The 57,671-nt window shown below is 29.8% G+C and carries 52 protein-coding genes and 2 pseudogenes (2 of these 54 cut by a window edge); 7 read left to right on the plus strand and 47 right to left on the minus strand.

Annotated features, from left to right (window positions below):
• The 3 genes from JMO20_RS10095 to JMO20_RS10105 all read right to left on the minus strand — a co-directional run.
• Positions 1 to 482, minus strand: the 5' end (the start) of a protein-coding gene (locus tag JMO20_RS10095) for an ABC transporter ATP-binding protein (protein ID WP_202709525.1). Its footprint begins 1,327 nt before the window's first position; 482 of the gene's 1,809 nt are visible here — the first part of the coding sequence; its start codon is at positions 480 to 482; its stop codon lies beyond the left edge, outside the window.
• 395 nt (positions 483 to 877) lie between these two features.
• Positions 878 to 1,153 (minus strand): GNAT family N-acetyltransferase, encoded by a 276-nt coding sequence (locus JMO20_RS10100; RefSeq protein ID WP_202709527.1) that lies wholly within the window; start codon positions 1,151 to 1,153, stop codon positions 878 to 880.
• Positions 1,154 to 1,166: 13 nt separating this feature from the next.
• Complete coding sequence (locus tag JMO20_RS10105; protein WP_202709528.1) at positions 1,167 to 1,994, minus strand: GNAT family N-acetyltransferase; 828 nt, start codon at positions 1,992 to 1,994, stop codon at positions 1,167 to 1,169.
• A gap of 222 nt (positions 1,995 to 2,216) precedes the next feature.
• On the opposite strand from JMO20_RS10105, the gene JMO20_RS10110 reads away from it, so the two are divergent.
• Both JMO20_RS10110 and JMO20_RS10115 read left to right on the plus strand, forming a co-directional pair.
• Positions 2,217 to 2,432, plus strand: a complete 216-nt coding sequence (locus JMO20_RS10110) for a DNA-binding protein (RefSeq protein ID WP_202709530.1) — start codon at positions 2,217 to 2,219, stop codon at positions 2,430 to 2,432.
• Positions 2,433 to 2,472: 40 nt separating this feature from the next.
• Complete coding sequence (locus JMO20_RS10115; protein ID WP_202709532.1) at positions 2,473 to 2,631, plus strand: hypothetical protein; 159 nt, start codon at positions 2,473 to 2,475, stop codon at positions 2,629 to 2,631.
• A gap of 168 nt (positions 2,632 to 2,799) precedes the next feature.
• Here JMO20_RS10115 and JMO20_RS10120 read toward each other — a convergent pair whose 3' ends face one another.
• The 24 genes and pseudogenes from JMO20_RS10120 to JMO20_RS10230 all read right to left on the minus strand — a co-directional run.
• Positions 2,800 to 3,321, minus strand: a complete 522-nt coding sequence (locus JMO20_RS10120) for a LiaF domain-containing protein (RefSeq protein ID WP_202709533.1) — start codon at positions 3,319 to 3,321, stop codon at positions 2,800 to 2,802.
• A gap of 109 nt (positions 3,322 to 3,430) precedes the next feature.
• Positions 3,431 to 5,617, minus strand: a complete 2,187-nt coding sequence (locus JMO20_RS10125; RefSeq protein WP_202709534.1) for a methyl-accepting chemotaxis protein — start codon at positions 5,615 to 5,617, stop codon at positions 3,431 to 3,433.
• Positions 5,618 to 5,890: 273 nt separating this feature from the next.
• Positions 5,891 to 7,972: a sensor domain-containing protein gene (locus JMO20_RS10130; RefSeq protein ID WP_202709536.1), complete on the minus strand. Its 2,082-nt coding sequence runs from the start codon at positions 7,970 to 7,972 to the stop codon at positions 5,891 to 5,893.
• Positions 7,973 to 8,427: 455 nt separating this feature from the next.
• The gene (locus JMO20_RS20375) at positions 8,428 to 8,559 is read right to left on the minus strand and encodes a hypothetical protein (protein ID WP_279380099.1); all 132 of its coding nucleotides are present in this window, start codon (positions 8,557 to 8,559) and stop codon (positions 8,428 to 8,430) included.
• 153 nt (positions 8,560 to 8,712) lie between these two features.
• Positions 8,713 to 9,165, minus strand: a complete 453-nt coding sequence (locus tag JMO20_RS10135; RefSeq protein ID WP_202709538.1) for a hypothetical protein — start codon at positions 9,163 to 9,165, stop codon at positions 8,713 to 8,715.
• A complete protein-coding gene (locus JMO20_RS10140) occupies positions 9,149 to 10,573 on the minus strand; it encodes a sulfurtransferase (protein WP_279380100.1) in 1,425 nt (474 codons plus the stop codon). Before JMO20_RS10140 ends, JMO20_RS10135 begins: the two co-directional genes overlap by 17 nt.
• Before the next feature lie 314 nt (positions 10,574 to 10,887).
• Positions 10,888 to 11,976 carry a DUF871 domain-containing protein gene (locus JMO20_RS10145; RefSeq protein WP_202709540.1) on the minus strand — a complete coding sequence of 363 codons (1,089 nt, stop codon included), beginning with the start codon at positions 11,974 to 11,976 and terminating at the stop codon, positions 10,888 to 10,890.
• 43 nt (positions 11,977 to 12,019) lie between these two features.
• On the minus strand, positions 12,020 to 12,328 hold the full coding sequence (locus tag JMO20_RS10150) for a PTS sugar transporter subunit IIA (protein WP_202709542.1): 309 nt from the start codon (positions 12,326 to 12,328) through the stop codon (positions 12,020 to 12,022).
• 45 nt (positions 12,329 to 12,373) lie between these two features.
• Complete coding sequence (gene celB, locus JMO20_RS10155) at positions 12,374 to 13,654, minus strand: PTS cellobiose transporter subunit IIC (RefSeq protein WP_202709543.1); 1,281 nt, start codon at positions 13,652 to 13,654, stop codon at positions 12,374 to 12,376.
• Between the two features lie 71 nt (positions 13,655 to 13,725).
• On the minus strand, positions 13,726 to 14,034 hold the full coding sequence (locus JMO20_RS10160) for a PTS sugar transporter subunit IIB (protein WP_202709545.1): 309 nt from the start codon (positions 14,032 to 14,034) through the stop codon (positions 13,726 to 13,728).
• 43 nt (positions 14,035 to 14,077) lie between these two features.
• Complete coding sequence (locus JMO20_RS10165) at positions 14,078 to 14,344, minus strand: HPr family phosphocarrier protein (RefSeq protein ID WP_202709547.1); 267 nt, start codon at positions 14,342 to 14,344, stop codon at positions 14,078 to 14,080.
• Positions 14,345 to 14,654: 310 nt separating this feature from the next.
• A complete protein-coding gene (locus JMO20_RS10170) occupies positions 14,655 to 17,357 on the minus strand; it encodes a sigma-54-dependent transcriptional regulator (RefSeq protein WP_202709549.1) in 2,703 nt (900 codons plus the stop codon).
• A 330-nt stretch (positions 17,358 to 17,687) separates the two neighbouring features.
• The gene (gene ptsP, locus JMO20_RS10175) at positions 17,688 to 19,400 is read right to left on the minus strand and encodes a phosphoenolpyruvate--protein phosphotransferase (RefSeq protein WP_202709551.1); all 1,713 of its coding nucleotides are present in this window, start codon (positions 19,398 to 19,400) and stop codon (positions 17,688 to 17,690) included.
• Positions 19,401 to 19,412: 12 nt separating this feature from the next.
• Complete coding sequence (locus tag JMO20_RS10180; RefSeq protein WP_202709552.1) at positions 19,413 to 19,676, minus strand: HPr family phosphocarrier protein; 264 nt, start codon at positions 19,674 to 19,676, stop codon at positions 19,413 to 19,415.
• A gap of 139 nt (positions 19,677 to 19,815) precedes the next feature.
• Positions 19,816 to 20,130 (minus strand): PTS fructose-like transporter subunit IIB, encoded by a 315-nt coding sequence (locus JMO20_RS10185; RefSeq protein ID WP_202709554.1) that lies wholly within the window; start codon positions 20,128 to 20,130, stop codon positions 19,816 to 19,818.
• A 55-nt stretch (positions 20,131 to 20,185) separates the two neighbouring features.
• Positions 20,186 to 21,241 carry a PTS fructose transporter subunit EIIC gene (locus JMO20_RS10190; RefSeq protein ID WP_202709556.1) on the minus strand — a complete coding sequence of 352 codons (1,056 nt, stop codon included), beginning with the start codon at positions 21,239 to 21,241 and terminating at the stop codon, positions 20,186 to 20,188.
• A 261-nt stretch (positions 21,242 to 21,502) separates the two neighbouring features.
• Complete coding sequence (fsa, locus tag JMO20_RS10195) at positions 21,503 to 22,174, minus strand: fructose-6-phosphate aldolase (RefSeq protein ID WP_202709558.1); 672 nt, start codon at positions 22,172 to 22,174, stop codon at positions 21,503 to 21,505.
• Positions 22,175 to 22,188: 14 nt separating this feature from the next.
• Entirely contained in the window at positions 22,189 to 22,653 is a 465-nt protein-coding gene (locus JMO20_RS10200) for a PTS sugar transporter subunit IIA (protein ID WP_202709559.1), read from the minus strand.
• Positions 22,646 to 24,673 (minus strand): BglG family transcription antiterminator, encoded by a 2,028-nt coding sequence (locus JMO20_RS10205; RefSeq protein ID WP_202709561.1) that lies wholly within the window; start codon positions 24,671 to 24,673, stop codon positions 22,646 to 22,648. Before JMO20_RS10205 ends, JMO20_RS10200 begins: the two co-directional genes overlap by 8 nt.
• 590 nt (positions 24,674 to 25,263) lie before the next feature.
• Entirely contained in the window at positions 25,264 to 26,400 is a 1,137-nt protein-coding gene (locus JMO20_RS10210) for a Gfo/Idh/MocA family protein (RefSeq protein WP_202709562.1), read from the minus strand.
• A gap of 14 nt (positions 26,401 to 26,414) precedes the next feature.
• Positions 26,415 to 27,338, minus strand: coding sequence for a 1-phosphofructokinase (pfkB, locus tag JMO20_RS10215; RefSeq protein ID WP_202709563.1), 924 nt, complete (start codon positions 27,336 to 27,338; stop codon positions 26,415 to 26,417).
• Between the two features lie 27 nt (positions 27,339 to 27,365).
• Positions 27,366 to 28,343, minus strand: a complete 978-nt coding sequence (locus tag JMO20_RS10220) for a type I phosphomannose isomerase catalytic subunit (RefSeq protein WP_202709564.1) — start codon at positions 28,341 to 28,343, stop codon at positions 27,366 to 27,368.
• 376 nt (positions 28,344 to 28,719) lie between these two features.
• Positions 28,720 to 28,884, minus strand: a complete 165-nt coding sequence (locus JMO20_RS10225; RefSeq protein ID WP_202709622.1) for a hypothetical protein — start codon at positions 28,882 to 28,884, stop codon at positions 28,720 to 28,722.
• A gap of 87 nt (positions 28,885 to 28,971) precedes the next feature.
• Positions 28,972 to 29,823 (minus strand): annotated as a pseudogene (locus JMO20_RS10230) (SDR family oxidoreductase); the annotation flags it as partial.
• On the opposite strand from JMO20_RS10230, the pseudogene JMO20_RS20765 reads away from it, so the two are divergent.
• A pseudogene (locus JMO20_RS20765) lies at positions 29,756 to 29,896 on the plus strand (hypothetical protein); the annotation flags it as partial. The pseudogenes JMO20_RS10230 and JMO20_RS20765 sit on opposite strands and share 68 nt — an antisense overlap.
• 269 nt (positions 29,897 to 30,165) lie before the next feature.
• Here the strand turns inward: JMO20_RS20765 and JMO20_RS10235 are convergent.
• Positions 30,166 to 31,047, minus strand: a complete 882-nt coding sequence (locus JMO20_RS10235) for a damage-control phosphatase ARMT1 family protein (RefSeq protein WP_202709566.1) — start codon at positions 31,045 to 31,047, stop codon at positions 30,166 to 30,168.
• A 120-nt stretch (positions 31,048 to 31,167) separates the two neighbouring features.
• Positions 31,168 to 31,929 carry a DeoR/GlpR family DNA-binding transcription regulator gene (locus JMO20_RS10240; protein WP_202709567.1) on the minus strand — a complete coding sequence of 254 codons (762 nt, stop codon included), beginning with the start codon at positions 31,927 to 31,929 and terminating at the stop codon, positions 31,168 to 31,170.
• A 242-nt stretch (positions 31,930 to 32,171) separates the two neighbouring features.
• Here JMO20_RS10240 and JMO20_RS10245 point away from each other — a divergent pair, with 242 nt between their 5' ends.
• Together JMO20_RS10245 and JMO20_RS10250 are read left to right on the plus strand one after the other, a co-directional pair.
• Positions 32,172 to 34,469 (plus strand): formate C-acetyltransferase, encoded by a 2,298-nt coding sequence (locus JMO20_RS10245; RefSeq protein ID WP_202709568.1) that lies wholly within the window; start codon positions 32,172 to 32,174, stop codon positions 34,467 to 34,469.
• A 12-nt stretch (positions 34,470 to 34,481) separates the two neighbouring features.
• Positions 34,482 to 35,324, plus strand: a complete 843-nt coding sequence (locus tag JMO20_RS10250) for a [formate-C-acetyltransferase]-activating enzyme (protein WP_202709569.1) — start codon at positions 34,482 to 34,484, stop codon at positions 35,322 to 35,324.
• Positions 35,325 to 35,401: 77 nt separating this feature from the next.
• Here the strand turns inward: JMO20_RS10250 and JMO20_RS10255 are convergent, their stop codons facing one another.
• From JMO20_RS10255 to JMO20_RS10295, 9 genes are all read right to left on the minus strand, one after another.
• On the minus strand, positions 35,402 to 36,148 hold the full coding sequence (locus tag JMO20_RS10255) for a tRNA threonylcarbamoyladenosine dehydratase (RefSeq protein ID WP_202709570.1): 747 nt from the start codon (positions 36,146 to 36,148) through the stop codon (positions 35,402 to 35,404).
• Positions 36,149 to 36,180: 32 nt separating this feature from the next.
• Entirely contained in the window at positions 36,181 to 37,098 is a 918-nt protein-coding gene (locus JMO20_RS10260; RefSeq protein ID WP_202709571.1) for a tetratricopeptide repeat protein, read from the minus strand.
• 217 nt (positions 37,099 to 37,315) lie between these two features.
• The gene (locus JMO20_RS10265) at positions 37,316 to 38,989 is read right to left on the minus strand and encodes a glutamine--tRNA ligase/YqeY domain fusion protein (RefSeq protein WP_202709572.1); all 1,674 of its coding nucleotides are present in this window, start codon (positions 38,987 to 38,989) and stop codon (positions 37,316 to 37,318) included.
• A 451-nt stretch (positions 38,990 to 39,440) separates the two neighbouring features.
• Entirely contained in the window at positions 39,441 to 40,127 is a 687-nt protein-coding gene (locus JMO20_RS10270) for an anaerobic ribonucleoside-triphosphate reductase activating protein (RefSeq protein ID WP_202709573.1), read from the minus strand.
• Positions 40,128 to 40,138: 11 nt separating this feature from the next.
• A complete protein-coding gene (locus JMO20_RS10275) occupies positions 40,139 to 42,256 on the minus strand; it encodes a ribonucleoside triphosphate reductase (protein WP_202709574.1) in 2,118 nt (705 codons plus the stop codon).
• Between the two features lie 235 nt (positions 42,257 to 42,491).
• Positions 42,492 to 43,691 (minus strand): MFS transporter, encoded by a 1,200-nt coding sequence (locus tag JMO20_RS10280; protein ID WP_202709575.1) that lies wholly within the window; start codon positions 43,689 to 43,691, stop codon positions 42,492 to 42,494.
• A 601-nt stretch (positions 43,692 to 44,292) separates the two neighbouring features.
• Entirely contained in the window at positions 44,293 to 45,555 is a 1,263-nt protein-coding gene (locus tag JMO20_RS10285) for a methyl-accepting chemotaxis protein (protein WP_202709576.1), read from the minus strand.
• A 61-nt stretch (positions 45,556 to 45,616) separates the two neighbouring features.
• The gene (locus JMO20_RS10290) at positions 45,617 to 46,198 is read right to left on the minus strand and encodes a TetR/AcrR family transcriptional regulator (RefSeq protein WP_202709577.1); all 582 of its coding nucleotides are present in this window, start codon (positions 46,196 to 46,198) and stop codon (positions 45,617 to 45,619) included.
• Between the two features lie 78 nt (positions 46,199 to 46,276).
• A complete protein-coding gene (locus tag JMO20_RS10295; protein ID WP_202709578.1) occupies positions 46,277 to 47,779 on the minus strand; it encodes a M28 family metallopeptidase in 1,503 nt (500 codons plus the stop codon).
• Positions 47,780 to 47,975: 196 nt separating this feature from the next.
• On the opposite strand from JMO20_RS10295, the gene thiD reads away from it, so the two are divergent.
• A complete protein-coding gene (thiD, locus tag JMO20_RS10300) occupies positions 47,976 to 48,776 on the plus strand; it encodes a bifunctional hydroxymethylpyrimidine kinase/phosphomethylpyrimidine kinase (RefSeq protein WP_202709579.1) in 801 nt (266 codons plus the stop codon).
• Positions 48,777 to 48,925: 149 nt separating this feature from the next.
• Positions 48,926 to 49,579, plus strand: coding sequence for a thiamine phosphate synthase (thiE, locus tag JMO20_RS10305; RefSeq protein WP_207753484.1), 654 nt, complete (start codon positions 48,926 to 48,928; stop codon positions 49,577 to 49,579).
• Between the two features lie 119 nt (positions 49,580 to 49,698).
• Here thiE and JMO20_RS10310 read toward each other — a convergent pair whose 3' ends face one another.
• The 9 genes from JMO20_RS10310 to JMO20_RS10350 all read right to left on the minus strand — a co-directional run.
• On the minus strand, positions 49,699 to 50,502 hold the full coding sequence (locus tag JMO20_RS10310) for a nitroreductase family protein (protein WP_202709580.1): 804 nt from the start codon (positions 50,500 to 50,502) through the stop codon (positions 49,699 to 49,701).
• Positions 50,503 to 50,631: 129 nt separating this feature from the next.
• On the minus strand, positions 50,632 to 51,267 hold the full coding sequence (locus JMO20_RS10315) for a TetR/AcrR family transcriptional regulator (RefSeq protein ID WP_202709581.1): 636 nt from the start codon (positions 51,265 to 51,267) through the stop codon (positions 50,632 to 50,634).
• Positions 51,268 to 51,285: 18 nt separating this feature from the next.
• A complete protein-coding gene (locus tag JMO20_RS10320) occupies positions 51,286 to 52,086 on the minus strand; it encodes an ABC transporter permease subunit (protein ID WP_202709582.1) in 801 nt (266 codons plus the stop codon).
• Position 52,087: 1 nt separating this feature from the next.
• Positions 52,088 to 52,972, minus strand: a complete 885-nt coding sequence (locus tag JMO20_RS10325; protein WP_202709583.1) for an ABC transporter ATP-binding protein — start codon at positions 52,970 to 52,972, stop codon at positions 52,088 to 52,090.
• A gap of 103 nt (positions 52,973 to 53,075) precedes the next feature.
• A complete protein-coding gene (locus tag JMO20_RS10330) occupies positions 53,076 to 53,615 on the minus strand; it encodes a phosphatase PAP2 family protein (protein ID WP_341534020.1) in 540 nt (179 codons plus the stop codon).
• A 252-nt stretch (positions 53,616 to 53,867) separates the two neighbouring features.
• Positions 53,868 to 55,028, minus strand: coding sequence for an MFS transporter (locus tag JMO20_RS10335; RefSeq protein ID WP_202709584.1), 1,161 nt, complete (start codon positions 55,026 to 55,028; stop codon positions 53,868 to 53,870).
• 272 nt (positions 55,029 to 55,300) lie between these two features.
• A complete protein-coding gene (locus JMO20_RS10340; RefSeq protein ID WP_202709585.1) occupies positions 55,301 to 55,993 on the minus strand; it encodes a response regulator transcription factor in 693 nt (230 codons plus the stop codon).
• Positions 55,965 to 57,182, minus strand: coding sequence for a sensor histidine kinase (locus JMO20_RS10345; protein ID WP_202709586.1), 1,218 nt, complete (start codon positions 57,180 to 57,182; stop codon positions 55,965 to 55,967). The genes JMO20_RS10340 and JMO20_RS10345 overlap by 29 nt, the downstream gene beginning before the upstream one ends.
• Before the next feature lie 160 nt (positions 57,183 to 57,342).
• Positions 57,343 to 57,671, minus strand: partial view of an ABC transporter permease gene (locus tag JMO20_RS10350; RefSeq protein ID WP_202709587.1) — the 3' end only. The gene runs 844 nt beyond the window's last position; only the last 329 of its 1,173 coding nucleotides appear in the window; the start codon falls outside the window, past its right edge — the gene reads right to left on this strand; its stop codon occupies positions 57,343 to 57,345.

Genomic DNA, 57,671 nt, shown 5'->3' on the forward strand with positions numbered 1-57,671 from the left:
ATTAATAACATTAATCCCATTATTTTAACTCCGTATTCAACAATATTTAAAAGATTTCGAAATCCTTTCATTATCTGTTCCGATGGATTTTTACCTATTCTTGATATTAAATCCCATGTTTCATTATTTTCTATATGTTTATATGCTAGACGACTCCTCTTTTCTACTACTGCTGTACGAAATGTTTTATTCATACTTAGCTCTATTCTTAATTTTATAAAGGATAATAGCATTGATGAAATCCAAGAAAATGCTACTAAAATCATTATAAAAATTAAAGATGTATAAATTCTATACATTCCTCCACTTTCAAAAATATCAATAGCAGTATCAATAAATCTAGATGTTGCAAGTACTTGAAGACTTGGAATAGATGCTACAGCTATTCTCAAAAATATCATTAAAATTCCCATTATAGGGTTAACTTTTATAGGTATTCTTATATAATCAATAGCCTTATATTTTTTATTTTTAATTTTCATATTATTCTCCTGTATACACTATATTTTGAAATCATAATTAGATAGCTATAATTCAATAATCAACTTACAAACCATAAAATTACATATTTATAAATTACATACGATTTTATAGGTTACTTCTCAGGTGGCATATCATATTAAATGATTTTTTCCTAAATATATTTTTTGTTTTATCTGAATTCTAATTGCTATTTGACTTATAATATGGTAATATATGTTATTGAAACTAGGAGGTGATTTCATGGCATTTTCTCTAGTGTTTATCATAGGCATTTTTTTATTTTTAGCAATGATAGTAGTTGGTATAATAGCGATATTTAATGATAGAAAGTAATACCCTTTTAAGTTATATCAATAGTTTTATACCAATAATGAAATTTTATCTTTATAATCATTTAAGACAATGCATAACTATAGCATATATATTCTCTAGATTTATTAAAGCCTATTTTTTCTGTCATCTTTCTCGAAGGTATGTTCTCTTCCATACAATCCCAGTAGGGAATCTTACCTTCTTTTAATATATCATTAACACAATTTATTGCTAAACTATCCACATAAACATCACCTGGATTATTTCCTTCTATTACTGAGATAACCTCTGGATATCTAATTCCCATATCAAGTAATTTTATTACCTTATCATAGTCATGTCTTGGTAGCTCATTCATTATAACCCCTCCATTATTTATGAAACTCAAACTCATATAAAGTATAATCAAATTCTCTTTTATATCCACAGCTTTCAGCCAACGCTTTTGATGAAATATTCTTATCCATACAATCCCAATGGGCTTCTAAACCATTTTCTTTACAATACTTTAGAAATTCAAAGATTAGAACTTTAGCTAATCCCTTTTTTCTATACTCTTCTATAGTTACTGTATGAGACCCTAATGCATAATCTGTTACACAACTAGTTATACAGCAAGAAATTATTTTGTTTTCAACTATAATACAATATCCTACTCCATAATTTAGAAAATCATCTACTGAACTCCACCAGTCTAATATCATATTCTCTAAGAAGCTTAGGTTAGAAATTTCACTATTAAATAGCGCTTTCGTCACTCTATTTAATTTATATTCATCCTGAAGCTTGATATCATCAGCCAATTTACCATCTATTTTTTTATTTTTATATGTAAGTTGCTTTGATTTGTTTAAGTTCCTATTTTTAAATATCTCTTCAATTGTATTATCCCATTTTGAACTGGTTCCACTAAACTCAAAAGAATCTAATCCTAAGACTCTAGCTCTTCGGACAATTTCATTATCAATATATGTATCAATACAATCATTAAACTTCTTATTATTTTCATCTCCAATAAAATAGAATCCTTCGATGGCCTTTGACCACACCATAGCTGTCTTAGGACTATTGATGTCATCAACAAATATCCACCCAGGATTAAAACCTTGAATAACTCCTGCTATTTCTATATTAATTAAATCTCCTGTTAAAAGATTTTCTACTTTAAAGTAGTTGGTTCTATCTAGTTCATAAATCATAATTTATCACCTCATCTAATAGTTATATCTTAAATTATATATGTAATAATTAATTTTAAAAAGTAATTTGCAGTAATTTTTATCTTATTTGAGATTTTTTGACAAAAACCTATTTACTTTTTACGTAGATATGTTATAATGTAATTAAGTAATAAACTATAGTTTCAATCAATTTAGTTGCATTTTGTAATTATAAAATAAAATTTGCAAAGGGTTGATATTTTGAAGAGACAAAAGATAATAGAATTATTGAAAGCAGAAACTATGGAAAGTAGTGAGGTTGTTAAATTTCTCGGTATTAGTAGACAGCGCCTATCAGATATGAATCGAACTGGTAAGCTTAATTCAATAAAAAAAGGAATCTACCTAAAAAAAGATGTTGAAGATAGAAAGAAGATACAAAATGTTCTTAGGAAGAAATTTGGACCTAAAAATTGATTTTTATTTAAGTCATAAGAACTTTTAAAGGAGAAATGTTATGAACTCAAATGTTGACAAGGAATTATATGATCTATGTACTAAATTTATTGATTTTTTTACTGAATTAAAGTCGAATGGAATTATTAATGAAGATGAGTACGAAAAGCATATAAATCTTAAAAGAAGATTTATTAATGACTATAATACGGCCTTATAATATATTATTATGCTATACGATAAAATTTGTAATTAAACTGACTTACATAATATATATTTTAAAATTTAATTATACGCAAAAGAAGATTAAGGTTGACTATAGCAACCTTAATCTTCTTTTATTCTACAGATTCTATCCTTAGTATATATTCTTATTTTATATATTTTATTATTCAGAAACAACTCTAGTTTGACCGAAAATAGTATTTGTCTCAATTATTAGTTTAGGTTGCTCTGAATCATTTCCTTCTTGACTATACTTAGATTCTCCAAAAAAGTTAGAGTCCAAATCTGGTGTTCTAGTCGTTCCAAAAACTGTATTTGATTTCATATTAATAGGAGTATCTGATTTAAGTATTAGTCTCGTCTGTCCAAATATGGTATTTATCTCAATCTTCTTATTACTATTATCTATATCTATATTTGAAAGATCTATTGTTCCATTGCCAAAAATCACATTATACTCATCTACATTTGCTTGATAATTTATATTTCCACTTTGAAAAATCAAATCACTATCTTTTCTTGAGATACTTCCTCCAAACAACACATTTAATCCAAATATAATAATTAGAACTCCTACAATGATTCTTGCAACAGGTATGTTGATATTCACTATGTTTTTTAAAATAAAGAGTATTCCAAATATCACAAAAAGAATACCTAAAGTAAAAGACCCAGAAAATCTCATTTTATCCCCCCATTTATTAATATGTAGAACTGTATAATTCAAGTACTAAAATGTCGATATACAAATTCTTTAATTCCATAATATCAAATTATTGAATAAAATAAAACTGTTAATCATTTTTAAATTTACTTAGTTCTTCTTCTAAGACATGGGCTAGATTACTTAATTCCTCTATTGAATGTAATACCTGATTAAGTGGCTCTAACTGCGTCTCTACAGAACTGGATACTTCTTGTGCCGATGAAGCAGTTTCTTCTGACACAGAAGATATATTTTGTATTGAATCCACAATACTATTCTTAGTACTTATCATTTCTTCTATAAAATTATTTATTTCTTCAATACTACCACTTATATCTTCTACAGAGTAGGAAATGTTTTTAAATGATTTCTCAGTACTTGTAACTGAATTCGTTTGAACATCAGATCTACTTTCTACTTCACCTATTAGGGCTACAGTACTTTCAGTATCATTCTGAACCTTTGTTATAATGTCTCTTATATCCTTTGTTGACTGTTCTGATTGCTCTGCTAAATTTCTTACCTCTTCTGCCACAACTGAAAATCCTCTTCCTGCTTCTCCTGCTCTAGCGGCTTCTATAGATGCATTTAAGGCAAGTAAATTTGTTCTCTTTGAGATATCTGAAATAGTCTTAAGTACAACTTCTATATTACTAATTTTATCTGCAAGGGTAAGTACTGCATTCTGAATTTTACTTACACTCTCATTGTTTAAACGATTATTTTTTTGTAATTCATTTATTGTTTGAAGACCATCACTATTCACTTTATTAACTTCGATGGCTTTTGTATACATCTTTTTAGACTTGTCCATCAATTCTATAAATCTATCATTTAGCTCTTTAGTTAAATCTGCTGTTTTTTCAACATCTTGAGATTGGTGATATGATCCTTGAGCAATTTCATCCACCGCAACTGAAATACCATCAAATGTTCTTATTGTTTCACTGGAAACCGTATGTAGTTGTTTAGACGATGAATTTAACTTGCTACTTACAAACTTAGATTCTTGTATAAAATGTCCTAAATTTTTACTCATAATATTGATGCTATCTGCTAGAGTCTTTATCTCATTTTTAGCCTTAATCTTTACCTTGACAGATAAATCTCCTCTAGCAATCTTTGCTATGTCATTCGCTATATTTTCAATAGGTCGAGCGAATGTTTTTGCTCCTATATAGCTAATAACTATAGATATTAAAAGAATAATAGACACTATTATTAGAGTAGATAGTGCCATATCCATAACTGGTTGAGTAATTTCATCCTCATCACCAGCTGTTACAATAATCCATTTAGTTTCTCCAACTATATCATAAGATGCTATTTTTTCTTTATTCTCACTAGTATATTCAACTATTCCAGAATCTATTTGTTCATCGTTATTAAGTCCTCTTATTATATTTTTTATTGGTTCATTTCCAATTTTAGTTCCTATCTTATTTGAATCTGGATGAGTCACTATGATTCCCTTTTCATTAACAAGATAAGAATGAAAGCTTTCCTTATCACTTACATGAAAATTGTTGATATTTTCAGCGATTGAATCTAGTTCTACTGCATTTCCTATTAATCCTATTATACTATGATACTCATCATAAACTGGAGCAGTTACTATTATTACTTGTTTCCCCGTGGTAGGTGATACAACTACATCACCTATTGATTGTCTCTGCAGTTCTATAGTTGGTTGAAAATACTTCTCGTTTTTTATTGACTCCCCAACTAATTCAGGAATACTGCTTGACGTTATTTCCCCTTCTCTATCAGCCACAAATATGTAGTCTAAATTTGATGACAATGCTACCTCTTTATTTAGTTTAAAATTAAAAGAATCTGTTATAATATCCCATTCATCACTGCCTTTTGAGTAGAATTTCAGCATATCTAATACTTGATCATGACCAACTAGCTTTAGTGCTGCTACTTTCTCTTTTTCTAACATCGTCTCAATGGTTGTTCTTTGTCCTTCTATTACAGCACTTAACATATTTCTACTTTCTTCTGTTAAAGTATCCTTCATTCTAATAAAAGTAAAAACACTTGTAGCAATGATACACACCAAAACAAGTACTATTGTATATATAATTAGCTGTTTTTTTATTGATTTTTTCCCCATACTTATCATGATTTCATTTAATTTAGAATTTTCCTTTTTAGAAGCTGATCTTCTAAAATTTATATTCTTTAGCCTATGTAATCCATTTCTTGAATTCTTTTGTATTTCTTTTATGATTCCAATTATGAAATTTTTGATATTATTGTATATGTTCATAATATCCCCCTTATCCTGCTATATTGTACTCTAGAATTCTTAATTCTCTCCTTCATCAACATATCATATTTTTTAAAAGCGTTTGTTATGAATAGATTAAGTTTTTAATAATTGGGGAAATTTCAAGTTGTAGTTTCGTGTACTTAGGTTATATCAAAAAAAGAGTTGGAAACCTCTCCAACTCTTGCTTACATATAAACTATATAAAATCAATTATTTATATTTCACTTAGCCCCTATTCCTATGCTTCATAACTATATATCTCTTAATTTTTTAACTATTGTCTTCTAGTAAAAGTTCTAAGTCTGCCCCACTAACAGGCTTACTATAATAATATCCCTGTAACATATCACAGCTTTCATTTTTTAGGAATTGAACATGTTCATATTCCTCAACTCCCTCAGCTACAATTTTTAAATTCAAGCTTTTTGCTAAAGCAATTATAGCTGAAACTATTTTGCTATTATTTTCTCCTAAATGTAATCCTTGAATAAAAGATCTATCAATTTTTAGTTTATAAACATCTAGATTAGCTAATTGAGCTAATGAAGAATATCCTGTTCCAAAATCATCAATAGATATCCTTATCCCTGATTGATTTAAATCTTGAAGATTATAGTAAATATTTTGCAGATTCTTCATATAAATTGACTCAGTTATTTCCAAAAACAAGTATTTCTTATCAATTCCAAACTCATCAGTTATCTCATTAATCATTTTCGAAAAATCTTTCTGTTCTAATTGCTTGATCGATATGTTTATAGAAACAAAAATATCCTCATATCCTATTTTATTAAGTCTTTTTAATTCCTGACATGCTGTTTTTATGACCCATCTTCCAATTGGAATTATCATTCCATTGCTCTCTGCAATAGTAATAAATTTATCAGGAGGGATAACTCCAATTTCTTTGTTTTTCCACCTTATTAAAGCTTCTATCCCAATAATTTTGTCATTTTGACTATTTACTATTGGCTGATAATTTATGTATAGTTCATCTCTTTGAAGAGCTTCTCTTAGATATTTCTCTATAAGAAATTTTTCATTTATAGTTTCTTTTAAGCTTTCTTTAAATATTTCTACCCTTCCATCTTTTTTTTCTTTAGCCTTATACATAGCTATATTAGAGTTTTTCATCAATGTATCAAAATCACTTCCATGATCGGGATATATTGATATTCCAATGCTACTATTAACAAAAATTGTGTTCTTATTTATTTCAAATGGATTTTGTAATACTTTTGATAGTTCATTACCTTTTCTTATTAAATCTTCATAAGAATTAATATTAGGTATACATATCAAGAATTCATCTCCTACATATCTTGCAATTAAATATCTACTATCACTCCATGAGCTTATCCTGTCAGCAAAAATTTTTAGAAACTCATCTCCAACTAAGTGACCTAAATTATCATTTATATCTTTAAATTCATTTATATCTATAGATAAAAGTCCTATTTTTCTTTTTTTATATTTGGCTTTATTAATTTTATCTTGAAATTTCAATTTAAAAGCTTCCTTATTATCTAAATTAGTCAAAGTATCAGTATATGCTAAATATCTAATTTCATCTTCCATATGTTTTTTATCAGTAATATCATTTATTATTAAGTGCAGTACATTTCTTCCTCTAATCTCTATGGGACAACCAAAGATTTCCACATCTCTAATCTCTCCATTTGATATTCTATGCTTTGACTTAAGATTTTTTTGCTTGCTCTTATTAAGAAGAAGCATTTGTTCAATTATTTTATCTTCCATTGCAATATCAATATCATTCAACCTTAGAGTCGTTAAATCTTTTTTAGAATACCCATAATATCCACATGCGCTATTATTAGCATCAATAATTCGTTGAGTATTTGGATCCACAATAAGCATTATAGCTTTATTATTGTCAAATACCACCCTGTACTTTTCTTCACTTTCTTTTATACGACTAACTAACCTCTTATTTTCACTAATATCTTTAATGATTGAAATTAAGAATCTCTCACCATTAATAGCCTTTGCTGTAATTGTTACCTCTGAATAAAATATACAACCATTGCTTTTCTTATGAATCCATTCAAATCGATTATAACCATTAATCAAAGCTTGATCAATTCTTTTTTTGCCTAATTCAATTGAATCTTCCTCATTATCTTGATATTTTGGAGATAGTTCATATGGAGACTTATTTAATATATCTTCCTTTGAATCTAGTTTGAATAGTTCAATTGCAGAGCTATTACAGTCTATTATTAGGTCATCCTTAACTATTAAAACTGCATCTGGATGTCGATAGAATAGATTTAAACATAATCCATATTCAGTACAGAACTTATTTTCAAATTCAGAATCATTATCCATTGCATTCCCTCCAATGCTTAACATATCTTTACTACTTAACTCTCTTATTTAATAATTTATATTACTAAAAAACCAACATAACAGCACAAATATACCTTGTTCAAGTACATTCCACAGCTATGTTGGTTTACTTCAAGCATTATCCTTTAATTTCATTAGAACTTTCTCTCCATCCCTCAACGATTATCCTTTGACTCAAGTATATTAATCTATTTTAAAATTAAAAATATCTTCATCCTTTTTTATATTCAAATAAAATACTAATTTTCAAAGGTAAAATATTTGATTATTTTGTTATAAAATAGTATTTTTTCAATTATTCTGTCAAATAATTTATTTACTAATAGTATATATCGGCGTACGGATAATGTCAATAACTCTACAACTCATAATTATTGTACAAGGCTACCAAAAGAAATAAAAAAATAAAGCCATAATTATGATGGCTTTATTTTTTATTTACTACCTAGCTCTTTAATACTCTTCCAAATCCTCAAAATATTATCATTGATAATATTTTGATTTTCTTCTAATTTAGTTATCTTTTCATTTATCTCCTTTAATTGATTAGATACTTTCTTCCCCATATAATCCCCCCAATAATATATATGTCCAAACCTATCATATTATGAAAAGTTAGTATGAAGATATAAATAGAAATCCTCATAATACATGGTTATAACTTAAACCATGTATTATGAGGAGGAGATAGCATTAGTAGATCTTTTTATAATTCATCTTTATGATTTAATGACAATTAAATTATAAGCTACAGTTTTTATATACTGTAAAATCAAAACTATAAAACTTATAATTAATGTGAAATAATAGGTTAAAATCTCTAATTTATTATACATAAATAATATACTAATGATATTTATTACAATCAGAAATATACTTTCCAAAATATATATTTTACTTTTATTCCATTTGTATTTTTTTATTAATATAACTACAGAAATCATCATACTAATTATAAGAAGTCCAAGATATATTTTCGTTAGTTCTGATGAAAAAACAGAATTTTTAAGTACTTGGTTTTTGTAAACTAAGTACCTTGACACTCCCATAGATTTATCAGAAAAATGCTTTAGTACAATTGCACCAACAACAAGCAATATCTGAACTACAGATAATAATATGATTACCCCTTTTATAAATTTTGTATGAGTCTTATTACTTAAGCTTTTCATCACTAGTATTATTAGGCTTTCCAACTTCAATAGGATTTTCAGGGTTAACGCTCCATTCATTCCATCCTCCGTCATATAAGGATATGTTTTCGAATCCCATTACATCGGCATAGAATAATACCTCAGCTGCACGCCAACCTGTACCACAATAGAATGCCATATTCTTATCAGGTGTAATTTCCCATTCTTCCCACATAGTTAGTATCTCTGATTCATTTCTCATAGTATTATCTATATTTCTAAAGTCTTGAAGATGATATGGATCTGTACCTGCATGTCCCCAAACAGCTCCTTCTGGACGACCTTTCCCATCTATATAATCGTATCCTGATGTCTCGCCTATATACTCTTCCCAGCTCCTTATATCAACAAGTCTGCCATTTTCCTTATCTGCTAACAATTCCTTTGCTTCTGCTAAATCAATAATATAATTAGGATTTTGAGGTACATCTGCACCAAAGTTATCTATTGCTTCTTTTTCATTTTCTTCTTTTTCTATTTCAAAGCCTGCATTTTCCCAAGACTTTAATCCACCGTTTACAAGTCTCACATCTTTTACTCCCATATACTTCAAAACCACTGCAACTCTACTAGCTGCTGTAGAATCTGCTCCATAAACAATTACTGTTGTATCAGTGTTTATACCATTATTAAGAGCAAAATCTAGTAATTCTTCATCTGACTTTCTATTCCACATTGGACCTTCTTCCACTTCATCGGTATTAATATGAATAGCTCCTGGAATATGTCCTGCTTTATAAGCCTCGCTAACTTCACCCCAGCTTACTTCAAAGATTTTATAGTCTTTTTCATTATTGTTAGTCTCAATAACTTCATTTACCCATTGTGCTGGAACTAACATTTCATAGTTAGCATAGCTTTCCATTGGTAAATTTTCATCAGAAGCCCACTCTTTTACATCATAAATGTATAAGTTTTTAAAGTCCTTAGATAATAAGTATTCCGAAACTGCTTTTGCATCTTTCCCATTGGCATCATACAGTACAATATTTTTATCAGATACTATTCCTTTATCTTCTAAAACTTCTTCTAATTTAACTTCTTTATTTTCATCTTCAACAGTTAACCAATTAACTGCAAAATCAGTGGCCCCCTCTATATGTCCACCTCTTGCCACTCCATCAAGCTTCCAACCATTAAATGCATCATTAATTCTAGTATCTACTACTATCCAATTTGCATCATCAATGTGATTTTGTAATTCTTCAGTACTAATCGTCTCAGCTTTTATATTTCCATCTTTCTCATTGCTTTTAGAAGAATTATCTTCTGATTTCATATTATTATCAGAGGCACTAGTATCAGTGCTACCTCCACAAGCCGATAAAGCAACTACACTAATCATCATTACTATTAGTAATATTGAAAATAATCTCATCCTTTTCATCTTTTTACCTCCTCTTATTTATAGTTAACCCCTTAATTATAATCATGATTATATCTAATGTAAAATAGAATTTATTAATTCCATTATAGATAACTATAGATAGAATTAATGTTTTTTACTATAAAACTGTTTTATATGTTTAAAAATGAATATTCCATTCCTTTACCTGAAAACCTAATTTGAGTAATAATACTAAAGTTAAATATATACACTATATTTCATTATCACACCAGCAAAAAACTGTTAGGATTTTAATCCTAACAGTTTTTTGATAGAATTACTTATAAACACAGTTAGAGTCATGTCTTTATAACCTATTTCTTCAATTTAAATTGAAATTTCTGCCAAGGTTTAATTTTATCCAATAGAAATATTTCATTGCTAGCTATTTTTCCAACTACATTAGTTTTTCCACTATTTTTCATAGGTCTTAATGCAATCTGTAATTCACCTGCATATCTATCATACAAAGAGCTTTCAATTAATATATCTCCTTTTTCTATATCCTTAGGATTAAATATTTTAAATTCATGCCCCTTATATTTTACTCGACTTTGGGTAGATCGAATCATATATTCTGAGACATCTCCTCTATTGAAATGAAATTCTTCGATAACTATTTTTTTCTCTAAGTCTGAGATTGAAGCCTCAATGTCTACATTTAAGACTAACATATATTTATTTAATTCACTCAATAATTTCAACTCATCCTCCGATGCAAAACAATTACCAATAATAACATCATCTATCAAATTAGTGTTAAATAAATCCTTAGCTTGTACTTCAATAGGCAACCCTCTATGCTCTTCTAATGTACATAGGCCCTCTGATATCGGCCATGGACCAAACTTTCCATGATTGGATGATATAAAAGCAGCAGTTCTAATTCCCTTAGTTTTGAATAGTCTAGAGCATTTTAAAAAATGTTCTCTAGATATTCCTGTATATTTATGGGGATAGAAATTATGACACCCTAAAATATTCTCTGTATTTGGCCAATGCTCTAGGATATTTTCGAGATACTTAGTTCCATTGCTCATATTTATTTCTATTTTTATATTTTCTTTGCTAAAAGACATAATACTTTCTTCATTTCCAGAAAAACCTAAATCCAATCTAATACCATATAACCCTAATTGTTTAAAAAAGCTAAGATCATTATAATTTAAATTGAATTTTTCAAAGATTTTAGGACTTACATCTGCTATTGTTTTCATGCCTAACTTATTACCATGCTTTACTAACTCAGCAAAATTTCCAATTATTTTTTCTTCATTTCCTTCAATTGATAATAGGCAAGTGAAAACTCTAGTAAAGCCATATTTACTAGCTAGGGTTAGATACTCTTTATTTTCCTGCAATAAAGTTTTGTCTGGATAAATTGATACACCTAACTCTCTCATTATTAGTCCTCCCATATTTGAAAATATCTGAATAGACAATTGTCTATTCAGATATTTTATTATATATATTTACAAATTCTTGTGCTAAATCCTTTAAAGTTATTGCATTCATCAAATGATCCTGAGCATGAACTAAGAGTAATGAAACCTCAACTTTCTTACCCTTTGACTCCTCTTGAATTAGCATCGTTTGCTCCTTATGAGCTAATGCAATATTTTCTTCAGCTGCTCTTATACTCTCTTTAGCCTTCTCTGATTCATTGTTCTTAGCATATTGTATTGCTTCCATTGCAGAACTTCTTGCGCTACCACTTTTAGTAATTATGTTTAATACAATTGATTCAAATTCCATTATGTTCATCTCCTGTCTAACTGTAAGTAATTATTCCATATAATATTAATTCTCCGCTAAACTTTCTTTCTTTGCTTCTATTTTATCAATAATAAGTACGAAAGGCACATATAATAGAACACCAATTACAATATTAATTAAAGGTAATATAGCTCCCATTATAGATCCCCCTGTTGCCAAATATCCTCCAATTATAGGTGGTGTCGTCCAAGGAATCAGTGCAACAGTTCTTGGAACAATTCCAATAGCTGTAACTATAAAACTAAAGATGGTTAAAACTACTGGTGTTAATAAAAATGGTATAAATAATACTGGATTTAAGACTATTGGAAATCCATAAATCATAGGCTCATTTATATTAAATAAACCAGGAGCAAATCCCATCTTTGCTAAGTCTCTCATGTGCTTTCTTTTTGTGGCTATAAATATGGCAATCAATAAAGAAATAGTAGTCCCTGCTCCACCCATATAAACAAAAGCATCAAAGAATGGCTTTGTAACTATATAAGGTAATGCTGTACTATTTGCAAGGGCTGTCATATTAGCATCTAAAGCTGGTAAATAAACAGCTTGCATTATTGGTTCTAATATATTAGAGCCGTGTAATCCAAAGAACCATAGAAAATGATTGATAAATGCAATAAAGATTGCTGACCAGATTGTATTTGCCATCTCAGTTAATGGTCCTTGTATCAAATCATATAGTGCAGCATGTATATTTACTATTCCAATTGCTACAGTGATTATTTTTATTACTGAAAATACCGATAATGTTATAATTCCAGGTAATAATGCTGCAAAAGATTTGCTTACTGCAGGCGGTACTCCTTCTGGCATTTTTATTACTAATCGTTTATTCCCCAATAACCTAACAAATATTTCTGTAGATATAATTGCTACCATGATTGAAACAAGTAATCCCAATGCACCAGTCCAGTTATATGGTATAGCCCAAGCTTCTTCAGCGCTTTGAGTAATTACCATAAGACTTGCAAATCCTATTATACCTGCTGCCAATGGATCAGAGTCATATGATTTAGCCAAATTATAACTAATAGAAAAAACAATAAACAGAGATAATACAGCAAAGGTTCCATTCCACAGATTTCCACCAAAACTAGTCCATGAATCAGAGAAGATGGAGCTCATAAAATTCTGATAAGCATCTATAGGCAGATTATTGATTAATACAGCCATAGATCCAACAATAATTAGTGGCATAATCGCTACAAATCCATCACGAATAGCTACTAGATGTCTCTGTGCACCTATTTTTGCTGCAATAGGTACAAAACGCTTTTCAAGAAAATCAAATATACTTCTCATAAAAAATTCCCCCTTATTTTTTATATAATTTCCATAGTTTTATGGAATTACATTTTAGAACTCTATATGTTCTATTCCTCCATTAAACTTATTGCTTTATTCAGTACTGCCTCACCATTCATAGTTCCATACTCTATGCTATCGATAACATCTACTGGCACTTCTCTTAACTCAAATGTTTTTTTCATTTTAGGTAATAAGTATCTTACTTGAGGCCCTAAAAGAACCACATTCACGTCATCTAAATGACTTTTTACTTCCGCCTCAGCTACAGCAAAAATCTTTAAATCCATATTTTCCTTTGTAGCCACAATATTCATTTTAGTTACCAATAAACTAGTTGACATTCCTGCTGAGCAAACTAACATAATAGTTCTCATTTTATCTGCTTCCCCCTTCAGTTACTAATAATAATGATTATTTTTAACAATTAACTAACTCATTCTTAAAAACCTGTTCTATTGCATCTAGTGCTTCTTCTTCATCTTGTCCATCTATAAGAACTTCTAGGTAATCACCCTTATTTGCCCCAATACTTAATATACCAATTAAACTTTTTGCATTAATTAAATTTTCGTTTTTTCTGAGCTTAATATCAGATTTGAAACTTTTTGCCGTTTCTACTATTAAACTAGCAGGCCTCGCATGCAATCCAATTCTACTAGTAACTATAACTTTAATCCTTTTCACACCCCTATCACTCCTCTCTTTTACAATAATATTTGCATAAATGATGCCAACTTTTTATTTGTCCAAATCTTCCAAAATACTTATAAAGATTATTTTTCATAAATCAAATATATCCTTCCAAGATTTTATGATTTTTTAGTATGTAATTTCCTCATTTTATTGTTTTTAACCTAAAACCACATAGCTTTAAATATGCAAATATTAATAATTCTTTTCTTGCAAAATTATTTTCAAATAAAAAAATAGCGTGTAAGATATTCCAAGAAAACTTACACACTACTCCTTGCACTATTTTACACACTAATTCACACTATTCTATTTCTCTATTACTATTAAATAATAATAGTTTAGATATATATGCTATTTCATCGTCTCCTATATTAATTTTATAATTAACCTCTAGGGGCTTAATACTCTTCTTAACAATATTCATTTCATAATTGTATTTATCCCTGTACAAAACTAAATCCTCAAAAGGTTTAGTTTTTTCTCCATTAGCCAGCTTATCCACCAGAAAGCTTATGTGTATAGCCACTCCCATCTTTACATCCATTTCTAAAGATATATCTAGATTTTCTTCTAAATCCTTAATTATATATTTTACATCCTCCACTATTTTTTCGCCATCAACTGTGGACGTATGCTCTCTTAAGGACTTACCCACTTTAAGAAATAATTCTTCCTCATCTATTAGTTTATTTATTTTGTCAATACCGCTATTATTAAAAATATCAATTGCTGAAATAAAAGGAATCCCTCTTAAAGACACATTAATCGTTCCTACAACAGCTATAATATTATAGTGCTCTTTATGTCTTTCAACTATCTCTAAAAACTTTTTCTGCTCTAAGATATCTAGAGCTTTTATGTCTATATTTCTCCTACCGTTTATTTTTTCTTTAATTATATCTTTTAACTTTACTGAAGCTCCTTCACCTGTAAAACATACTGTAATTATTAATCTTTTCTTATCAGATATTTCTTTAGTCCTCCTTAACTCATCTAGCATCCTTATTCCCTTGCAAGAGTTATAAATTTCAGTAATCCCATGTCCCATGACTGCTTTCCTAGCAGCATCTATTACAATTGCAGTGCTAACCATATCAATTGTCTTTATCATAATGCCTGTATCCTCTGATATCATATCTCCAAAATTAGTTAAAGAACCCATATCTACTAAAAGTAGCACACCATTTTCATTATTGATACTTTTTATTTTCTCTTTAGTTATTTCATACATCTCTTCTGGTTTTGTATTTAATGACATATCTAAACCAATAACATCATCAATTGATAAAAGGTTATTTGCCACTTCTGCCATACTTGTAGCTGTACTGTTTCCATGCATAATTACTATTATTCTAACTTTCTTCCCCTCTAACACTTCTGGTTTATAAGATGTAGAAATTAAAAACATAGCTAAATACCCAATTTCATCTACTGGTGTTTCTATCTGTAGCTTTTCATCTATAGTTTTAGCCAACTGCATTGATAAAAGGAATTCCTTTTCATAGTTTATTCGAATAGAGTTTAACTTTGGATTATATATTTTGTTTCCTTTTTTTATTCTTTCTATAGTCCTTGATAAGTGAAGAGATAAAGCTAGAAATATCTTATCATCATATTTTCTAGATAGTCTTTTCTCTGCTACAGCTAATATTTCTTCCACCAAGTCTATAACCTGTGAGCTAACTACACTTAATAATTCTTCTTTACTAACCTTTTTTGAAAGTTTTCCTATATATTTATGGAAATAACTCTCAATATCTATATTTAAAATTTCATTTACTTCTTTCTCATTCATTCCTACTTTTTGCAAAGATTCAAATTTCCTTTCAATAATACTATAAAAATCTTCCTCTTCTTTTAAGTTCTGACTAATAATATTTTTGCGATTTTCTTTATGATAGTACTTTAGCACATCTCCCTTATCCTTCAATAATTCCTCGATTTTTTCCCTGCTATCTTTAATTTGCATTAGTCCTTTCTTCACATGCTGAGGAACATCAGAAACTGTAATTAGTATATAATCTTCTTTTCTAGACTTAAAATTTACAAAAGCTTTAGCACATGCTAATTGGATATCGCTCTTTAATTGACCAATGTTATTAGGACAGTCATATAATAGATACGATATCAATGAGTTTTTATTAATGTAAATGCTTCTCCCTACTCTTTTTGATTCTTCTTTAATAAAATCCTCAATCAAATAATATCGTTCAACTAAACTTCTCTCCTTCAAAGAAGGTAATGTTATTGTCATGGCTATTCTTCTAGTAAATGTCTTTAGAAGGTGGGAATCTGGATCTTCAGTAGTTGCAGCTATTATTTGTACTTTAACCCTAGTCAATTTTTCAGTTTCTCCAAGGGGTCTAAAATATCCCTTATCTATATAAGTAAATAACATTTCTTGTCCTTGAGGAGACAATCTATGGACTTCATCAAGAAAAAAAATACCTCCATCAGATTTTTTTAATAGCCCTGTCTTGTCCCTTTCGGCTCCAGTATATGCTCCTTTTTTCACTCCAAATATTTGACTGATTACTAGTTGAGGATTATCTGCATAATCAGCACAGTTAAATCTTATAAATGGTCCTTGCCTACTAATAACCTGTGATTCAATAGCAAACCTATACATACATTCAGCAAACATAGATTTACCAGTACCTGTTTCTCCCAAAATTAAAGTATGTAATCCCCGAGGTGGATATAATATAGCTGCTTTAGCCTTCTGTATAGGAATCGACAGACTATGATTAGACCCAACTAAACTATCTAATCTATTATTATCTTGATTATCAATATTTGATTTAGTATTTTCTTTAGACTTAAACAGTACAGGTCTACCTTCTATTTTTTCTATTTTTTCTTCTTTGTGTAATTGATTTAAATATCTACTTATATTTGTCCTATCATTTTCAAGGTAACTACTTAATTCTAAAGTTGAAATTCCTTTGTCATTTCTCTTTTCTAATAATATTAGAGTTTCATACACCTTATCAATCATCTTCATAGTTATGCCCCCAGTTACACATACATCATAATTTTTAAGTATAAGTTTAAAATAATAATGACTACCTTCAGTTAGCCTTTATTATTTACGTTATAATTATATTAAGCTATGGATTAATTTAGTGGTAATTATATGCTATTATACTAATATATTCTATGTTAAATGCAATTACCCTTTATAATTTGTCTCTTAAATATAACTGCTATTAGTAATACTAAGCTTATCAATCTGATAGCAATGCTTCCTTTGAAAACAAAAAACCCTTTATTGTTGACTTCTTTAAAGAAGTCAACAATAAAGGGTTTAATAACAGTAAACTATTAGGTTTATTTATATCTCAATATCTATATTTTCATCAATAAATTTCTCAACATCTTCAGCTGTAGGTAGGTTAATTACCTTTTCAGCCATTTCTTCCATCTCTTTTTTAGATAGATTCTTTATTATCCATCTTGACTTAAGTATTGATATAGGACTCATACTAAATTCATCAAGCCCTAACCCTATTAAAATTGGTATCAACTTAGGGTCTCCTGCAACTTCTCCACACATTCCAACCCAAATGCCTTCTTTGTGTCCATTATCTATAACCATTTTTACTAATCTTAATAATGCTGGATGGAATTGATTATATAGATAGGAGATTTTTCTATTTCCTCTATCTACAGCAGTAGTGTATTGAATTAAATCATTAGTACCAATACTAAAGAAATCTACTTCTTTAGCAAATAAGTCCGACATTACTGCAACAGCAGGTATCTCCACCATTATACCTACCTCTATCTCTTCGTTAAACTTAATATTTTCTTTTCTTAAGTCTTCTTTAATTTCCTCTAATACAGCTTTTGCCTGTCTAACCTCTTCTATACTTGATATCATAGGGAACATTATTTTAATATTTCCATAAGCACTAGCTCTAAGTAATGCTCTAAGCTGTGTTTTAAAAATATCAGTTCTATCTAAACACAATCTTATAGCTCTATATCCTAAGAAAGGGTTCATTTCCTTTGGTAGATCAAGATACGAAAGTTCCTTATCTCCACCAATATCCAATGTACGGATTACTATAGGTTTATCCTTAAGCTTTTCAGCTACCTTTTTATAAGCCTCAAATTGCTCTTCTTCAGTAGGTAACCTATCTCTATCCATATAAAGGAATTCTGTCCTATAAAGACCTACACCTTCACCATCATTTTTAATTACACCCTTTACATCCCTTGGTGTACCTATATTAGCAACTAACTCAACCTCAACACCATCTTTTGTAATACTTTTTTCGCCCTTCAATTCATTTAATCTATTTTTTAACTTTATATATTCAGCTTGTTTATTCTTATATTCTTCAATTACATCATCTTCTGGGTTTAAAACAACTGTTCCTTCATCTCCATCAAAAACTATATAGTCACCATTATTAGCTAACTCAGTAATATCTTCTACCCCTACAACTGCTGGTATTTCCAATGTTCGTGCCATTATAGCAGAGTGGGCAGTTTTACCACCTATTTCTGTTATAAAACCTAATACCTTTTCTTTATCCATTTGAGCAGTATCTGAAGGTGTTAAATCTTCAGCTATTATAATAATTTCTTCATCTAAGCTTGAAAAATCTGTGCTTTCTATCCCAAGAAGAATTCTAGTAACTCTTGTTGTTACATCTTTAATGTCAGCTGCTCTTTCTCTCATGTATTCATTATCCATGTTTTTAAATAGTTCAACAAATGTGTCAGTTACTTCCTTAAGAGCATATTCTGCATTGAAACTTTCATTAGAAATTTTTTCTTCTACCTGTCCAAAAAATTCAGGATCCTCTAGTATCATTCCATGGGCTTCAAATATTTGAGCTTCTTTCTTACCCATTGTTTTTAATGTACGGTCATATAAATTTTTAATTTGTTCTTTACATGTTTCTCTTGCTTCCTTTAATCTTTGTATTTCTTGTCCTGAGTCTGATATAGCTAGCTTTTCTATCTTTATTTCAGGCTCTTTTTTTATTAATACTTTACCTATTGCTATACCAGGTGAAGCTCCTATTCCTTTCATATACCTACACTCCTATTCACCAAAATTATTCTCGATTAGGGACTTTAATGCTTCAACCGCTTCTTTTTCATCTTCTCCATCAGCTTGTAATATTATCTTATCTCCTTTACCTGCTCCCATGCTTAAGATTCCCATAATACTCTTTCCATTATAAGTCTTTTCGTCCTTTATTACAAATATTTCAGAGCTATATCCCGATGCCTCTTTTACAAAAACACTTGCTGGTCTTGCATGTAAACCTGTTTCATTTTTCAGTTCCACTTCAACCTTATACATTGTACTACCTCCTTGTAAAGTTATTTAAATTATAATATTATTATGCCTTGGGTTTTATATTTTCTTTCATAAATCTTTGGAAAAAGCATATAGCCAGTTTTAACTGGCTATACACTAATTACATGTTTATAAAAACTACTTATTTTGATTCTATATGGGCTTGAACTTTTTTTAATATAGGTACTGCTTTCTTAATCGCATCTCCTACACCAACCTTAACAACAGGCTTACCTTTAAATCTTTCAACTTTCTTTATACCCATATCTTTGGTTATAATAACTGCATCCGCAGACTCAACATCTTGCTTAGTTAATTCATTTTCAAGGCCAATTGAACCTTGAGTTTCAACCTTGATTTCAATTCCTAATTCTTTTGCTGCCTTCTCTAAAGCTTCTGCTGCCATATAAGTATGAGCAACTCCAGAAGGACAAGCAGTAACTGCAACTATTTTCATGTAATCACCTCAAATTTGTTTTATTATATATTGTATGCTTGTTTCTGATGTTTAATTATTCAAAACTAATATCTAATTCATCAAGATCTTCTGAATCATCTACTAATGTTTCTTCTACTGGTTTCTTTAATAGATTAACCATAACTGCAGTAATAACAACACCAACTACAGTAGCTACTATATAACCCAATACATTATCTACTACAGGTAGTACTATCCATCCACCCCAAGGTGCATTATTTCCTACATTTAGTAACATAGCTGTTACTGAACCTGCTGCGGAACCTACCACTAATGAAGGAATAACTCTAATCGGGTCAGCTGCAGCAAAAGGTATAGCTCCTTCAGTGATTCCTATAAGTCCCATAATAATTGCTGCTTTTCCACTTTCTCTTTCTTCAACAGTATATTTCTTTGGAGCTAAGAATGTTGCTAATGCTAATCCTAATGGAGGCACACAAATAGCTACCCCTATAGGTCCCATAACTGTTATAATACCTTCACCAATAAGTGCAACACCAAATCCATATGCAACTTTGTTTACTGGTCCACCCATATCAAAGGCTATCATCGCACCAAGAATAAGTCCTAATATAACTTTATTACCCGTTCCCATTCCTTTTAACCATTCTGTCATAGCTTCCATCATTCCTGCAATTGGTGTACCTATAATCCATACCATTAATCCACCCACGATTAAGGTACCAACTAAAGGAATAATAAATATAGGCATTACTGATCTCATAACATTAGGTACTTTAATTTTCTTTAAATAAAATACTACAATACCTGCTAATAAACCTGCAATAATTCCACCTAAGAAACCTGCTCCAATTTGACTAGCTAAATATCCACCAATAGCACCTGGTGCTATACCTGGTCTATCTGCCATTGAGAACGCAATAAATCCAGCCATTATAGGAACGAATAGTGACATACCGCCAATACCAATATCCCAAATATCTTTAAGTATTCCACCTTCAGGTACCGATGGTGTACCTGATAACATAACTGATAGGGCAAGTAATACACCACCAGCTACTACAAATGGTATCATATAAGAAACTCCAGTCATTAAATGCTTACGTGTGTCTTTTAAAAGTTCTAACATTACATTTCCCCCTTTAATTTAGTATAATCTTATTGATAATATCCTTGATGCAAAATACTTCTGTTAAAACTAAATGATACTAAATGAAAGCTATTTCTTTTTCCTATCCATCTCTCACCTCCTTTAGTAGTTCTTTTTTTATACCCAGGTTCATATTTAAACATTCCTTTATTTGCATATATTTACATAACACTTATAAAAAATTACATTTTCCATACAAAATAGTCGTGATTATACTTATTGTATATTCTATAAAATATCCTAATCAGTAGTTTTTATTCCCTCGCCATAGGCATTTTCCCAGTCTTCAATAAACTTGTCTACACTATAGTCTGTTAAAGGATGACAAGTCATTTTATCCAATACATCAGTTGGAACTGTTACACTATGAACTCCATGCTCAATAATTTCTATTACTTGCTGAGCATTTTTAAAGCTTGCTGCAAGAACTTTTGAATCAAAGTTATGTTTTTCAATTATATTAATAATTTGCTTTACGACAGATACTCCATTACCAGAGATATTATCAAGTCTATTTACATATGGAGCTATATACTTTGCTCCAGCCTTTGCAGCTAGGGTAGCTTGGTGAGCTGTAAATACTGCCGTTGCTGTAGTCTTTATTCCTCTTTTCGTCAATTCTTTTATTGCCTTTAATCCTTGATGTGTAACAGGAATTTTTACATAAATGTTCTTATGAAGTCCATTAATAAATTCTGCTTCTTCAATCATGCCATCAAAATCTCTACTTACAACCTGACAATGTATAGCTCTGTCTTCCCCAACAATATCGCTTATTTCTTTTATTAAATCTGTAAACCTTTTCCCACTTCTAGAAACAATTGTTGGATTTGTTGTCACACCATCAACCTGTAAAATATCAACTAATTCTTTTATTTCCTCTACATTACCAGTATCTAAAAATAATTCCATATTATCCATCTCCTTTATTGTAATGCCTTCTTAAATATGTCCTCTAATATATTCATTAAGTTTTCTTTCTTTTCAGCTGAAACTAATAATTCTCTAAAGTCTTCATTCATAAGCTTTCTTGATAAAGCAGCTAATATTTTTAAGTGAGTATTACTTTCTGCTTCCTTTGGTACAGCTAAAAGAAATATCATATGAACTGGTTGTCCATCTAAAGATTCCCATTCTAGCCCATTTTTACTTCTACCAAATGCAACTGTAGGTGTCTTTACAGCTTCAGTTTTTCCATGGGGAATTGCTACTCCGAAGCCTATTCCAGTTGTTGATAATCCTTCTCTATCAATCACTTCTTGTACATAGTCATCAAAATTATTTAATCTACCTTCACTATCTATTGACTGGGCAAGCTCCCTAATTATAGCTTCTTTTGAATCTCCATGTAATTCCATTTTAATTAAATTTTCATTTATTATATTACTCATTATCATCGTCCTTCCTCACTAAAATATTGTATATTTTACATCCATCTTTACTATTTCTAATCTCATCAAGCACTTCTTCATTGTTTAAAATTGAATAAAATCTTTTAAAAAAGCTTTTAGTATAGCTTGGTGAACTAACCTTTAATGCTAATAAAAACACTGTATCAATTTTGTTCTCTCCCCAATTGACTGGTTGCTTCAATGTTGCAACTGCAATACCTGACTTATTAACATTATCATGAGTTCCATGGGGGATTGCTACCCTCTCTGAAACTGCGGTAGATGTTATTTTTTCTCTTTCAAGAGCACTCTTAATAAAATTAGAGTTCACATATCCATTATCAACTAAAATGTTTCCTAGTTTCTTTATAACTATTTCCTTGCTTTCAACATCAAGGTTAGGAATAATTAGCTCTTTATCAAACAATTCTATCATCGGATTTTGAATAGCATCCTTGTTAAAATGTTTAGTATTCTCAATATTAGATATATATCTCTTAATTCTTTCTATATCTCCTTTATTAACAAAGGGATTTATTTGAATTACTTGTTTCAGTTGATACTTTAATGGAATAGTAGAAATTATAATATCAAAATTATTAGGATGCTTCTTATTTAAATCATGGGCTGAAATCACATCAACAATTTGTAGGTTACTAATAGATTTTTGAAGCTTAACAGCTACAAGCTGAGCTGTTCCTATTCCACTACTGCAAACTACTATAGCCCTTGTGTTTTTATTTAATCTCTCTAAAGCTGCTCCAAGATGTATTGCTATATATCCTATTTCTTCTTCATTTACCTTAACTCCAAAATGTTTCTCAAACAGTACACTTGTTGCCCAAGCTGCTCCAAATACACTTGGATAATTAGTCTTAATTTCTTTTAATATTGGGTTTCTTAAGCTTAATCCATATTTCAATCTATTTATTGTTGGTCTTAAATGCAACACAAGTCCTATCAATAATTTTTCATCGCCACTAAAGTCAACAGATAATATATTGCCTATTAATGAAATTATATCTTTTGCTAAGCTGATAATACTTTCATCCATATTGCTTAATACATCTTCAGTGCCTTTTATATTATAGCTTCTTTGTACCTTAGACCCTAAAACATGTAGTGATATATAACCTATTTCACATTCTGGTACTTTAATGTTAAACTCATCTTCAATTCTCTTTGATATGGAATGAGCTATTTCAAACTCTTTTTGTTTCTTTATGGCATCTAGTTGCTTTTTATCCATCTTAATATCTTTCTTTTGTTTAAGTCTTTCAATACTAATAACAATATGAGCCAATAGTCCATCAAAGGCTTCATCAGATAATAAAAAATCCATGTCATCTTCTGCTTCATTAAGAATTACTTCAATCTTTTTTACATCAATATTTGGAAATAATTCTTTAAGTTGCATATAATTCTCATAATCTAATCTACTATTTGGTTTTATATCTTGAGTATCTGACAACATATCTTTTAATTCTTCTTCATCCTTTAAAATACTCAATAAATCTGCAGTAGCCTTTCTCCATCCCTTTTCATTACCTACAATTTCAATTCCATAATTTTGTCTTCTTTTAAGCTTCAAATCATATTTATCTAACCATTCATCTACCTCATCTAAATCTTTATATATAGTTACTCTACTAACATATAATTCATCGGCTAGTAATTGCATTGTAATTGAATCATTAGACTGCAGTAATCTTTTTATAATATATAATTGTCTTTTTTCTGGAGAAAATGGCTGAATATAGTTTTTACTTTTTAAAATCACATTTTTTAAAAATCGTTTTCCTTCGCTGTCTACTTTAATCCATACACCAACTCTAGGCTTTTTAATCAGCTCTCCTTTATCAGTAGCTTCTAGATATTCTTGTATCTTGTTTAAATCATTTCTTATCGTCCTATTAGAAACACTTATTTCTTTAGATATATCATCAATCGTAATTGGTTTATTGGTGTCGATTAAAATGTCTAGTATTTCACCACATCTTTCATTAAGAAAGTCATTCATATCTTTCCACCTCAATAATTATTTTTTATAGCTTGTTTAATGTGGCAACTAATAGCAATCTGAATTTACTGATATTATTATAATACCACATTATCGGCTATTTTAGAACGTTTTAAAGGTACCATTTAGTTACGGATTAATGTGGCACTTATTTATAAACTTCAATGGAAACTTTAAAACTTCTTATTTCCTGATTATCCTTTTCACAAAAATCAAAACGTGTATTCTACATTTTTTTAGAGTCACACTTATTAAAATCCACAATTTAACAAACTTCATTAAATCATTACATGAAATCTATATTGCTTCTTAATCAAAGAATATGTAAAAATTTCTTTAATTACTCATATGACATAAAAATACTTCTCCGAAGACAAACTTTATTATTTGAGTAAATTGCATATTTACAAATTAAATATATTTTTGCAATCTTGCATAAAATTCTAAAATGCAATTCCCTCATTTAATCAGTCTTTCTTTAGAGAAGTATTTCAACAAATGTATTAGTTCTTAAATTAAACATTAAAACGACTTAATGAAATAGCTATGAAAATAAAATTTTGTATAGAATTCTAGTATTTAAGAATATTTTACAATAAAATTTCATCAGATTTTACAACTCTATTACCTTCTCTTGCAGATATATATCCCATCTCTATTATTTTTTGAGATTTTAATCCTTCTTCCAAGGTTGGTGTCTCAGAGTGTACTATTTTATTCTGCTTTATATTTAATATAAAGTTAATCAAACTTGACATATGTGCATTTAAATTCCATCCCATATCAAACTTGGCGCTGGGAAAAATGCTCTTATGATATTTACTAAAATCACTTGTTCTTTCTAATTCACCTTTAAGTAAATGTCCTTTATCATGTAGAAATATTTCTGGATAGTCCATATGATCTGTTGAAATTTTCAGTTTACCTTTTGTTCCATAAACTTCAAAAACTGTATCTTCAGTAATATCTGAGGATATTCTTGATACTTCAAGGGTTCCATATCCTCCGTTTTTTAAATTAATATCTAGTAATGCCCATTCATCCACATCGGCAGACACTTTTTCTGTTAAGCTACTATCCTTATATCTTTCTTTAAAATAGGTACTAGTTCTACCTCTGACATCTTTAACTTCTCCTAATAAAAATCTTACTAGATCAGCCATGTGTATACCTAGATCCATTAGAGCTCCTCCACCAGATTTATCATTCTTTAATCTCCAAGATATTGGTCTTTCTTCATTTAGATATCCTTTATGATATAGAGTAACTCTGAAATTTAGAATTTCACCTAATTTACCATCTCTTATATAATCTTTAGCCATTACAACGGAAGGAACAAATCTGTACATTAATGCCACCTGATTTATTACATCCTTAGATTTGCAAAGTTCCACTAATTTTTCACCTTCAGCTAAATTCTTCGCAATAGGCTTTTCCATATATATATTTTTATCTGCCCTAATTGCTTTACTTCCTTGTTCGAGATGCAGAAAATTTGGTGTACATATATCAACCATATTAATGGATTTATCTTCTAGGAGTTCATTTAAATCATCTGTTGCATAATCAAATATTCCAAATTTGTCTACTCCACTTCTAGTGCAGATACCTTTAAAATTATGCTTAACATCAATATCATCAAATATTATGTCCATAGCTTTTAAACCAAGTATATGAATTTTAGATATGTTCCCCGATCCAACTAACCCTATATTAATATCTCCCATTGATATTCCTCCTCTTATATGATTTCTACTCTTTCAACCATTTCATAGGTTTCCTTTTCATTGGCTGCCTTTGTACCTTCCTTACTAACAGCAATAATTGAAGTTGCAACACCAAGTCTAAAAGCTTCTTTTACACTCAGTTCTTGGGCTAAACCTATTGTAAAACCAGCAACCAATGAATCACCTGCACCCACTGTGCTTTTTACAGTCACTTCTACAGGTTTTGCTTGGTAAACATCCTCTCTACTAACTAAAATAGAGCCTTCTTTACCCATTGAAATACATACCAACTCTATTCCAGTATCTACAAGCTCCCTTGCAGCTTTAACTATATCCTCTTTATCATTTAATTTAATTGAAAGCAATTCTTCTAACTCATGAATATTAGGCTTTATCATAAAAGGCTTACCCTTTATTCCTTCCTTTAATAAATCTCCACTGGCATCCAAAATCACTTTGCATTCTGCTTCATTTGCTATCTCTATTAAACTTTTATAAACTATATTTTCGATCCCATCGGGCACACTCCCTGCTATTACAACTATATTGGACTCCTTAACCATTTTCTTATATGTGTTTAAGAATTCAATTTGCTCATCTGATGAGATGTAAGCCCCTCTTTGATTAATATCAGTTGTACTGCCAGATATTGAGTCAACAATCTTAATGTTAGTTCTTGTATCCTCTTTCACTTTAGTAAAATCTTCATTGATACTGTTTTTAAATAAGAAATCTTTTATAAACTCTCCACTTTTCCCCCCTATAAATCCAATAGCAGTGGATTGAATTTCAAAGTTCTTCATAACTCTTGAAACATTAATCCCTTTTCCACCAGGATCCTTAACAGAATAATCAACTTTATTTACTTCTCCCTTTTTGAAATCTTCTATATATATAGTCTGATCAATAGCAGGATTCAATGTTACAGTTAAAATCATGTCTTTCCTCCAATCTAGCTTCTTATATTACTTTATAACTGTTTTTAATATTTCTTTTTTAACCTTTTCTATATCAGGAACAAAACTTTTTAGTAGCTCCATTTTACCTTCAAATTTATACTCTCCCATGGATGCTGGGATAAATATACTATCCCCTTTTTTTATGTCCTCAATTCCTTCTAAATATTTAATCTGACCTTCTCCTTCTACACAGGTAAATATAAAAAACCTTTCCATATCACTGCTTTCAGTTAAACATCTTTCTACATCATATTTTATTATAGCGAAATTCTCATTTAAGCAATAATATGTCTTAACATATCCATCTTTTTCAAGCCTAAGACCAGTGCTCTTTCGTCCTTGGAGATTAAAGTCAATTACATCTAGTGCTTCTTTTATATGCAGCTCTCTACCTCTTCCATAGTCAAAAACCCTAAATGTAGTATCACTGTTTTGCTGAATTTCTGCCACTGTAACTCCGCCACCCATTGTGTGAATTAAGCCACTTTTTACAAAGTATAATTCACCTTTCTTAACATTTATCTCATTCATATACCCTTCTGGATCACCATTTTCTATAGCTTGGGCAAATTCTTCCTTGGTACATCCATTTGTTCCTAATATTATCTTTGCATCATCCTCAGCATCAACTATATACCAAGCTTCAGTTTTCCCCATTTGTTCTCCAATCGTTAAAGCATATTTATCATCTGGATGTACTTGTACTGAGAGTTTTTGACTTGGTGTTAGTAATTTTATTAATAAAGGGAACCAGTTATTCTCAATCTTAGTTCCCATGACCTTTGATCCTTCCTTCGCTATTAGTGCTTCAAGTTTCATCCCTTGATATCTCCCATTAGCTACAATACTCATACCATGGGGGTGACAAGCCACATCCCAGCTTTCACCTATTGATCCACTAGGTAGATTATCTCTCATCGATTCAAGGGTTCTACTCCCCCAAACTTTTTCTACATATATATTTTCAAATTTTAATGGATACATTTTAACCTGGATTCTAGAATCATTCCAAATAGTATTATTTATAACTATTTATTATGATTTTTCACTTTTATTAAAGTGGTAGCATCACAGGATTCAGCTACTAGGGTATAGTCACTTGACTATAAACTCCACATACTTAAAGTAATCCTTAATTACATACAGTAATTAAGTACAACAGAGCTAGAAGTATTACTTCTCCCTAATCTATATCTAAGATTGCTAAAGGTTTTTCCTTCTAGGTGTCCTTTAGCAAGATATATTCTTATATAGTAAACATTAACTAAGTTAATGAATTAATCTATATTAAGAAACAAATTCCTATGTTTTAGCCACAAACCAGGGTATTCACCTCCTTTATTTTTAATTCTTTTATTTATTATAGACCACTATTTAAGGTAGATATTTCTAAAAAGGTCATATTGTTTTTAATTATTATTCTTAGGTTAGGGTTTCCTTTTTTAGTTTTATTCTCAATAAGTCTATTGAAAGCAAATCTTTTAGCTGATGAAGAAACAGTCATTAATTCATTTATTTCATTCATATATTCATCTAAAATATTTATTATTAATTTCTTAAGCAGTTAATACCTCCTAAATCGTTCGTTACATTTTTTATTTAGATTTTTATACTAAAGCTTAAAATCAAATTCCTTTATAGCTCTATCTATACTTTCTTGGGATGTTCTGATATTAATTCCTTTACTAATGATTTTATTATAATCCATCCTTAAATCTCTTTTCTGGTCCCTATGCTTTTCATCATCTCTACAGATAACTCTGTCAATTATTTCCTTGGAAATACCTATTTTGTTTAAAATATATACAGCAGTATCATATGTGCTTTCTTCATTTACTGAACCAAAATGATAGGTGCCATAGGGTAAATCAAATATTTTTTCTAAGTTTTCTATCAAATCATAAACATAGGTTATACCTCGATATTCATTAGTAGAAATTTTAATTGGTTGATTAGTAAGCACTGCCTTTAATGATTTCCATAATAAATTAGGATTATTAGGTACATTCTTCTCTGGTAACCCAAACATCCAACTTAATCTTAATATCCATAGCTCTTTGAGTTCTTTCCTCAAAAGCCCTTCCGCCTTTAATTTAGTTTCTCCATATACTGTACTCGGCACTGCTTTATCATCTTCTCCATAAGGTCCTTCATTTGTATTACCATTAAAAACTTGTTCACTGCTTAAGAAAAGCATCTTTGCTTTTGTTTCTTTAGCTACCCTAGCTATATTTAAGGCAGCATCTAAATTTACCTTATGCGCTAACTCAGGATTATTTTCACACGGTAATGTTGCAGACATAGCTGCAGCATGAAATATTATATTTGGATTATTTTCTTTGATTATCCTCTCAGCTTCCTTATGATTGGTTATGTCCAATTCCTTTCTAGTTAATGGTATTACATGGTATTTTTCTTCAAAATATTTTGCAACCCTTGAGCATAAAAATCCATTGACACCAGTCAATAACATCTTTTTCTTCTTCATATTACTCCTCCTATTGAGTTTAAGATTAATCTTAAACTACAGATTATAAAATGAAATCCTTTCATAATAAAAAGTGATTATATATCTAAATTATTCAAATCATATATTCTTGAATGAAGAAATTGCATATCTACAAGTTCAATATATTTATGCAATCTTGCATAAAATTTTAATATGCAATCTCCTCAAATAAATAAGTCTCTTTCATATAATATTTAATCCTTTAAAACAATATTTAGCTTTTCACTATGCATTTTTCAAATCCATATCCTTGATATCAAAAATCTGTTATCCTTTATTACCGACTTTAAATATAATCTATCCATAAAGCGGATTTCCTTTTGAGATAATTACATCGTGTAGCTTTGTTTTAAGCTTGCTTTCAAAAAATTTGCACTTAACCATAAATACAAAGTAAGCTTCTTTTTCATCTTGTGCTGCTGTTTCAACATTGCCCATACCCTTCAGTATCTTTACATCTGCATTTTTATATAAACTCTGAAATTGAGGACTACATCTACTTAGTATTGTTCCAGGGTATGTAGCCCCACTTTCGATAATTTCAGCATACTCATCAATTCCTATATCTAAAGCTACCTCTTTCGTTACGTCATTAAGTACTGGTATACTCCTAACAGCATAATAAATTTTTATATTTGGATATTCTGCTTTAATATTTTCTAAAACTAGCTTATCAAGAACTATCTCACCGCAATTATCTCCTACATACATAAGAGTTTTCGCTTTAGATAATTCTTCAATAAATAAATGCCCATCTTTCGACATTTTATAGTTTTCAAGCACTTCTAATATTTTTTCCTTAACAAAGGTTTTATCTATAGTTTGCATTATGCCAAAATCAATAATATTTGCAGCTCCACTTAAAATTAAAGCAGTTTCAATTTGATTTTCTGATTTCCTAATAAATTCTCTAAAATCGCCTTCCAAGGCTAGCATCTCTTTATTAAAAATGTCTTTTTCTTCACTATATAAATCTTCTACCCCAACGGCATCTTGTATAACCTCTAAATATCTTTCAGTTAATATAGGTGCACTACTTTTGGCATAGATATGTCCATCAAGACTTTTGATGGATTGTTGAATTAGTTTATATTGGTCATCAGGATTGTCAACATATTTGTTTACAGTTTCCGTTATATTGCTTATAATACAGGGCATACATTCCAAGTATAATTTCATTTGAAAACCTCCGATAAATTTAAAAGAATAATATTCCTAATATAGATTCTATCATTGAAAACTACAGTTCAATATCAAAAAATTCTGACACATTAATGTGTAAAAACTTAATTTTTCTGGCTATAAAAGCTTAACTCTATACTTTTTCAAACTTTCTAGTATGGCTTCTGAGGGCTTTTCTTCAGTTATAATTGTATCTATATCCGTAACATCAGCAAATCTATATATACCATCATAAAAGAACTTCCTATTTTCCATAACTAATAAAACCTCTTTACTACTTCTTATAATTGCTTTTTTCGTATTACCATCTTCAACACTTATAGTTGTAACACTCTTATTTGCTAGGTCAATTCCACAGCTTCCAATAAATGATTTTTGAACAGTATATTTAGATATTGATTCTATTGTAGCTGAACCCACGAATCCTTCCATTTCTTGATATAAAATTCCACCTGGACAAATAATACTAATATCTTTGTTATTGCAGAGTATAGGCAGAATATCAATTGAGTTTGTTATTACTGTAAGCTTGATGTTGGAATTAGCTATTTTCTCTGCTAAAATCATATTTGTTGAAGATATATCTAAAAAAATTGTTTCTCCACTTTCCAAAGTGCTAAAGGCTTTCTCAGCTATTTTATTCTTAGCTGCATAATTATATTTTTTTCTCTCATTCACCTTTATAAGCTGCGGAAATTTTTTCTTTAAAATACCTCCACCATAGGTTCTTTCAAGTATTCCTTCATTCTCCAATATTTTAAGGTCTTTTCTTATGGCGTCTTCAGATACTTCAAATTTTTCGCTTAATTTTTTTACTACAACCTTTCCTTCCCTTGTAAGAATTTGGACTATTTTATCTAATCTTTCCTTTGCAAACATATTATTCTCCTTCACTTATTATTATTTATTATTTCTTCTTGTTATTTATTATATATTATTTATTTTTTAAGAACAAGGATGTATTTTTTATAGAACGTCTGTTGTTCATGAGGTTAAACGGACTAATTGTAATAGTTTGCCACATATTGCAAAATAATAATAAATAATATACAATAAGAATAAATAAGAATAATATTCCTGATTAGTTTAATAATAATTTAATTTCTAAAGGGAGTGAAGTAATGAGTAATCTAAGTAATAGAGTTAATTATTTAAAAGAGTTATTATTTAAAAACAAAAGAGAGATATCCATTGAAAGAGCTAAACTGTATACAGAAAGTTATAAGTCAACTGAAGGACAACCCCAAATACTAAGAAGAGCTAAGGCGACTGCTTATATACTTGATAATGTAGAAATCACAATCAATCCCCATGAATTAATAGTAGGTGGTAGAACTGTAAAGCCTAGGTCTGGTATTGCTTCTCCTGAGATGTCACCATATTGGATTTATGAAGAGTTAGATACACTTCCTACTAGACCTCAAGATCAATTCAATATATCAGCTAATGATAAACGCTTTTTCAGAGAAGAATTATATACTTATTGGAAAGAAAATTCATTGAAGGATTTAGTAAATAGTAGATTGACAGAACCAGTAAAAAAAGCTCAAAAAAGTAAAATAGTTAAACTTAATCAAACTGATAAGGGACAAGGTCATATAATACCATCCTTTGATAAGATTTTAAATAAGGGATTAGGATATATGATAGATGAATTAAGTGACAAGCTTAATGATAATAGTGATAATAATTTTTATAAAGCTTCATTAATCACTCTTAATGCAGTACAAAGACACATCATAAGATATGCCAGTCTTGCACAAATCTTGGCAAATGAAACTGACGATGAAAAGAGAAAGACAGAGTTACTAGAAATAAATAGGATTACAAATAAAATTTCCGAAAGTAAACCTGATACCTTCTATGAAGCTATACAGCTTTTCTGGTTAATTAATATATGCTTACAGTATGAGTCAAATGCTAGTTCTATTTCACCAGGTCGATTTGACCAATATATGTATCCATTCTTTGAGAGAGATATAGAAAATGGTTTAGATATTGAAATTACAAAAGAAATATTACGTTGTCTATGGATTAAGATGAATGATGTTGTGCTATTACGTAGTGAAAATAGTGCAAAGTATTTCGCTGGTTTCCCTACAGGTTATACCATAATACTAGGTGGTCAAGATAAAAATGGCCAAGATGCAACAAATCCATTATCATATTTAATTTTAGAAACATATGGAGATATTAAACTACCTCAACCTAATCTAGGTGTACGGGTTAGTGAAAAAACACCTAGAGAATTCTTAATTAAAACTGCCGAAACTATACGATTAGGTACAGGGATTCCTCAAGTATTTAACGATGAAGTCATTATTCCTGGTTATTTAAATAGAGGGGTCAGTCTAGAAGACGCTAGAGATTATTCTGTTGTAGGATGTGTTGAGCTTTCTATTCCGGGTAAAACCTATGGTCTTCATGATATCGCGTTATTTAATTTATTAAAAGTTATGGAAGAAACTCTGTATGAAGAAGAAGATAATATCAATAGCTATGATGACTTAATTAAAGCTATTGAAAATAAAGTATCAGAAAATGTAATTCTAATGGCAGAGGGTTCAAATATTGTTGACCAGGCCCATAGAGAATTTGCTCCAACTCCTCTTCTATCCTGTTTCATAGAAAATTGTGTCCCTAATGGAAAGGATGTCTCTGCTGGAGGAGCAAAATACAATTTTTCTGGAGTACAAGGCATTGGCATAGGAAACCTAAGTGACTCACTATATGTTATAAAGAAAGCTGTATTTGAAGATGAATATATTACACTAAAAGATTTACTAGATATATTAAGAAATAACTATGATGGTAATGAAATAATGAGACAGAGATTTATAAATAAATACTCTAAGTATGGTAATGATATATGTGAAGTAGATAATTGTGGTAGTGAAGTACTTTCTTATTATTGTAAGGAAGTTGAAAAACATGCAAACATCAGAGGCGGATACTTCCACCCAGGTTCATACACAGTATCCGCCCACATTCCCCTTGGAGAAGCAGTCGGAGCAACTCCAGATGGAAGGCTTGCAAAGGAACAATTAGCTGATGGTGGACTATCTCCTATGATTGGTAGGGATAATCAAGGTCCTACATCTATCCTTAAAAGTGTTAGCAAGCTAGATAACTATTTGACTTCTAATGGAAGTTTGTTGAATGTTAAGTTTAGTCCTTCTGCCTTGGAAAATCATGAAGGTATAAATAAATTTGTAGGCTATTTGCAGGCATTCATGAGGTTAAAGCTTCAACATATACAGTTTAATATTGTTTCTGCTAAAACTTTAAGAGATGCTCAAAAATATCCAGATAAGTATAAAAGCCTTGTAGTTAGAGTTGCTGGCTATAGTGCAATATTTGTTGAATTAAATAAATCCATTCAGGATGATATAATAAATAGAACAGAACACAGTTTATAGGATGTGATTAATGTGACAAAGTTGATGATTTTTAATATACAGAAATTTAGCATTCATGATGGTGGGGGAATTAGAACAATTATCTTTTTCAAAGGCTGCCCTATGAGATGTCCATGGTGTGCTAACCCAGAGTCCCAAGTCTCCAAACCTCAATTAATGAGAAAAGAGTCCTTGTGTATTGGCTGTAATGGTAACAAGTGTTCAACTTGTAATATTAATCCTGAGGAATGCCCAACTGGTGCATTAGAAATTCTAGGAAGCGAAATGACTATATCAGAAATAGTAAAAGAAGTAAAAAAAGATATGGTGTTTTATGATAGTTCCCAAGGTGGAGTTACACTTTCAGGTGGAGAGCCTTTAATGCAAGGCAAGGGAGCAATTGAGTTACTTAAAAGACTTAAGTCTTTAGGGATTGATACTGCATTAGAAACCTGTGGATCTGGATCTTGGGAAATTCTAGATAAGATGAGCGATTATCTTGATAGAGTTTTATTTGACCTTAAAATTATGGATAAACAGCAAGCTAAAAAAGTTCTTAAAGGAGATGCTGAACTTATAAAGAACAATTTTAAAGGACTTGTTGAAAAAGGTATAAAGATTATTCCTAGAATTCCCCTTATACCAAATTATACAATGCCTGAGGATAATATAGATGCTATAATTAACTTTTTAAAACCACTGGGTATTAAAGAAGTTCATATTTTACCCTTTCATCAATATGGTAGTTCAAAATATAAAAGTCTTGGAATAAGCTATTCCCTAACAGACCTTAATCCTCCCAATGATGAAGAAATCAAAGATATTGAGAAAAAATTTATCAATAATGGCTTTGAAGTAATTGTGGGTGGAAAATAAATTATACTATAAAAAAACAAAGTAAGGTCTTTAGCTATAAAAAAATCTTCCCTTGGGAAGATTTTTATTTCTGTTATTTATTTTATAATATCCTTAACTATCTCTGATGCTATAATTAATCCAGCTACTGAAGGTACAAATGAAACACTTCCAGGTATCTGTCTTCTCTCCACACATGTTCTATCCTTATTTGGGCATATACAGTCAGTCTTACAATTTCCACCTACAGCCTGAGGTTCAATTGGCTTTTCCTTTGAGTATACTACCTTTAGTTTTTCAATATCTCTTCTTCTTAGTTCTCTCCTCATAACTCTGGCTAATGGACATACAGAGGTTTCATAGATATCAGCTACTTCTAGACTTGCAGGGCTAAGCTTATTCCCTGCTCCCATTGAGCTAATGATTGGAATATTCCTGTTAGTACATCTTTCTATTAAATCTAACTTTGCAGATACCATGTCTATTGCATCTACAACATAGTCATAATCATCAGATAAAAGTTGCTCAGCGGAATCTTCATTGTAGAGTTCTTGATAAGTAGTAACTTCTACTTTTGGATTTATCTCTAGAATTCTTTCCTTCATTACTTCTACCTTTGCTTTACCAACAGTTTTTCTAGTAGCATGAATCTGTCTATTTATATTGGTTAGACAAACATCATCATCGTCAACTAAAATAAAGCTACCAACACCGCTTCTTACCAATCCTTCAACTACAAACGTTCCTACTCCTCCTATACCAAAAACTGCTACTTTTGCATTTTTTAATTTATTTAAGCCCTCTGTTCCTATGAGCATTTCCGTTCTTGAAAATTCATGTAACATAACAAACACCTCTTATTTATATTTGTTTAATTTTAGAAAGTCTTAAAGGAAAACCCCAAATTCTTCAAGTCATTATCTTCTTTAATAATATCCTTAAATCTAGGATACAGCTTTACAGCTATTTTTAGATCTTCTATCGCTCCTTCTTCATTTCCTAATTTTGCATGACAGCAAGCCCTGTTATAGTAAAGAAATTCAGCTTCAGGATTATTTTCTATTCCTTCTGACAAAATCTCTATAGCTTCTTTATACTTCTTTTTCTCTATGAATATTACTGATTTGTTAAGATAAGAATATGGATATATTTTATTAGTTTCAATAGCCATATCATAGCATTTTATAGCTTCTTCTAAATCTCCCAATCTTTTTTTTATTACTCCTTTATTAAAAAAAGCTTTATAATAATAAGGATTAATTTCTATGCTTTTATCTATCATCTCAAGAGCTTCGTCATATTGTTTTAATTCTTCATATATTGCTCCTAAATTGTTATATGCGATAAAATCGTTACTAGTCAATTCTATAGCCTTTTTATAATTTTCTATAGCATCTTTCTTTTTTCCATTTTCATCATATATGTTAGCAATGTAAAAATATGCTCTATCATACTCAGGATCAATGTCTAGTGCCTTATTATAGTATTCTAGAGCTAACTCTTTTTCTCCCTTATCATCATAGATTATAGCCATACCATAATAAGCACCTGCCTCATCATCGCTAATTTCTATAATCTCTCTATAGGTATCAAAGGCTTGATCTCTTTTCCCCATTTCATCATATAAAATAGCTATATTATACAATATCTCGATCGTATCCTCAGTCTCATCATCGAACTCAAGTGCTTTTTTATAGAATTTTAATGCTCTTTGTTTATCATCCTCAATAATTGCACTTTCTGCCAATATCATATAATTATTCCTACGATCAGAACTTTTAAGATTATTCCTCATTTAAGTAACACCTCTTACATTATTTATAAGTACTATACTAGTCTAACATATATAGAAAATTAATTCATTTATATTTTCTTCATATGTAGGAGAAAATATAAAAATCTATTTATTATTAATTTCCATTTAAAGAAATAAAGCAATATACTTATTATATTTTCCTCTTATAATAAGTATATTGCTTTGTTAATATTGCTTACTTCAGATAATAATTATCTTATTTTCTTTTCTTCCATGAGCTCTTTAATGGCTCAATTCTATTGAATACAAACCTATCGTCACTAGAGTACTTATTATCCAAGCAAAAATATCCTTGTCTAATAAACTGAAGCTTATCTTCCTTGCCACATTCCTCTACATATGGTTCTACATGACAATTCTCTAATATCTTCATCGAATTGTGATTGAGTCTATCCTTCCAATTCTTCTTATCATCATCTTCTTCTTCTAAAATAAGGTCTTCATATAATCTTGCTTCAGCTTTAATTGAATAATCTGCAGAAACCCAATGAATAGTTCCCTTTGGTTTCCTTTCCTTAAAACCAGTGCCACTTTTTGTCCTAGGATCATAGGTACAATGAAGTTCAAGGACTTCTCCTGTTTTTTCATCTTTTACAACTTCTTCGCATTTAATAAAATATGCATGCATTAGCCGTACTTCAACACATGGAGATAATCTGCGATATTTTTTTGGCGGCTCTTCCATAAAATCGTCTTTTTCAATGTATATTGTTCTAGAAAACGGTACCTTTCTAGTACCCATTTCTGGATTTTCTCTATTATTTCTTACATCTAACCACTCTACTTCTCCTTCTGGATAATTGGTGATAACGACCTTTAGTGGATCTAAGGTAGCCATTACGCATAGAGATTTTGCTTTCAAATCTTGTCTTAAGCTATGCTCAAGCATTGCTTTGTCAACAACACTTTCACTTTTAGAAACCCCTATCTCATCAAGGAAATTCTTTATGGCTTCTGGAGTATATCCTCTCCTTCTTAATCCTCTCAAAGTGGGCATTCTAGGGTCATCCCAACCATCTACATATCCTTCTTCAACCATTTGTCTTAAATATCTCTTACTTGTAATTACTCCTCTTAAATTCATACGTCCAAATTCTCTTTGTTTAGGTGGGCTCTTTATTTCTAGTTCATTTAAAACCCATTCATATAGTGGTCTATGATCTATGAACTCTGCAGAACATAAAGAATGAGTAATCCCTTCCTTTGCATCCTGTAATGGATGTGCAAAATCATACATAGGATAGATATACCATTTATCACCAGTTCTATAATGCTCAGCAAATTGAATCCTATATATAACTGGATCTCTCATATTCATATTTGGAGAGTTCATATCTATTTTAGCCCTTAAAACTCTTGAACCTTCTTCATATTCTCCATTTTTCATTCCTTCAAACAAACTGAAATTTTCTTCAATGCTTCTATTTCTATATGGACTGTTCTTGCCAGGTTCAGTTAATGTCCCTCTATACTCTCTCATTTCCTCTGGACTAAGATCACATACATAGGCCTTTCCCTTTTTGATAAGCTTTAAAGCACATTCATATATGTCATCAAAATAATCTGAACCATAATATAACCTATCTTCCCAATCAAAACCCATCCATTGCATATCTTCTTTTATCGACTCAACATATTCAACATCTTCCTTAGTTGGATTTGTATCATCAAACCTAAGGTTAAACTTTCCATTAAACTTCTGCGCAGTGCTATGACTTATATTTATTGCATATGCACTACCTATATGCAGGTACCCATTTGGTTCAGGTGGAAATCTAGTGTGAACCCTATCATCATAGACACCTTTCTCTAAATCTTTTTGAACAATTCTATGAATAAAATTCGATGCTTTATTTGTATCAGAGCACATAAAAAAACCTCCTAAAATATATTTTAGTAATTAGATTTTCTATAGCCACTCTGGTAAATCTGCATGGTACAAAAGCCTTTTAACTCAGCTACAATAATCAAAATAGCACCTCCTAATTATCCACGAATGAAACAAACAAATACATTTATTTTATAAAAAACCTACGAAATCACTTTGAAAGTGACTCCGCAGGTTTATATACTCTGCGTGTAGGATTTCTCCCTGTACCGCTCACAATTTTCCACAATTGCTTAGATACACTCACTAGATTATGGATATTCTACAAAACATTTTGCATTTTGTCAACAGTCAATAGTTTATTATTCCTCAGAAGCATAGTTTAATCAAGAAAATTTCATATTCACAAATCAGATATAACTTTGGATAAAATTTTAATATGCGATTTTTTCAATTAATAAATGTGGGTCTTTATCTAATAATATAATAAATATTATCTTCGAATTTTAAAGATTTTAAAATAGTCTTTTATTTCCCGTTCGATATTATTTAATACTTCCTCTTTAAAAGGATTAAGTTTATTTTCACCAACTAATATAGTCTCACCATCTTTAAAATTCTGCAAATAATAAGCGTTACTTCCCTTTAAATATTCGGCGATTGATATAACATCATCTTTAGTTAATAACTCTCTACAAAGAGTAGTTCGAAACTCATAATTAATATTAGAATTTCTAATAATACTTATACTAGATTTAATTTCCTTTATATCTACATCAGTATTTGTAACATAACTATATTTTTCAAAGGGTGATTTTATATCCATTGCAATATAGTCTACTAACCCTTCACTTATGAGTTTTTTAATTACCAATGGTCTTGTTCCATTAGTATCTAATTTAACCAAAAATCCCGTTTCTTTTAACTTTCTAAAAAAATCAAATATTCCTTTTTGCAAGGTAGGTTCTCCGCCAGATATACACACTCCATCTAAAAATTTCCCTTTAGATTCTAAGTAATTAAATATATATTTTTCTGATACAATCCCACCTTCATTTCTAACTAGACTACTATTATGACAATATGGGCATTTAAAATTGCATCCTCCTGTAAAAAAAACAGTTGAAATTTTATCTGGATAATCAATAAAAGAAGATTTCTGATGTCCTTTAAAAATCATATTTACTCATCCTACGCCGTTTGTTGCTTGCTTTTTTTGTTGTTTAAACTATATTTAGGGTCAAATTCTTCCCTATCCTTATATTCTGCTTTCTTACCAAGATTCCAAGACTGAACAGGTCTGTGGAACCCAACAACTCTAGTCCATACTTCTGTAGGGTTTCCACATTCAGGACATCTAAACTGTTCACCTTTTATATATCCATGCTCCAAACAAATACTATATGTAGGAGTAACTGTGAAATAAGGCATTTTGCTGTTTTCAAAAACTCTCTGTATTAAAAGCTTTACTGTTTCTGCACTATCTATTTCCTCTCCTATAAATCCATGAAAAACAGTTCCACCAGTATATATTGATTGGAGCTTCTCTTGTAGCTCCACTGCCTCAAATACATCCTTTGTATGACCCACTGGCAATTGAGTAGAATTGGTATAATATGGTTCTTCATCACCTTGGGTTATAATACTTGGATACATTCTTTTATCCATTCTAGCAAATCTATAGCCAGCTCCTTCTGCTGGAGATGCTTCTAGATTCCATAAGCTACCAGTTTCTTCCTGGAATATTTGAATTACTCTATTCATGAATTCCATTATTTCGATAGCAAATTCATTTCCTTCTTCAGTAGTTATATCCTTGCCAAGAAAATTAATGCAGGCTTCATTCATACCATTTAAACCTATAGTACTGAAGTGATTCTTATAATATTCTCCTTCTCCATCTTTAATCCCCTGTAAATAATATTTAGAATATGGATACAATCCAGCGTCCATATATTTCTCTAATACATCTCTCTTAGTTTCACATATTTCTTTTGATTGTTCCATTAGCTCTCTAACTCTTGACTTAAACTCTTCTTTAGTTTTTGATACATATCCTATTCTAGCCATATTAAGAGTCACAACATTTATACTTCCAGTTAAAGGATTAGCTCCAAAAAGGCCTCCACCTCTTCTTCTAAGCTCTCTATTATCTAATCTAAGTCTACAACACATACTTCTAACATCTTCAGGATTCATATCACTGTTTATAAAGTTAGCAAAGTATGGAGTTCCAAATTTTCTAGTCATTTCCATGATTGAGTTTGCTACCTCTGAGTCCCATGGAAAGTCCTTTGTTATATTAATTGTTGGAATAGGAAAACTAAAGCTTCTCCCTGCTCCATCTCCTTCCATCATTACTTCACAATATGCTTTATTAAACATATCCATTTCTTTTTGGAAATCACCATAGGTTTCATCCATAGGCTTTCCACCTATAACCACACTATTATTCTTAAGCATAGGATGGGCAGTAATATCCAAAGTAATATTTGTAAAAGGCGTTTGGAAACCAACTCTAGTTGGAATATTTAAATTAAATACAAACGTCTGTACAATTTTTTTAACCTGATCATAATCTAAATTATCATAATATATAAATGGTGCTGCGTATGTATCTAAGGAGCTAATTGCTTGAGCTCCTGCTGCCTCTCCCTGTAAAGTATATAACCAGTTAACTATTTGTCCTAAGAAGGATTGAAGATGACTAGCAGGCTTAGATTCTATTTTACCCGATGCTCCTTTAAACCCATTTAATAACAAGGCTTCTAAATCCCACCCACAACAATAAGGTGCCAATAAACCAAGATCATGTATATGTAAATCTCCGTTAATATGAGAATCACGAAGTCCTTTTCTATATATTTTATTTAACCAATATTTTTTTGTTATTGATTCAACTATATGATTATTTAGACCTTGTAAACTAAATCCCATATTTGCATTTTCGTAAATTTTCCAATCATCAAAAGAAACATATTCGTCAATAATCCCTTCTGCATCCATAAATAGATTTCTTACTTCTCTTAGTTCTTCATGTTTTTTTCTATAAAGTATAAATGCTTTAGCCGTTCTAGCATGACCTTCTTCAATAAGTACTTTTTCTACTTTATCTTGAATATCTTCTACCGTAGGAATACCTACTCCATAAGCTTCTTGTAAAATGTTCTCGACCATTTGTGCTAATTTCTTGGCTTCCTCTCTATTATCTCCGCCTACCGATTTAGCAGCGGCGAAAATGGCTTCCTCAACCTTAGAAATATTAAAGTCTACAATGTCACCGTTTCTTTTTTGCACTCTTCTAACCAATATATCAACCCCTCTATCTTGTGGTATATACATGCTTTATACATATATATTGTGTACAATCGTATATATACCATTTTAAATGATAAAAATTTGATTTTCAAATTCTAAAATTTTCATCTATGGAATATATATTAGTTTAGGTCAATCTTACTTTTATATGCTATTTATTATAAGTAATTTTCATAAAAACATCAACAAGTTAACTTTTCATTTGTCACATTTGAGACCTTGTGTATTATACTTTACTTTCCTTACTTGCTTTTAAAATCACCCAAATATTTACAAATAAAAATGATAGTGCTATAGTACCAAGTAATTTAAATGCTACTTTTAAATTAAATAAATCTCCAACTTTTCCAACTATAGGAAATACTAAAATCATAAAGAAACTAAATACCATACTGGCAAATGAGATAATCGTGGCTCTTTTATTACTAGGAATCAATTTATTTATATAGTCACTTATAGCCACGTATATCATCCCATCTATAGACATCATTATTACAAAGAAAACAAAGTGATATTTTGTGAGAGCAATACCCCAAATACATATTACACTAATTATAGGCATTATAAGTAAAATACCTCTTTCCTTAATGACTTTTTCAATTTTATAGGTCTGTGATGCCACTATAGCACCTATAAATGCTGAAATAGCTAATAATACACCTATCTTAGATTCTGTATATCCATTTCCCTTTAAGTAATTTTGAAGATAATAAAATATTGTAGTTCCAAAAACAAATATTATCTGAGAAAAAACTATGAGAAATCCTATTTTCTTATTATTTCTAAGCACATTTATACTACCTGTTACTTGACTTTTCATTACCTTAAATACATTTTTTTCCCCTTTAAATTCAAAGTCTATATTTGGCTCAGTAAAGCTTAGAGTTTGAAAAGCTGCAATAATTCCTAAAATAGCCGCAGTTCCATATGCATATTTATAGTCTATAGTAGCCAAATATCCTCCTAGTAGTAGACCAAAAACTCTACCAAATTGCATAGTTACTTCCCAATATCCATTTATCCTCATAAATTTCTCTTCTTGATTCAATTCCTTCAAGGAATCATAAACTAGTGCGGTCCCTGCTCCAGATTCTAAATTATACGATAATGCAGCAAAAACAAATGATATTGCAAACATTATAAAGCTATTAGAGAATAATAGAATGGCTACAAATATTATTGAACATATTCTTCCACAAAGCCTACTTACCTTTCTTCCCCATATATCAGCTACAACTCCAGTAGGCACTTCCATTAGGAAAGAAATTACATGAAATATACCTTCCAACATACCTAATTGAAATAGCGACATACCTTTAACTGCTAAAAACATCATCCATGTTCCATTAGTTAGATCTATATTTGATAAAAAAACATATATATAATTTTTCCATACATTTTGTTCTAATTTATTTGTGTAATTCATGATTACCCCTCAGCTTTCATATTATATTATTCAATTTCTATTATTGTAATTGCCTATTTGTTGTAATATATATTTGCATTCATATAATATATCTCATTATTATAAGAAATTATATTCCCTCCACCCAAAATGACCAAAAAAAGCCCTAAGTAGAATCACTACTTAGAGCATCTAAATATTCTATATACTTATGTATAACATGCTTTTTGAGCTCAATTGATTCACTTAACTTAGTTTACATAATATTTAGTTTTGGATACACTTTCCCTATTACTTCCAAAACCATGAATAATATTGCAAACTATATGCAAGTGTTTTAAAGTATCTGCATTAGCTAACAAGCCCATACTTACATATCCTTTCTAAAAAAATAATAGTGATATCATTAGTGATACCACTATCATTCTATAATACTTTTATTATTTAGACAATAAAAAATAATCAAGTAAACTCGTTCTGCTAAAGCAAAACATCGGGGCTTCAGATGGAGACTCTACTCCACCTGAAGAAAAGACTCCCACTTATAAAAGTGGGAGTCTTTTCAAAAAATAAATCTAAACCTCTTTTAAATGCTACTAATACATACTTAATTTTATTATATTTATTTTCTATTTTTTCCATTGTAGTTTTTAAGTTTTTCTTCTAATTCTTTCGTTAGCATTTCTAAATTATTAGCTATTCCTTGCATATCCTCTATTGCATTCATTTGACTATCTGTAGCAGCAGCAACTTCTTCACTTGAAGCTGCTGTTTCTTGAGAAACAGCAGAGATATTCTCAATTGATGTTAAAACTTGATTTTTATCACTTTGCATACTATATATAGCTTGATTAATATCATCAATCTTTCCACTAATTGAATTAGTAGCTATTGATATATTATTGAAAGCATTTTCAGATTCATTAATTGCATTATTTAATTCTTTAGAAGTATTTTTTAAATACTCCATTGATTCGATTGTTTGATTCGATTCAACTTGAATTGTTTCAACAAGCTTATTTATTTCCAAAGTTGAAGTTTTACTTTGATCTGCAAGCTCTTTAATTTCTTGAGCTACTACAGCAAAGCCTTTTCCATCTTCTCCAGCTCTAGCTGCCTCAATAGCTGCATTTAGAGCTAGTAAATTTGTTTGTTCTGCAATCTTTTCAATTGTTTCTAAAAGTACACCTATATTCTTAGTAGAATCAGTAAGATTGTTAATATCTTCATATATATCACTAATGGCACTATAAGTACCTTCCGATTTTTCACTAAGCTTATTTATTGACCCGATACCTTCATAATTTAGGTCATTAATTTTTTGAGTATCACCCATTACTTCACTATACTTTTCTGTTATGTAATCAATCTGCTCAGAAAGATGCTCAACCAATTTTACTCCTTGTTGAGTATCAGCTGCTTGTTCTGTTGCCCCTTTTGAAATGTCATTCATTGCACTGGATATCTGTTCTGTTGAAAGACGAGTCTCATTAGATTTAGTATTTAAAAGATGTGATAGATTTACAATTGAATCTAGCATTTGGAAAAAATCTTGAATTAACTGACCCATCTCATTCATAACCTTGCCTACAGAAGATGATATCCCACTAATAACACCATAGCTTTTATGCTCGAGGATTTCAGTGAATCCTTTTTCCTTAATAGATTCCATATCATTGTGAAATCGTTCTGTTATTTTTTTTATAGAAAACCGTAAGAAAAGACCGAGTATAATTGAATTAATTAACCCTACCCCTGCAAACAATGGTAACATATACCACGTATCAGTAATAAACCAAATTAAACCACCTAATATTGAACTAATTATCACAGGAACAATAAAAACAATTAGTAGCAAATTTAATGCTTTCTTCTTTTTTTTCATCATTCATCACTCTTCCTTCCAACGTAATAGATTGTAATAGATCTTTATCGTTATTCTAATTTTACTCAAAGAGAACTTTCAAAGTCAATAACGAATTAATCATCTCTTCCTTTTCTTCTGCTAAAATTACTTGTATTGAAGTTCCAAATAACGTTCCTAGCATCATTCTAGATAGTGCTTTAGATGAACTACACCTAAATTTTTCTTTATCAGAAAACTCTCTTATAATATATTTCTCAATTGAATTAGCCATATCATTAAAAAGTTCATTCTGAAGCTTTTGTAAAGTTGGTGACCAAAGAGACATACTAGTTAAGTCAAAGAAAGTCTTAAATAACTCGGGTGTATCCCTTAACATGTTTTGAAAGTATTCTATTAAAATATAAATCCTTTCCTTTGCCGACTCACCTTCTTTTAGTTTATTTTCAATTTCCTTCAAATAATCCTTAGATAAATCCTTTATTATCGCTATAAAAAGTCCTTCTTTATTCTTATAATAGTAATTCAATTGACTTAGAACAACTCCAGCTTCATCAGCAATATTTCTCATAGACACATTTGCATAGCCCTCTGAAGCTACGCATTTAAAAGCTGCATTAAGTATTCTTTGGGCTTGACTCATATTTTTTATTTCATTAGTCAAAGTCATCCCTCCAATATAATTCGTACGTTTGTCTTAATTGAATAGTATCACTCTGATTATCTATTGTCAATAAGCTCATTAATATACTTCATTATCTAAATAATAAAGTACTAATTTAACTACTTCTTTTATTCTATCTTTATCTACTGTCTTTATAGTATCTCCTGGAGTATGGTATCCACTATCCCTATCTAAATGAATTAATAATACTGCTTCTACTCCTTTATAGTTAAATGGAGCATGATCACTTGCTTGAGAAGTAGATTTAGCTACATCTAATCCTAAAGACTTACCATATCTATATAGTGCATCTCTTAATTTGCTTTCCTTATTTGTTACATTAGCTATTTCTAAAGGTATGATTCTTTTAGAGCCAACCATATCTAAATTAATAACTGTTGTCCTTTCTAATGGATAAATGGGATAATCTGTATAATACCTAGAACCGCACAAGCCTTCTTCCTCACCATTAAAGGCAATAAAAACTACTGTCTTCTTAGGCTTAATATGATTTTCCGTCATTACTCTTGCGATTTCCATTATAGATGCTGTTCCTGAAGCATTATCTAGGGCACCAGAGTTATAGGTTCCATTTTTATTATCACCTACGTGGTCTAAATGTGCTGTTAATATTATATACTCATCTTTAAGCTCTGGATCAGAACCTGGTATAACTCCTATAACATTAGATGACTCTACTTCACCACTAAAATAGTCTACACTTATTCTTACTTTGCTTTTATTTTTACTATAACTACTTATTTCAGCAAATGTTTCAGAATTACACTGAACAAATATTATTTTATTATTCTCTCCTGTATTTTGAGGATGAGGTGCCACTCTAAAAGAATATACATTTTCTGAAGAACTAGCATTTATTTCAGTACCAATAATTACTGCCTTTACTCCCAATTCAGGCGATGACATTTTATTGTAAAATTCATTATTCCCGATTTGATTTATTACATTCGTATCAACTAAAGCAATTTTCCCTTTTAATTCATTGTTTTCTTTGTTTATTTTAGATGCATCTTTAATAACATATATTTCACCTTCTTCATTTCCATTAATTTCACATGGATTTCTAAATGTATAAGGCGAAAAATCTTTTAGGTATACAAATTGTCTTACTACATTACCATCTTTATTTTTTATTTCTAACTTAGGTGTACTATTTGCTATCCTCACTCCATGGACAAACCTTTGAGTATAATTATCCATTTTTTCTGGTGATTGCAATCCAATCTGTTTAAAATAATCCACAATATATTCCACAGCTTGCTCATTACCCGATGTACCTGCAAGTCGTCCTGTATATTTTTCCGATGACAATTCTTCAATTATATACATTATGTTATCTGCATTAATTGAATCTTCTTCTATATTGTTAAACCTAATTTCTTGATTAATCGGTTCATCATTATTATTTTTGTAGTTAAGTATATGATCTTCAATTTGTGATTGGCTATTAACATTTTGTTCAACATCCCTAGAGCTCAATGTATTACATCCAGTTATTATTAAAATTGATGAAGTAAATATCATAATTAACCTTAAAATTCTTTTCAAATACATATTCATTACACCCTCCTAGATTACTAGTAACTATCGATAATATTGCTAATATGGCCATTATATAATTTTTAAGGCTTCAAAATATTGTTATTAGCATTTATTTATAATTATGCTAATATATTCTTCATAGAAACTAATTTATTGATTTGATAAAACCCCTATGGTAAGATGAATTTGTAATCATTATAAGGAGGCTTTACTTATGAAGAAAGGATTAACAATTGCAGGATCAGATAGTAGTGGTGGTGCAGGTATACAGGCAGATTTAAAAACCTTTTCTGCCCATTGTGTTTTTGGGATGAGTGTAATAACTGCTGTTACTGCTCAAAACACTCAAGGCGTATTTGCAGTACAGGATATTTCCACTGATATAATAGAAAAACAAATTGATGCAATATTTACTGATATTGAAGTAGATTGTCTAAAGATTGGAATGGTTTCCCAGACAAGTACGATTAAAATAATAGCTAAGAAATTAAAGGAGTATCAACCTAAAAATATTGTTCTTGACCCAGTAATGATTTCAAAAAGTGGGTATGACTTGCTTAAACCAGAAGCTAAGGATGCTTTAATTAGTGAACTTCTTCCATTAGTCACTGTTGTTACGCCAAATATACCAGAAGCAGAAGATATTACAGGTATGTCAATAAAAGATCTTAAAGATATGGAGAAAGCTGCTTTATCAATATATAAAATGGGACCGAAAAATGTTCTAATAAAGGGTGGTCATATGGAGGGTGATGCAACAGATATTCTCTTTAATGGAAAAGACTATATATACTATAAAGAAATGAGAATTGAAACAAAGAATACCCACGGTACTGGATGCACCTTGTCTTCTGCAATTGCATCTAACTTAGCAAATGATTATACTATAGATGAAGCTATATCTAGAGCAAAAGAATATATAACTATTGCTATTAAAAATTCTTTGTCAATCGGCAAAGGTGTAGGACCGACTAATCATTTTTATTCTTTGTACAAAAATTCTGGTATGATATAGCCTATATACCTAAAATACTAATATTACAAAGATTTCATCACAGATAAAATTTGAATCTGTAAATCATTGATTTGCTATATTTTTAATTTTATGATTGTTTTTATTATATTTTTTTATAAATGTTAATAGATTTATTTAGGAGTGATAGAATGGAAAATAATTTAAATGATATTAAAGATATTGATTACTCTCTTTATTTGGTTACCGATAGAAAAGTATTAGGTAACAGAGATTTATGTAAGAGTATTAAAGAAGCTATCCAAGGGGGAGTTAGTCTTGTACAACTTAGAGAAAAGGACCTTGGTACCAATGAATTTTACAAATTAGCAAAGAAAATAAAAAAGATTACAGATGAGCATGATGTTCCTTTAATAATCAATGACAGAATAGATATAGCTCTAGCTGTTGACGCAGACGGAGTTCATGTTGGCCCAGATGATCTTCCAATAAGTGTGGCTAGAAATATTCTTGGTCCTAATAAAATAGTTGGTGCATCTACATGCAATATCGAAGAAGCTCTAGAAGCTCAGAAACAAGGAGCCACATATCTGGGGGTGGGTGCAATCTTTCCAACGGCTACTAAAAGTAATACTGATGATGTAAGTATAGAAGACCTTGCATGTATTAAGAAAGCTGTTAACATTCCAATTGTTGGAATAGGAGGAATTAATGAAAAGAATGCTTCTAAAGTAATGACTGCAAAAGTTGAAGGTATTGCAGTGGTTTCCGCTATTTTAGGTAAATCAGATATTAAAAATGCTGCAAATCAATTATATGAAATTATTAGAAGCTCAAATCGATAAACCAGTTAACTGTTTAAAACTTTTTACATTACCTTTTAAAATTTCAATGTTATAATATCAGAGTTTAAACATATCAATGTTAAAAAGCCCATATGGATTATCCATACGGGCCCTTCTATTTAGATTTTGAATTCACCTATTGTTATATAATCATTTTGACTGCTATCTACTATAATATGCTTGTTCCATACACCTTTAAACCCTATATTGTTAATCATTTTTTCAAAATAATACATCATGATTCCTGCATCCACCAAAGTTTCTTTACTATATGGTTTTAATAATGTTAATATAACTCTATCTTTTTTCAAGATGAATCTCCATGGTTGCCTATTCAAGCTTGATGGAGCATATCTGACATAATAAAATAATTTATCAAGTCCCACTTTCTCTAAGTCTTCAATTTTAATCTTATTATCCCATTTATCTAAATATACAATATCTTCTATAGCGAGTCTGCTACTAGTAGATATTGGCTCTAAATGCTTATTTTCATTAGAATATCCTAGAGATATTGCAAAATTTAGTGTACCATTAAATTCTGCCCTAAAATAATCTTTAATATCGTCTGATACATTGTTCAAGTCAATCCAACAACTTCCTAATCCAAGCTCTGATGCTTTGGTTATTATATCTTCAACATGATACCCTATGTCTACGACTTTATCATTATTTTCACTATTAATCATTATACCTAAATAATGTGGAGATTTAATCATGACTCCAGCATATCCGCCTTTACCTTTAAGCTTCCCATAAAATTCTTTTCCATCTTCAATTAATACTAATTTCACATCTGGTCCGATCTTTTCATTGATTTTAATTGTATAATTTTCCAATGCAATTAAAGCGTTTCTTTCTACTTGCTTTTCTTTATACTCTCTTATAGATTTTCGTTGCTCTAAAAACTTACTAAATAACATGATGTTACCTCCTTAGTTTCACTTTCAATATAATATTTCAGAATTTAAATATCTAATAAAAAATGATTCCTATATTCTTTTTATACCCCAAAATAAACAAATTAATAAAAAAAATAGCTTATTAATAAGCTATTTTTTATATAATCCCCACTTTAATATATCTAAGTACTTCTCAAATTCTTTCATTATTTTATCATAATCTTTCACTATATCCTTCTCTCTGCCTTTATATATCTTTACATACTTATTACTCATACCTTCTCTTATGAAAAATATCATTTCAATAGCTTTATTAAAATCAATATCTTCTTTGAATTTGCTTTTATCATAATCCTGCATATAAAAACCTTTAACCATATTACTAAAGTCTTTATATCTTTCCATAAAATCTATGTTTATTTCTTTAGGTTTGTCTATAAAGGCTCTAGTCATAAAATCCAACAAAGCTGGAGAAGTTTCAGAAACAATTTTTAACTTGACCATACTTAAATACATTATTCTTTCAAAAATATCCTTTGGTAGTTCTTCCTTAATATATTCTTTAGTTATCTCCTCATAATATTCCATTACATAATCTAGTAAATAGATAAATAGCTTCTTTTTACTGCCAAAGTAATGAAATAATATTCCCTTAGAAATTTCTGCTTTTTCTACAATTCTATTGGTAGACGCCTTCTGATATCCATACTCAGCAAATTCTTCAATACAAATATTTATTATTTTACTTTTTTTATCCTCTGGTAGCTTCTCAAAGCTTTCAAACAAATCAATTCTTCCTCTCTATTAAACTGTAATATCTTTCTTAGAATAAAACACATAGGTGAGTACTATGCACACTAAATTAATTATAACAGTAAGGGCTATATATTTCATCTGTATTGCATCATTTGAGATGATATCCTTAGCCTCAAAATATTTGAAAGGACTTAGATATTTTAAAAACTCTAGTTTGTCTGATAGCTCAGCTAATATTCCCATAAAATATGTTACTAAAACTATACCTAAAGCAATAGGAGTGACTTTTTTGCCTTTTGTGATAAATACTGAAACTAGAAACCCAATTGCTGCAAAAACTAAATGTAGTAATAATGGTGCTATACTTATTAGAATGAACGTCTTCATATTAAAATCATCTTCTTTGAAAATTTGAAAACTGATAAATAACACTATAGTGGCAATTATATTTAAAATTATGATATTAGTAATATAGCTTAAAAGCTTATTGGTAACTATTTCTTTACGAGTAATTGGTTTAGATAATAAAAATTCTATAGTCTTATCACTTTCTTCCTTAGAAAGAATGCCCGAAGCAAGCATTACCGCATAAATACTTCCTAACAGAGTTATCATTAAGTATCCTTCTATTGCATAATATCCAAAAATGTTTCCCATCGATAAACTGCCCACCCCAAAAGCAGCTGTAAATCCCTTTGGCATGCTTTCTAACATTCTTTCATAGGTTTCTGTTTCTGCTGAAATAGTGGGATAAAAAGCCATTACCATTACTACTAAGGTAACTATTATTGCAGTCCATATCATTAAACTTTTTTTATTTTTATTAATTTCTCTCAAATACAAGTTCATATTAGTTTACCTCCTCTGTATAATAGTGCATAAATATTTCTTCTAGTGAAGGCTCTTCAATTGTTACATCATGAACCTTATTTTCTAATAAGCTTTTGAGAAGGTCTTCAGTTTTTCCATTATATAAGAATTTAACATTTCTTTTACTAATCTCTTTATTTATAACTCCTTTTATATTAAAATCCATATCTTTATTTCCATTTAATTCTATTTTTACATTCTTAAATCTATTATTCCTTAAATCCTCAATATTTTCTACCTTAAGTATTTTACCTTCTTTAATAATAGCTACCTTATCACACATTTTTTGAACTTCACCTAATATATGGGATGAGAAAAATATCGTTGCCCCTTTTTCATTTTCTTCTCTAAGGATTTCAAAAAATCTATTTTGCATTAATGGATCTAAGCCTCCAGTTGGTTCGTCTAGAATTAATAGTTTAGGACTATGAAGTAATGCTTGAATTATAGAAACCTTCTTCTTATTACCATAAGATAAATCATCAATATATCTATTTAGGTCTAACTCCAATTTGCCTGATAAATCTTTAATTCTTTTTTTATAATCACCTTTATAAAAGCTAGCAGAATAGTCTAAAAGCTCCTTAACCTTCATATCATCATAGTAGTTTACTTCTGAAGGTAAATAACCTATATTTTTTCTGATTTCCTTTGAATCTTTTATACAGTCCATTCCGAATACTTTTGCTTCACCACTTGTTGGATATATAAAATTAAGGATAGTTCTAATTGTTGTAGATTTTCCAGCACCATTTGGTCCAATAAACCCAAATATTTCGCCTTCTTTAACTTGTAAATTTACATCTACAATTCCCCTTGCTTTGCCATAGTATTTAGAAAGACTCTTAGTTTCTAAAATATTCATTCTACTACCTCCTTTGACCACCTGGTCAGTGTTTAATATTATAATACCACCTATTGACCATGTAGTCAATATTATTTCACAAAAAAACACCCTATAAAGGGTGCTAACTTATATACTGCAAAATATGTGAATTAATAATTATTGAAGATGAACTTCCTAAGATAATACCTACAACCACATCAGATGGATAGTGAACAGCTAGATATATTCTAGAAATACCTACCATAAGAGCTAATAATAAAACTGGTATCATCATATGAGATATATTAAGGTAAAGCATCGTAGCTATAGTAAAACTCGCTGCTGTATGTCCTGAAGGAAATGAGTAGTCCTTCATCTCAATCCCAAAAGTATTTATATTATTAAGCATATTATATGGTCTTTCTCTACCAACTGCTTTTTTCAATATCTGTACAAGCACTGTAGTCGCAGTTAACGCTATTAATACTTTCAACCCAACAAGCCTAGTATAATCATCACCGAAAATAATCATAGCCAAAGTAAGTCCACTAGTAAATATTACTCCACCAAGCTTGGTCATAAAAAGCATTAAATTATCACAGAAGCTACATTTAATAAAAGAATTTAAAAAATAAAATACTTTTCTATCGCTAATACTAAAAACCCTTGTTAGTGTTCTCACATTTACCACCCTTTTCATTTCATTTAAAACCACTTATACTATTATAATACTTATACACTTTTAAGTTTTGTTAATTTAAGGGTTATTTTTATGTAAAATTTTAGTATAGTTCCTAAAAACTTCATCTCTCATATATGTCTATTTTACTTAATTATACGACATATTCTATCATAAGTAAACCAAAAAACAAGTAGTACTAGTTCCTTTAAAGGAACTAGTACTACTATACTATCATTATTAAGATCTTATACTTCAATTTATCAATTTTTTATCCCTTAAAATAGCTACTATAGATATTGAAGCCATCAAATACGTTATCCCTTGTATAAAAAAAATTATATCATTGCCTATATATTGATAAATACCACTACCCAAAATAGGACCTATGATGCCTCCTAATCCTGTAGCTAAACAATACAAACTATAGTTTTTACCTCTTTTCTCATTTCCAGTTATTTCAGTTACTAAAGCGATTTGTGCTGGAAACCGTAGCATACCTGCTAAAGAAAAAGCCGTATAAATTAACATAAATACATAATAATTCTTCACTATTGGAATAAAAATAACAAATAAGCCTTGTAGCAACATTCCTAAAATCAAAACTTTTTTTCTCCCAAAATTATCTGAAATATTTCCAAATTTTTTGGGCAGGAAAGTAGAAGCTATGGCAATTGGGATAAATAAAAAGCTTATTAATGATAACTCTTCTGTTATATGTTCACTAAGATATATTAAAAATATAGGTGTTATCATGCTTCCAACTAAAGCCAATATTCCCATAACTAGTAGAAATTTTATAAACCTACTATCTCTAGGCTTTATCACTGTAACTTCTTTCATTTTTTTATCTTTAACTAATGTTTCTTCTACTTTCAATAATCCATATAACAATCCAACTATAGAAAAGATCATATATATACCAAAAATATATTTAAATGGATTCTCAATATTATAATTCCCAAATATTATTGTAAATCCAATTAATGACCCAATGAATTCCCCTCTACTTGATAATTGGTCTATATGACCGAGATTTCTACTGTTATTATCATTATTGCTAACATCTGATACCATAGTATATACACTTATCCACAGAAACGATGATGCTATGCTTTGAACCACGCGTGCGACCAGTAAATATTTATAACTATCTCCTAACATAAATAAAGCCATTACTACTACATATGCAAACAACCCGCCTATTAATCCTTTCTTTCTACCTACTTTATCAATCCACGCTCCTACCAAGGGTCTGGCTAGTATACTAAATAATGCAAAGCTGGAATATAAAATTCCTATGTCGATAGGACTTGCGCCGATATCTCTTGCATAAATAGGAAGAATAAAACCAATAAAAGATATTGGAAAAGAAATAAAAAACAAAGATTTACCTAAGTCTTGTAATTTTTTCATCAGAGTGCCTCCATTCTAAATGTTATTGAGGAAGTCAAATCTCTAAGCTAAGAAAATACAATCTAATATAGATCGTTAGTATGCAATTTCTTTCTATAATTTTCCTCTATTAAGAACTATTTTATATCTCTATGAATTATAGTACATCTAACTAAAGTAACTATTTCGGTCATATATTATATGCTTTAGATAAAAAAACTAGCTGAGAGATTTGATTAAACCTCTTAGCTAGTTTTACTCATGATAAAAGTTATAATTAAGAGTGAATTACTTTAGTCACTATAGTTATTTATATATAATGCAAGTTGCGTTCTATTCTCTAATTCTAGCTTGCTTAGTATCCTTGTCAAATGATTCTTTACTGTTCCTTCTGTTATAAATAGGTCTTCACTAATTTCTTTATTCCCCTTACCTTTAGCTACAAGCCTAGCTATCTCTTCTTCTCTTTGAGTAAGCTCTTCATATCTTCCTGATATCATTTCTTCTTTAGATCTATATAAATTAGTTTCATTATTATTAATATCAGTTGTTTCACTAGAGTTATCTTTAAATACCCTTACCACTTTGGTAGCTACTTCTGGTTGTAAAAGTACATTTCCATCATATACTGTTTTTATTCCTCTGACAATATCCTCTGATTTAGCATCCTTTAACATATAACCATCTGCACCATTTTTTAGACCTTCAAATATATACTCATCCTCATTAAATGTAGTAAGTATAATTATTTTTATACTAGGAAACTTTTCTTTAATTTTTTTAGTAGCTTCAACACCATCCATCACAGGCATTCTTATATCCATAAGTATAATATCAGGTTCTATATCTTTAAGCTTTTGAAAGGCATCTTCTCCATTGATAGCTTCTGAAAGGATATCAAGCTCTTCATGTAAGCTTAGCATCATTCTTAATCCTTCTCTAATAAGATTTTGATCATCAACTAACATCACTTTTATTGGCTTCATCTGATTTCCCTCCCTCTCTAAGAGGAATAAAAATAGCTATACTGAACCCTTTATCTTTACTAGAATTCAATTTTACATTTCCTCCTACAATAGAAATTCTATTATTTATTCCATCCAATCCATTACCATATATAATCTCCTCACAACCGACACCATTGTCATTAATCTCTAGACTTACATAATGTTCTTTAATACAACATATTATATCTATCATAGTTGAGTTGCTATGCTTAATACTATTAGTCAAGGCTTCCTTTATTGTAATATAAATTACATTTTTTAAATCAGGAGATATTTTCTCTAATTCAGTTCCTAAATCATAGTTTATTTTCAAAGCTTCATTAATGGTCAAATCATTTTTAAGCTCTTCCAATGAATCCAGAAAACCTAACTTACTTTTTTCTTCTTTTAGGGCAAATACTGCTTTTCGTAGATCTTTCATGCTACTTCTAGCTATTTCTTGAGTCTTAATTATTAACTTCCTAGATTTAGTATCATCTTCATTAGTAATTTTCTCTAAAAAATCCAGATGCATAATTAAAGCTGTTAATGAGTGTCCTAAAGAATCATGTATCTCTTGAGCTACCCTATTTCTTTCCTTTGAAATAGTTAATTCTTCAATCTTATTTGAATATTCCTGAAGTTTCTGATATGACTCATTAAGCTTAGTATTTAACTTCTGTATTCTATTTTTTTCTCTTACTTGTAGCTTTAAGTATAAAATAAATATAATTACACTAGCTATTAAAAAAACAAACATTAGAATATCTAAAATGTTTTCAATCCAAAAGCTTTTTAAAAAAATCTGAGATAGTTCAACTCCATCAAAAAGATGTGAAAAAATCATTGTTATTATATTAAACGATAAAAGTGCTCTACCTAGACCATCATTATAGAACATAATTATTTCATATGTAAGCATAAAAGGATAAATATCAGAATATCCTCTAGCAAAGTATCCTAATATTCCACCTGCTATTATTGAAAGAAGCAATGAAATGGTTACTAACCTTTTTTTTCTTATAATACCATTATGCCTAATATAGTCATTGACTAATATTATTGCGAAAATACTCACATAAATAATTAATGATTTAGTATCTTCTTTATATCGAGTATAAATACCTATTACTATTGCCACCATAACAATATTTCTTAGTATGTAATTAAATCTATTTAGTTTCCCCATTTCATATCCCCTTTACAAATGATTCCAGATATCATTTAAATTATATCAAAAAAATTAAGAGACTGAAAAATCATTTTTAAATTTATCAGTCTCTTAAAATCTTGTTATATTAAAGAATTTATTTATTTGTAAATGAACTTCACTTGAATATCTATATAATCTACTCAGATTTAACTAGCTTTACTCCAGTACTGAAAAACAAGAGGCCCATACCTAGCAATACTAATGTTGGTATTATAACACCATTAATTCCCTTTCCATACATGGCGATGGATTCAATTCCTTCTATTGCCCATTTCTGAGGAGTAATATTAGATAGTGCAAGAATGATTTTATTTTCAACAATATCTAAAGGCCACATACATCCTCCTAACATAGAAGTACTTGTCAATATTACTGGAGTTAATGCAGCTAATTGTGAATGTGTCTTGACTAAGCCTGATAAAAACAAACCCATAGATGTTATAGTAAATACAAATGCTATTAGCA

Source organism: Sporosalibacterium faouarense (genome assembly GCF_016765695.1).
Classification (GTDB): Bacteria; Bacillota; Clostridia; order Tissierellales; family VENL01; genus Sporosalibacterium; species Sporosalibacterium faouarense.

Excerpts from the sequence above, each read along its gene's own strand:
- JMO20_RS10200 (WP_202709559.1), bottom strand. The coding sequence starts at position 22,653 with ATGAGTAATATAATAAATGAAAATTTAATTAAAATGGAATTACATGGA.
- JMO20_RS10325 (WP_202709583.1), bottom strand. The coding sequence starts at position 52,972 with ATGAATATTTTAGAAACTAAGAGTCTTTCTAAATACTATGGCAAAGCA.
- JMO20_RS10255 (WP_202709570.1), bottom strand. The coding sequence starts at position 36,148 with ATGTTACATGAATTTTCAAGAACGGAAATGCTCATAGGAACAGAGGGC.
- JMO20_RS10120 (WP_202709533.1), bottom strand. The coding sequence starts at position 3,321 with ATGAGATTTTCTGGGTCTTTTACTTTAGGTATTCTTTTTGTGATATTT.
- JMO20_RS10260 (WP_202709571.1), bottom strand. The coding sequence starts at position 37,098 with ATGAGGAATAATCTTAAAAGTTCTGATCGTAGGAATAATTATATGATA.
- JMO20_RS10270 (WP_202709573.1), bottom strand. The coding sequence starts at position 40,127 with ATGATTTTTAAAGGACATCAGAAATCTTCTTTTATTGATTATCCAGAT.
- JMO20_RS20375 (WP_279380099.1), bottom strand. The coding sequence starts at position 8,559 with ATGGGGAAGAAAGTATCTAATCAATTAAAGGAGATAAATGAAAAGATA.
- JMO20_RS10125 (WP_202709534.1), bottom strand. The coding sequence starts at position 5,617 with ATGAACATATACAATAATATCAAAAATTTCATAATTGGAATCATAAAA.
- JMO20_RS10130 (WP_202709536.1), bottom strand. The coding sequence starts at position 7,972 with ATGGATAATGATTCTGAATTTGAAAATAAGTTCTGTACTGAATATGGA.
- JMO20_RS10170 (WP_202709549.1), bottom strand. The coding sequence starts at position 17,357 with ATGAAGATGATTGATAAGGTGTATGAAACTCTAATATTATTAGAAAAG.
- JMO20_RS10150 (WP_202709542.1), bottom strand. The coding sequence starts at position 12,328 with ATGGAATTTGAATCAATTGTATTAAACATAATTACTAAAAGTGGTAGC.
- JMO20_RS10135 (WP_202709538.1), bottom strand. The coding sequence starts at position 9,165 with ATGAAAAGCTTAAGTAATAAGACTCATACAAAATTTATAAAAGGGGTA.
- JMO20_RS10190 (WP_202709556.1), bottom strand. The coding sequence starts at position 21,241 with ATGTTAGAACTTTTAAAAGACACACGTAAGCATTTAATGACTGGAGTT.
- JMO20_RS10340 (WP_202709585.1), bottom strand. The coding sequence starts at position 55,993 with ATGAAGCCAATAAAAGTGATGTTAGTTGATGATCAAAATCTTATTAGA.
- JMO20_RS10245 (WP_202709568.1), top strand. The coding sequence starts at position 32,172 with ATGAGTAATCTAAGTAATAGAGTTAATTATTTAAAAGAGTTATTATTT.
- JMO20_RS10100 (WP_202709527.1), bottom strand. The coding sequence starts at position 1,153 with ATGAATGAGCTACCAAGACATGACTATGATAAGGTAATAAAATTACTT.
- JMO20_RS10210 (WP_202709562.1), bottom strand. The coding sequence starts at position 26,400 with ATGGGAGATATTAATATAGGGTTAGTTGGATCGGGGAACATATCTAAA.
- JMO20_RS10160 (WP_202709545.1), bottom strand. The coding sequence starts at position 14,034 with ATGAGAACTATTATGTTAGTTTGCTCAGCAGGAATGTCAACTAGTTTA.
- JMO20_RS10115 (WP_202709532.1), top strand. The coding sequence starts at position 2,473 with ATGAACTCAAATGTTGACAAGGAATTATATGATCTATGTACTAAATTT.
- celB (WP_202709543.1), bottom strand. The coding sequence starts at position 13,654 with ATGAGAAGTATATTTGATTTTCTTGAAAAGCGTTTTGTACCTATTGCA.
- ptsP (WP_202709551.1), bottom strand. The coding sequence starts at position 19,400 with ATGAAAGGAATAGGAGCTTCACCTGGTATAGCAATAGGTAAAGTATTA.
- JMO20_RS10295 (WP_202709578.1), bottom strand. The coding sequence starts at position 47,779 with ATGAATATGTATTTGAAAAGAATTTTAAGGTTAATTATGATATTTACT.
- JMO20_RS10225 (WP_202709622.1), bottom strand. The coding sequence starts at position 28,884 with ATGAATGAAATAAATGAATTAATGACTGTTTCTTCATCAGCTAAAAGA.
- JMO20_RS10185 (WP_202709554.1), bottom strand. The coding sequence starts at position 20,130 with ATGAAAATAGTTGCAGTTACTGCTTGTCCTTCTGGAGTTGCTCATACT.
- JMO20_RS10235 (WP_202709566.1), bottom strand. The coding sequence starts at position 31,047 with ATGAAATTATACTTGGAATGTATGCCCTGTATTATAAGCAATATAACG.
- fsa (WP_202709558.1), bottom strand. The coding sequence starts at position 22,174 with ATGGAATTATTTTTAGATACTGGTAATGTAGAGGAAATAAAAGAATTA.
- JMO20_RS10145 (WP_202709540.1), bottom strand. The coding sequence starts at position 11,976 with ATGAGAGAGTTAGGTGTATCAATTTATCCAGACAAAACTTTATTGCAG.
- JMO20_RS10310 (WP_202709580.1), bottom strand. The coding sequence starts at position 50,502 with ATGTTATTTAGTAAGTTTTTAGAGCAACGAAAATCTATAAGAGAGTAT.
- JMO20_RS10335 (WP_202709584.1), bottom strand. The coding sequence starts at position 55,028 with ATGAAAAAATTACAAGACTTAGGTAAATCTTTGTTTTTTATTTCTTTT.
- JMO20_RS10320 (WP_202709582.1), bottom strand. The coding sequence starts at position 52,086 with ATGAACTTGTATTTGAGAGAAATTAATAAAAATAAAAAAAGTTTAATG.
- JMO20_RS10240 (WP_202709567.1), bottom strand. The coding sequence starts at position 31,929 with ATGTTTGCAAAGGAAAGATTAGATAAAATAGTCCAAATTCTTACAAGG.
- JMO20_RS10105 (WP_202709528.1), bottom strand. The coding sequence starts at position 1,994 with ATGATTTATGAACTAGATAGAACCAACTACTTTAAAGTAGAAAATCTT.
- JMO20_RS10180 (WP_202709552.1), bottom strand. The coding sequence starts at position 19,676 with ATGTATAAGGTTGAAGTGGAACTGAAAAATGAAACAGGTTTACATGCA.
- JMO20_RS10285 (WP_202709576.1), bottom strand. The coding sequence starts at position 45,555 with ATGAAAAAAAAGAAGAAAGCATTAAATTTGCTACTAATTGTTTTTATT.
- JMO20_RS10140 (WP_279380100.1), bottom strand. The coding sequence starts at position 10,573 with ATGAAAAGGATGAGATTATTTTCAATATTACTAATAGTAATGATGATT.
- JMO20_RS10265 (WP_202709572.1), bottom strand. The coding sequence starts at position 38,989 with ATGTGCTCTGATACAAATAAAGCATCGAATTTTATTCATAGAATTGTT.
- JMO20_RS10220 (WP_202709564.1), bottom strand. The coding sequence starts at position 28,343 with ATGTATCCATTAAAATTTGAAAATATATATGTAGAAAAAGTTTGGGGG.
- JMO20_RS10280 (WP_202709575.1), bottom strand. The coding sequence starts at position 43,691 with ATGAATTACACAAATAAATTAGAACAAAATGTATGGAAAAATTATATA.
- thiD (WP_202709579.1), top strand. The coding sequence starts at position 47,976 with ATGAAGAAAGGATTAACAATTGCAGGATCAGATAGTAGTGGTGGTGCA.
- pfkB (WP_202709563.1), bottom strand. The coding sequence starts at position 27,338 with ATGATTTTAACTGTAACATTGAATCCTGCTATTGATCAGACTATATAT.
- JMO20_RS10345 (WP_202709586.1), bottom strand. The coding sequence starts at position 57,182 with ATGGGGAAACTAAATAGATTTAATTACATACTAAGAAATATTGTTATG.
- thiE (WP_207753484.1), top strand. The coding sequence starts at position 48,926 with ATGGAAAATAATTTAAATGATATTAAAGATATTGATTACTCTCTTTAT.
- JMO20_RS10205 (WP_202709561.1), bottom strand. The coding sequence starts at position 24,673 with ATGAATGACTTTCTTAATGAAAGATGTGGTGAAATACTAGACATTTTA.